Source organism: Streptomyces sp. NPDC056222 (genome assembly GCF_042264065.1).
Taxonomy (GTDB): Bacteria; Actinomycetota; Actinomycetes; order Streptomycetales; family Streptomycetaceae; genus Streptomyces.
On sequence record NZ_JBHJTL010000014.1, the window covers coordinates 75,753 to 118,870 of the forward strand.

Consider the following 43,118-nt stretch of genomic DNA (forward strand, 5'->3'; position numbering starts at 1 on the left):
TCACGGATGTACGCCCCGCACGCCGAGGTCGAGCGGATCGGACGCCGGGAGGACCCGGGACCGGAAGCGCGGCGCGAACTCCCCTTCATTCTCTGCGAGTACGGGCACTCCATGGGCAACGGACCCGGCGGACTCGCGGACTACCAGCGGCTGTTCGAGAGGTACGAGCGCTGCCAGGGTGGCTTCGTCTGGGAGTGGATCGACCACGGGCTCGTCCACCCGGAGCACGGCTACGGATACGGCGGCGACTTCGGCGAGGAGCTGCACGACGGGAACTTCGTCTGCGACGGGCTCCTCTTCCCCGACCGGACACCGTCGCCGGGCCTGGTCGAGTACAAGAAGGTGATCGAGCCGGTCCGCATCGAGGCGGGCACCGCCGAGAACACGGTCCGGATCACCAACGGGCACGACTTCGCCGACCTCGCAGGCCTCGCCTTCACATGGGCCTTCGCGGTCGACGGAGAGACGGCCGGGACCGGCCCGCTGACGGTGCCCGGCCTCGCACCCGGCGAGAGCGCGGAGCTCGCGCTGCCGGCACCTCCCGTCGACCGGACGGACCGCGAGGCCCACTGGACGGTCCGGGCGCTGCTCGCGCACGACACGCCGTGGGCGGCGTCGGGCCACGAGATCGCCTGGGGACAGCTCGCCGTCTCCGGGCCGGTGCCGCCCACCGCGGCGGCCGGTGCGCCGCCGGTTCGGCACGCCGGGCGGATCACCCTCGGTCCGGGCGTCTTCGACGCCCGCACGGGCAAGCCGCTGGCCATCGGCGGGATCCCGCTCGCGGGCCTGCGCCTGGACGTCTGGCGAGCGCCGACCGACAACGACAACGGCGCGGCCTGGCAGCCGGACGAGCGCTACGGACTGCTCTGGCGCGAGCTCGGTCTGCACCGGATGCGCCATCGGATCGACGCCGTGGAGACGGACGCCGAGGCGCTGACGGTACGGACCCGGGTGGCCCCGGCAGCCCAGGATCTCGGCCTCGTGACCACGTACCGGTGGACGTCGGACGGGACGCGGCTCCGGCTCACGGTGAGCGTCACGCCCGAGGGCGAGTGGCGGCTGCCCCTGCCCCGGCTCGGCGTCCGCCTCGGCCTCCCGGCTGCCCTGGACCGGGCGGCATGGTTCGGCGGCGGACCGGGCGAGGCATACCCCGACACACGTGCGGCGGCGCGGACCGGCCGCTGGGAGGCCACGGTGGACGAGCTGCAGACACCCTATGTACGCCCGCAGGAGAACGGCGCCCGGATCGACACCCGATGGGTCGAACTCGGCGACGGATCAATCGGGTTGAGGGTCGAGGGCGACTCGCTGTTCTGGTACACCGCCCGCCGTTGGACCAGCGAGCAGCTCGACGCCGCCGAGCACCACGGCGACCTCACGCCCGGCGACACGGTCTGGCTCACCCTCGACCACGCCCAGCAGGGCATCGGCTCGCAGTCCTGCGGCCCTGGTGTCCTGCCGGAGTACCGGCTGGTCGCCGCCCCCGCGACGTTCGCCTTCACGTTCACGTCCCTCGACGCGCAAGGCTCCGGCGGCCCCGCGTGAACCGTCACGTTCCCGTACTCCGCGGCCGGCCGGCGGTTCAGCCGGTCGGCCGCGGAGCGCCTCTCAGCGGATCAGCCGCTCGGGGACGATCCTCTGGGCCCTCAGTTCACCGACGACGAGGGCGGCGTACTGGGTGGCCCCGTGCACCGAGGTGTGGGTGTTGTCCTTCTTCTCGGTCGTCAGGTACAGCGCCTTGGACGCCTCCGGGCCGAGCTCCTCGACCATCGCCTTGGTGAGCGCCGTGAGGTCGATCAGCGGGGTGGCGAGGTCGGCCGCCAGACGGCGGACCTCGGCGGGGTGGTCCACGCCGAGGCCGTTGACGAGCAGGGCGGTCCCGTTGTTCAGGGTGCCGTCGGTGTTGAACCAGCGGCGGACGATCGGGGTCACGAGGACGGGCCGACCGCCCCGTTCCCGTACGCCCTCGACAAGGGTGGTGAGGTTGGCGCGGTAGGTCGCCGCGTCCGTCTGCTTGTCGTTGTGGGCGAGCTGGATCAGGACCGGGTCACCGCGGCGGACGAGCGGCTGGACGGCCGGAAAGAGGGCCGGGTTGGCGAGATAACTCACCGTACTCTCACCGGAGTCGGCGTGGTTCGCGACCGCGACTCCGCGTTTGAGGTACTGCGGGAGCCGCTGGCCCCAGCCCGCGTACGGGTCACCCGGCTGGTCGCAGACCGTCGAGTCCCCGATGAGGAAGATCCGTGGGGCGGCGGGTGCCGGGGTGACGACCACCCCGGCGGGGAGCGGTGCCGTACCGCCGAAGGTCAGGTCGAGGCCGGGGCTGCCCGCGGGTCCCGTCGGCTCGCCCTCGGAGGCGCGAACGTCGACGGTGAACGAGCGGTGGACCCTCTCCCCGGTGTCCGTGGCCGTCTCGGCGAGCATGGCCCGCCGGGTCTCGGCGGTGACGGACGTGGAGCCCGCGGTGTCCCCGCCGAGGGTGACCTGGACGTGGTACGTGCCGGGCGGGATGTCGAAGTGGCAGACGATCGGTGCCGTGGTGGTGCAGTGGTCGAGGCCCTTGCCGTCGGGGCTGTCGGCGTGGGCGGGGGCGGCGCCGAGGGTGGCGGCGGTGAGCGCGGCGACGACGGTCGCGGCGGCGGTGAGCCGGGGGGTGCGTGTCATGGCCTCTCCTTACTACGCCGGAAGGCTGTCGCCGATGAGGGCGAGGTTCTGGATGGCCGCGAGTCCGAACAGCGCGGTGGTGTTGGTGCTGATCCACAGGTGCTCGTAGCCGGGTTCCATCGCGGCCGGGCCCCGGACCGGGGTCTTGTCCCACACCATGGCCTTCGTGTACCCGTCGCTGCTGTGGAACTTCTGCCACGCCCTGGCCGCCAGCTGGGGGTCGTTCAACTGGGCGGCGGCGTACGCGTCCTGGCGTGAGTGGCCCTGGAACAGGAGCAGGGTGCCGAAGTTCTTGCCGTACCGGGCGGCCTGCTCGGCCTTGGTGGCGTTGAAGTAGCGGCAGTAGTCGAGCCAGGCCGTCCTGAACGCGGGCATGTCGATGAGGTCGATGAGCTCGGCGCACATCTCGACGAGGCCGAACATGGCGGAGAGGTGGGACACGCCGACGACGGGCTCGGTCGCGACGGCGAACCTGCCGGTGTCGAGGTCGTACAGTCCCGTGCCCTGCACGAAACCGTTGGGCTGGGCGGCGATGGTCTCCATGGTGGAGCGCAGCCGGGCCTCGGCCTTGGCGGCCTTGGGTCCGCCGCGTTCCCACTCGGTGAGCCAGGCGGCGGCGAGTCCGCTCCAGTCGGTCCCGAAGCCGATGGAAAGGGCGTGCCGGTCGGGGGTGTACGGCTCGGTGCGGATCTTGCGGATGGGGTCGAGGACAAGGAAGGTCTCGTCGGAGTCGACCAGGGCGTGCATGAGGTCACCGACGCGTTCGTCCGCGGTGAGGAAGTAGTACGGGCGGCGGTAGACGGCCGTCGAGATGCGCTGCTGCTTGGCGCTGTCGGCGAAGTGCTGGACCCCGTGGCGGGTGCCGAGGCCGGCCCAGGTGCCCAGGTGGTAGACGTCGACCTCGCCGGTGTGGCGGGTCATCGCCTCGGCGAAACGGAAGACGTCCGCGCGGCCGGAACGCAGATAGGCGTACCAGAGCCAGAGGTCGGGCGAGAGTTCGGAGTTGTCCCAGGCGTAGCCTCCGACGTCGTACCGCCACTGGTGCCGGTCCTCGTCGTAGGTGTGCATGATGTCGCCGTAGTCCCAGAAGCCGTACCAGCGGCGCTGTTCGGTCTGGTCCTTGTAGTACGTGAAGAGGTAGTCGAGGTGGTCCTCGATGGTCGCCTTGGCGGGGGTGGAGCGGTCGACGGGCGCGAAGAATCCGCCGAAGACCCCGGCGCGGGTCAGGTCCTCGGGGCTCGCGGCGAGCTGGGGCGGGGTGCGGACGGCGGCGGACTGGGCGACGAGGGTGTCGGCGGTGGGGGTGGCGGCGTTGGCCCAGAACATCAGCTCGCTGGTGCGGGCGATGCCGTACGGGGTGCCGAAGCCGGGCTCGTAGTCCTCGTAGGTGATGTTCAGGCCCTCGAGCTGCTCGGGGAAGGTGTCCTGGCCCATGCCGTCGTGGTAGAAACGCAGGTCCATGGGCTGGGCCTCGGGCGACCAGAGCCAGAGGGTGACCTCGGCGGCGTCACCGGCGGCGCCCCGGATGTCGAGCTGGGCCGGGTGCTTCTGCCAGAAGTCGCGGAGCCCGAAGGAGAGTCCGCCGCTGACCCCGCCGACGTAGCCGAAGCCGTTCGCCCTTCCGCCGCCGCCTGCCGGGATCCACCCGTGGCCGGACTTGGTGCGCTTGCGCAGGGCGAAGCCGTCGGAGGAGAGCTGGGCGAGGGTGTAGTCGCCCCAGGCGGGGATGTACTGCAGCCGGGTGGTGACCCGCTGGTCCCAGGTGGCCGGGTCGGGCAGCTTCTCGCCCTTGACCTGGGCCGTACGGACGGCGGCGCCGGGGTCGCGGCGCAGACCGGTGATGCCTTGGACGGCCTCGGTGAGGAAGCCCTCGCCCTCGCCGGCGATGCGGATGTGGCGGTCGTAGGCGGCATCGCGCAGTGGGACGGTGAAGCGGACGCCGAGGCCGCGGATGAAATCCTTGCTCTGGTCCCCGTCGTAAGTGATGGTGTGCACCATCCGGAAGGACTCGCTGCCGGCGTAGAAGTAGAGGCGTACGGAGAACGGCAGCCAGCTGCGCCTGGCCTTGCGGTGCTTGCCGTCGATCCGGACGACGGCGCGGACGGGGCCGGACTGCTCGACGGTCGCTCCCGCGATCTCGCCGTCGAACCGCTCCCACGTGGCGTCGCCGTGGTCCCCGTCGTCGATGTCGCTCTGGCGGAGCAGGACGAGCCGGCCGTCGGTGGCGATCTTGACGGTGCCGCGCGTCACGGACTCGACGAGCTTCCCGCCGTCCTTGGAGACGACGGCCTTGATGGTGCCGGTGTCGACGGTGATCCGGCGGCCGGTCTCGGTGACGGTGACCTTCGGTCCTGCGGCGGGTGTTCCGGGCGCGAGGGTGAACTCGTCCGCCCCTGCGGCCTCGGGGCCGACCGCGTGCGCGGTCCACTTGAGAGAGCCGTCGGGCCAGCGGGCGGTGGTCCAGGTCTGTACGGGGACGTTCCTGCCGTCGGCGGTGGTGAGCGCGAAGTCCTGCCCCTCGGGGTGGGCGCCCTTGGGCCACGGCACCCCGAACGTGGACCCGGGCGCGGCCCCGAGGCCACCGGCCTCGAGCCAGGTGACGGTCGCGGGCCGGTCTGCGGCGGGGGCGGCGGGTGTGGCGGCCCGGGCGTCGCCGCGGCCGAGGGCCCAACTGAACTGCGCGGCGGCACCGGCGAGGGTGGCGGCTTTGAGGAGGGAGCGGCGGGGGATGGGGGGCATAGGGGGTTCCTTTCATGGCCATGACATGGAGGTGCGGGATGGGGGCGGCCTTCGTTCCGGTGGAGGGGGGCGCGGAGGGGGCGGCGCCGCACGTGGGGGGGGCACCCCCGGAGCGACCCACCTGTCTCGTTCCGCCGGGCAACGCCCACCCTGACGGCTGGCGCCACCCACCCCCGTTGTGGGCAACTGTTCCGCCGGGGCGGGCCCACCCGCGGCTCTCGCTCGCTCCCCCCGTTGTGGGCATTCGTTCCGCTGGGACGACGCCCACCCTGACCGCTGCCCCACCACGCCCGTTGTGGGCATTCGTTCCGCTGGGGCTGGGGGTCCCCCCGGACGGAGTCTGGGGGAGGGTGGGCACAACGGAACGGTGCCCTTGCCGGGCCCAGGCTCCCGGTCCGTACGGTGCGCAAAGGTGCGGCGCCGTCGTGGGTTGTGCCCACCCGTTCCGCCCCGCGGAACGCCTGCCCACAACCAGGCGGGGCGGGGGTTGAGGGTGGGCACCGCCCTGTTCAGGAAAGCCGCGCGCGGTGTTCCGCCGCGAGCGTCGCCGCCACCACCACCCCCAGCGCAGGCGCCGCGAGTGGCGCCGCGAACCAGGCGGACGCGGCGATCACGCCGAGACCGCAGACGACGAGCAGCGAGCCCGCGGGGTCGCCGAGCGTGCGGCGGGCGGCGGCGCCCAGCAGGGCACGCCACGAGGCGTTCGGGCGCCAGGCCGTGCACGCCCGCAGCACGGTCACGATCAGCGCGAGCATCGCCAGGACCCCGACCGCGCCCACGAACCGACCACCCGGCAGCCCCGCCCGTACGATCGCGAGGTCGGCTCCCAGCAGGGCGAGGGCCGCCCAGACCGCGAGCCCCACGAGCCAGCCCCGGCGCACCGCGGAGCGGAGATCCGCGACGAACTCCCGCCACCCGCCCTCGACTTCGCCGGTCCAGCGACGCAGATGCGCCGCCCCGGCCGCCAGCGCCGCGGGCAGGGTGACCAGTGGCAGGGAGGCGAGGGCGATCCACACCCCGACGAGCAGGCATTCGGCGAAGACCCCGAACCGCGCGAGGACACGCGCTCTCATCCCGCCTCCTCAGCCCTTGAGCCCGGACGTGGCCATACCGTCGATCAGATACCGCTGGAAGGCGAGGAAGAAGAGCAGCACCGGCAGCAGCGCCACCAGCGACATCGCTATCATGCCTCCGTAGTCGGCCACTCCCTCCTGGTCGACGAACATCTTCAACCCCAGGGCCACGGTGTACTTCTCAGGCGTGTTGACGTAGATCAGTGGGCCCATGAAGTCGTTCCAGGTGTTGATGAACGTGAAGATCGCGCTGGTGATCAGCGCAGGCCGGCACAGCGGCAGCACGATCGACCAGTAGATCCGCAGGTGGCCGCAGCCGTCCAACCGGGCCGCCTCGTCCAGCTCCTTGGGCAGGTTGCGCATGAACTGGACCATCAGGAAGACGAAGAAGGCGTCGACGGCCAGGTACTTGCCCAGGAGCAGCGGCGTATAGGTGTCGATGACGTTCATCTTCTGGAACAGCACGTACTGCGGGATCAGAAGCACGTGGTACGGCAGCAGCAGGGTGCCGATCATCAGCGCGAACATCAGATTGCGTCCCGCGAACCTGATGCGCGCGAAGGCGTACGCCGTCAGTGACGAGGACAGCAGCACCCCGACCACTGATCCGACCGCGAGGACAGTGGAGTTGAGGAAGAAGGTGGAGATCGGGATGTCGGCGATGCCCTCGGTCAGGCGGGTGTAGTTCCTCACCACGGGATCGGTGGGAAACAGCTCCAGGCTGCCGACGATCTCGTCGCCCTCCTTGAACGAGGCGCCGAGCACCCACACCACGGGATAGAGCACCACCGCGAGGACCGCGAGCGAACCCACGTGCCAGGCGAGCGAGCCCGCGCCCCGGCGCCGGAAACCGGTCGAGGCCGACGGCGTGCGTGCGGGTCGGACCGTACGGGACATGCTCATCGAGCCGCCTCCTCGTAGTGCACCCAGCGCTTCTGGGACCAGAACAGCACCGCCGTGACGGCCGCGACGGCGAGGAGCAGCATCCACGCCATGGCCGAGGCGAGGCCCATCCGGCTGTTCTCGAAGCCCTGGACGTAGAGGTAACAGGTGTAGACGAGCGAGCCGTCCGCCGGACCGCAGGCGTTGCCGCCCGCTCCTCCGCCGACGATGTAGGCCGAGGCGAAGATCTGGAACGAGTGGACGGTCTCCAACAGGACGTTGAAGAACAGCACCGGCGAAATCATCGGCAGCGTGATGTTCCAGAACCGGCGCCAGGGTCCGGCGCCGTCCACCTCCGCCGCCTCGTACAGCTCGCGCGGAACCTGCTTGAGGCCGGCCAGGAAGATCACCATGGGTGCGCCGAACTGCCAGACGGTCAGCGCCACCAGGGCGTACAGAATCCATGCGGGGTCGCCGATCCAGCCTCCGACGTCCACGCCGAACAGTGTGCTCTGTGCCCGGTCCACGACCGCTCCGTCGGAGAAGATCGCCTTCCAGACGATGGCCACGGACACACTCGCTCCGATCAGCGAGGGAGCGTAGAACGCGGCGCGATAGAAACCCTGTCCGCGTCGGCTCTGGGCGAGCAGCAGCGCCACCCCGAGAGCGAGCAGCAGCTTGAGCGGCGTCCCGATGGCGACGTACCACAGGGTCACGGAGACGGAGTGGCGCCAGCGCGGGTCGCCGAACATCTCCGTGAAGTTCGCGAAGCCGATCCACCTCGGGGAGTCGAAGAGGTTGTAGTCGGTGAAAGCGAAGTACAGCGAGGCGACCATGGGGCCCGCCGTCAGCAGCAGGAACCCTGCTATCCACGGGGACATGAAGAGATAGCCGGCCAGGTTCTCCCTGCGGTCCCTCCGCTTTCGGGCGGCGGCGAGGTGCGGAGCGGGGTCCGGTGCGGGGTCCGGTGCGTGGAGCGGACCGGAGCCCTGGGTGGCGGGGTCACCGACTCCCTCGGCGGGGGCGTGGGTCACGGTCGATCCCATCAGCTGCCGAGAGCCGTCTTCGACTCGGTGAAGAACTGCGTGACCGCCTCGTCCACCGACCGCGTGCCAAGGCCCAGTTCCTCCGCGAGGCGGAGGAAGGCCGACTCGCAGACATCGGCGCCGGCCGGGTGCGGGGTGATCGGCTCGAGGACGCCGGCGTCGACCAGGGACTGCTCGTATGCGGCGATCTCCTTGGCGACCGGGTCGGTGGGCCGGAACGCCTCGTACTGCGCGACGGTCGCGGGGACCCCACGGTCGTAACCCATGATCCTGGCGACCTCGGGGTCGTGGACCATGAAGTCGATGAACTGGGCGACTTCCTTGGGGTGCTTGGTGCGCTTGGAGCCGCTGAGCATCAGGGAGCCGAGGTACTGACCGGTCTTCCTGCCGTCGGTGGTGGGAATCGGCGCGAGGCCGTACTCGCTCTTGCCCTCGGCGGTGTAGCGGTTGGTGAAGTTGTCCCAGGTGAACTCGCCGGCGGCGAGGTCGGCGGTGACCGCGGACTTGGGTTTGGCCTGGACGACCTTCTTGGTGTTCGCGACGACGCCGGACTTGCTGTCCCGCTCCGCCTTGGTCCACCAGTCGGTCAGGTCGGCCTCGGTGAAGCCCAGGCCCTTCTCGGTGAAGAAGGCCTTGCCCTGCTGGCGCAGGTACACGTCGTAGAGGTACATCACGCCGTACATGCCGCTGTCGCCCGCCCGGCCGCCGCTGTCGCGGATCCTCTTCATCGCCGCGTCGAAGTCGGCCCAGGTCCAGCCCTGTCGGGGTGTGACGCCCGCCCGGGTGTAGACGTGCTTGTCGATGACGAGGGCCATCGAGTTGCTGCCCACGGGGACGCCGAGCAGCTTGCCGTCGACCTCGCCGAACTTCTCCAGACCGGCCCGGAAGCCCTCGGTGCGGAGGTTGCCGGCCTTGACCTGCTGGTTGAGGTCGAGCAGGACGTTCTTGGCGTCGTACTTGCGCAGGAAGGCGATCGCGTTCTGGAAGACGTCCGGCGGGTTGCCGCCCGAGGCCTGGGTGTTGAACTTCTTCCAGAAGTCGGTGTACGGCTGGAAGTCCGTCTTGACCTTGATCTTCGGGTACTTCTTCTCGAAGAGCGCGATCGTCTGGTTGATCCGCTTGGCGCGGTCGTCGGACCCCCACCAGGCGTACCGGATGGTGACGGTCCCGTCGCCCGAGCCAGTGCCGTTGCCACACCCCGCCGCGGTCAGGCCGAGAGCGGCCAGGGAGCCGCCCGCCACCTTGAGCAGTCCGCGTCGGTCGACCGTCCCTTGAGTACGCACTTTTCGTCCTCCACGCACGATTGAAACGTTTTAGGAAAGCGCTTGCCGGGACAACGTAAGGACGGCCGCAGCGCTCGTCAATGTTTTGAACAGGATCGCTTGAAGTAGTCAGTTGCACCTGGGTTCAGCGGGACGCTGCAACCTGGAAAGACGCACTCGGTACGGCAGGTTCCACTGAACTGAAAGGATTCATTTAGCATCTTCTCCGGTGAGTCAGGCCAGCCGGATCACGTTCCAGGACATCGGCTCCAGGACGGCGTGCAGCCTCCCGTCCGTGAGCGCGGAGCCGTCCACGCGATGCGGACGGACCCGCTCGGGCTCGTCGACGGTGTTGCGCGCCTCGGGGTCGGCGTCGGCGAGCGCCGAGTGCTCCACGACACGGTTCAGCTCCAGGCCGTGCAGGGTCACGTCGAGCGGGAGGGGCTGGTTCCGGTCGCGGTTGACCGCGAAGAGGGTCACTCCCCCGGCGTCGTTCCGTACGGCGGTGGCGTGCAGCAGAGGTACGGCGCCGAAGCGCGCGGTCCCGTACGTCGGCGAGTCCACCCGGACGTCGAGAACCGTGCCGCGGCCGTACCGGGACGCCTGGGCGAAGGGGTGGAAGGTGGTCTGTCGCCAGGCCGCCCCGCCGGGCTCGGTCATGATCGGCGCGATCACGTTGACGAGTTGGGCGAGACAGGCCACGGACACCCGGTCGGCGTGGCGCAGCAGAGCGATGAGGAGCGAGCCGAGGACGACGGCGTCGGTGACCGTGTAGACGTCTTCCAGGATGCGCGGCGCCTCCTGCCACTCCTCCACGGGGTGCGAATCGGGTCGGCGTTGATACCAGACGTTCCACTCGTCGAAGGAGAGGTTGATCTTCTTGGTCGACTTGAGCCGGGCGCCGACGTGGTCGCAGGTGGCGACGACGGCTTCGATGAAGGCCTCCATGTCGACGGCAGAGGCGAGGAAGGAGTCGCGGTCGCCGTCGACCTCCTCGTAGTAGGCGTGCAGGGAGATGTGGTCGACCGCGTCGTAGGTCTCCGCGAGGACGGTGGCCTCCCAGGCGGCGAACGTCTCCATGCCGCGATGCGAGCTGCCGCACGCGACCAGTTCGAGTCCGGGGTCGATCCGGCGGAGGGCGCGGGCGGTCTCCGCGGCAAGGCGGCCGTACTCCTCGGCGGTCTTGTGGCCGGTCTGCCACGTCCCGTCCATCTCGTTGCCCAGGCACCACAGCCGGATGCCGAAGGGGTCCTTGTCGCCGTGGGCGATGCGCCGCTCGGAGAGCTCGGTGCCGGACGGGTGGTTGGCGTACTCGACGAGGTCCAGGGCCTCGGCGACACCGCGTGTGCCGAGGTTGACGGCCATCATGGGCTCGACCCGCGGGCCCGCCTTCCGCACGAAGGCGATGAACTCGCCGAGACCGAAGCGGTTGCTCTCGGTGGAGCGCCAGGCGAGGTCGAGGCGGCGGGGCCGCTCGTCGAGGGGGCCGACGCCGTCCTCCCACCGGTAGCCGGAGACGAAGTTGCCGCCGGGGTAGCGGATGACGGTGACACCCAGTTCGCGGACGAGGTCGAGGACGTCGGTGCGTATTCCGTCGGCGTCGGCGGCAGGGTGACCGGGCTCGTGGATGCCGGTGTGGACGCAGCGACCGAGGTGCTCGACGAACGAGCCGAAGAGCCGGGGATCGACGGGGCCCACGGTGAAGGCCGGATCGAGGGTGAGTCGGGCGGCGGTACGGGACATGCGGTTCCCTTCGAGCGGGGCGGACGTCCACATCCCGCTGTTCGAAACTTCGACCAACAGTCGCGACTTCGAACGGGACGGTAGGTCGGGCGACTTGGCACGTCAAGAGAACACCCTTCGCAGAAGGCGGTGGTCCACCACTCGCCCCTGCCGGCCGCCGCGGGATCAGCGAGGAGGGCGGCAACCTCCGTGGCTGTCGTGGCGACTACGGGTCGGAGCGCCGACAGCCGGCGCTCGACGACGCAGGGAGACCAGGATGAGACGAACAGTCGCGCGGCGACTGTCCGCGGCGATGGCCACGATGGCCGTCGCGGCCGGGACCGGGGCGGTTCTGTTGATGCCCGAGGCCTCGGCGGCCACCGGTGGCGCCACCGGGTACGCGACACAGAACGGCGGGACCACGGGTGGCGCCGGCGGGCAGACGGTGCGGGCCACCACGGGGACCGCGATCCACGCCGCCCTGTGCGGCCGGGCCAGCAGCAGTACCCCGATCACCATCGAGGTCGAGGGGACCATCAACCACGGCAACACCAGCAAGGTCTCGGGCGGCAGTTGCAACACCGCCGACGGCGTGATCGAGCTCAAGCAGATCAGCAACGTCACCGTCGTCGGGGTCGGAGCTGGCGCTCTCTTCGACCAACTGGGCATCCACATACGCGAGTCCAGCAACATCGTCATCCAGAACGTGACCGTCAGGAACGTCAAGAAGTCCGGCTCTCCGACGTCCAACGGTGGTGACGCCATCGGCATGGAGAGCGGCGTCCGCAACGTCTGGGTCGATCACGTCACCCTGGAGGCCTCGGGCGGGGAGTCGGAGGGTTTCGACGGACTCTTCGACATGAAGGACAACACCCAGTATGTGACCCTGTCCTACAGCACCCTGCGCAACTCCGGTCGCGGCGGCCTCGTCGGGTCCAGTGAGAGCGACCTCTCGAACAGCTTCATCACGTACCACCACAACCTGTACGAGAACATCGACTCCCGCGCGCCTCTGCTGCGGGGCGGCACGGCCCACATGTACAACAACCACTACGTGAGCCTCAACGAGTCCGGCATCAACTCCCGCGCCGGCGCCCGCGCCAAGGTCGACAACAACTACTTCGAGGACTCCAAGGACGTCCTGGGCACCTTCTACACCGACGCGGCAGGGTTCTGGCAGGTCAGCGGAAACGTCTTCGACAACGTGACCTGGTCCAGCCCCGGCAGCGAGAACAACCCGGCCGGGCCGAACCCGCAGTCCAACACCACTGTCTCCATCCCGTACGCGTACCCCCTCGACGCAGCCTCCTGCGTGCCGGCCGTCGTGAGTCAGACCGCCGGCGCCGGCAAGGGTCTGCGGGTGTCGGACGGCTCCTGCACACCGCAGACGCCGACACCGACCGGCACCACGACGACCAGCCCGACAGCAACCCCGACCGCCCCCACCCCGACGACGACGCCCACTCAGCCCTCCGGCACCAATCTCAGCATCGGCGCCGGCTCCGACGGTTCCAGCAAGGCGAGCGGGACGAGTTACGGAAACGTCCGCGACGGTGACATGAGCACGTACTGGTCGCCGGCCGGCTCGACCGGCGCGATCTCGATCAAGTGGGGATCCGCCGTCTCCGTATCGGCGATCACCGTCCGGGAGGCGTCGGGCTCCGTGGGCGCCATCGGCTCCTGGCGGGTCGTCAACGCCGACACCGGCACCGTCCTCGCCTCCGGCAGCGGGGCGGGCGCCAGCACCTTCCCGCGGACCTCACTGAGCAAGGTCACCTTCGAGATCACCGGCTCGACCGGCACACCGAAGATCGCCGAGTTCGAGACCTACGCCGGGTAGCGGGCGCGATCCGCGACCCCGGCATCGATGGTCGGCCGCTCCGCCGGGCGGCCGACCGCCGCCGCCCCCGTCAACGACTCCCTTTCGCCGGTCCGCATCAGCGAAGCCGTCCCGGCGAAGTCGCCCCCTGCGTCCACAAAGCAAGAGTCGAAGCGCTTCGATGCACCGCCTCCCGCTCTGGACACCCTCTGGCTGCCGGAGATACCGTCGACGCTGATCACATCGACGAATGTCGGCGGAGAGATTCTCGAAGCGCTTCACCATGGACGGGAGAACGGATGGTCACCCTCGCCCAGGTCGCCCGGCACGCCGGGGTGTCGGCCAGCACGGTGAGCTACGTCCTCTCAGGTAAGCGCTCGATCTCGGCGGGCACCCGGCGCCGCGTCCTCGACAGCATCGAGCGTCTCGGCTACCACCCGCACGCCGGCGCCCGCGCCCTCGCCAGCAGTCGGTCGCGCATCATCGCCCTGATGGTGCCGTTGCGGACCGACATGTACGTCCCCGTGATGATGGAGATCGCCATCTCCGTCGCCACGACCGCCCGCGCCCATGGATACGACGTGCTGCTCCTGACCGGCGAGGAAGGGGTCGCGGCCGTACGGCGCGTCACGGGCAGCGGTCTCGCCGAGGCGCTGATCCTGATGGACGTAGAGCTCGAGGACGAGCGCCTCCCCCTGCTCCGTGTCTGCGGGCAGCCCTCCGTGCTGGTCGGCCTCCCGGCCGATCCCACCGGACTCACCTGCGTCGACCTGGACTTCGCCGCGGGCGGTGCCCTGTGCGCCGAGCACCTCGCAGGCCTCGGCCACCGCGAGATCGCCGTCATCGGCGAGGCTCCCGGCGTCTACGAACGGCACACCGGCTTCGCGGAGCGGACCCTCAGCGGTCTGCGGGGCCGCGCGGACCAGCTCGGTCTGCGCGTTCTCCACCGCCCCTGCGAGGGCAGTTACGAGGCGGTCCTCGCCACCCTCGGCCGCGTCTTCGACGAACGGCCGGACACCACGGCGCTCGTCGTGCAGAACGAGGCCGCGGTGGAACCCCTCCTCGCTCTGCTGCGCCGCGACGGACGGGCCGTGCCGGAGGACGTCTCCGTCGTCGCGGTCTGCCCCGAGCAGGTGGCGGCGCAGGCCTCCGTACGTCTCACCTCGGTCGCCATCCCCGCGCAGGAACTGGGGCGGCAGGCGGTGGAGCGGCTCGTGGCCAAGCTGGGTGGTGGTACCGAGGGCGGCGAGGACGATGTGGCGCTCCTCGCGCCCGAGCTGACCGTGCGGGACAGCTCGGGCCCAGCGCCGGCGAACCAGCGGACGAAGGAGTCGGCGTCGGCGCGGCGGCTCAGCCGGCGCTGACGGTCAGGTTGTTCGCCCGGAAGTCGAGGCCGCCGGAGGACGAGGTGATCTCGAAGCCGAACTGCACGTCGCCGATCGTCTCGTCCCCCATCCACTTCTTGGTGTCCTTGATCCACTTGAGGATCGGCAGGATGTTCACCGTCCCCGCCGTGGAGTCCGACGTCCGCAGGAACGAGAACACGTCGTGGGACGTGCCGTCGGCGTGGGGCACCTTCCCCTTGTACACGCCCCAGCTGTGGCCGCCCAGAGTGACGTCGCCCTGGTGGTCGCCGAGCGCGCCGACGGCGCCGTTGGCGTTGACCCAGAGCATGATCTCGTAGTCGTAGTCGGTGTCCCAGATGTCGTACGAGCTGTTGTACGCGCCCACGGCGGGCACCGTCACGTCGTAGTTGCTGGTCAGCGTGGTGAAGGCGCTGATGCGACGGTTCACCACCTTCTTGGCGTTGGGATACGACTTGATGCCGCCGGTGTTCGGGTGGTTCGCCCAGACGCCCCAGTTCGTACCGGAGTTGGCCCATGTGCACTGGGCGCCGGCGCCCGAGCCCCAGATGTTGTTGTAGAGCGTGTAGCCACCCAGCGTGGTGTTGCCCCACTGGTCACAGGTGTTCCAGACGGCGGCCTCGGCGGGTGCGGCCGCCAGGCCGAGCGTCGCGCCGAAGGCGAGGACAGGGGCGAGCAGAGCGGTCCGCAGGCTGCCGAGGGTCGTACGTCGTGCCATGGTCGGTCCTTCCAGGGTGGGGGTCGGCCGCGCCTCACGGCGTGAGGACGCGGCTCTCGCCGGCGCGCAGGTCGAGTGGGCGCGCCCCGGCGGGAGTCCTGAGGTCGATCCGTCCGGTACGGGTGGGGCGGACGACGGCGGAGTACGTGTCCGGGCTCCAGGTGAGGTCGACGGTGGCGCCGAACCTGGTGCGGATGCCGAGCAGCCGGCCCGAGGGGTACGCGGCGGGTGGCGCCGGCAACAGCACGAGGCGGCCGGGAGTCGACTGCACGAGCATCTCGATCAGCAGCGCGGGCAGCGTGTGGGCGGCGTCGGCGTTGTAGACGTCGCGGTCCGGATAGTGCGCGCTCATGAGGGAGTCGTGGAAGTAGTCGCCCGTCAGGACCCGTCGGAGCGCCTCTGCCGCGCGGTCGGCGTCCCGCAGCCGGGCGGCGATCAGACCCTGGTGCAGGTGTCCGTGAGCGGATTCGTTCTCGCTGCCCCGCAGTTCGAGCGCCCGAAGGGCGGCCCGCGCCAGGTCGGGGGTGTCGTACGGATTGATCTCCTCGTGCGGCCACACGGCGTACAGATGGCTGAGGTGGCGGTGGTCGTAGCGGTCGTCGAGACCGGGCCAGGCCCATTCGGCGAGCGCCCCGTCGGCGTTGATCCGGTACGGGGGCAGCCGGTCGGCGAGGGCGCGCCACCGGTCGGCGTCGGCATCGGTACCGTGGTCGGCCGCAGTCAGCAGGGCGTGGCGCGCCGCGGTGAGGTCCATGGTCGCGTTGATCGCGCCCCAGCCCCCGCCGACGGGCCGGTTCTCCGGTGAGTAGGAGGGGACGACGACGAGCCGACCGTCGGGTCCCGTACGGGTGAGGAAGTCCTCGTAGAACGCGGCCAGTTCGGCGAGAGCGGCGGCGGTCTCGGGATCACGTGATCCGTGCGTCTGGTCGTGGTCGACGAGTGGCTTCAGGAGCCAGTCGGCGCCCGCGGTCCACAGGTGGAGGGGGTACTCGCGGCTGAAGTGGTACGAGTGCCCCGAGACGCCGTCGGTATGGGCGGGCGCCACGATGCCCCGGGCGCCGAATACGGCCCTGGCGTTGTCCCGCCAGTCGGCCAACTGACCCTGGATCAGACGCGCATGGGCCGCCGTCACCTCAGGAAGGTCGGCCGCGGCGGCAGAGGCCGTCTGCAGATTGAGGTTGGCGTCGTGGGTGAAGGCGCCGGACCAGGCGGTGTCCCAGTCGCCGGTCCACAGACCGGTGAGGCGGGGCGGCAGCATGCCGGAGGAGGACAGGAGGTGGTAGCGGCCGGCGGCGAAGAGCCGCTCCAGGAGGGCGGGGCTGCCCATCAGGCGCAGCAGAGCGGAGCCGGACAGGGCGCGCTCGGCCGGGTCCGCGTCGAGGTCGAGCGTCACGCGCTCGTAAGCTGCGCGGTGTTGTTCGGTGTGGCGGGCGAGCAGACGCGTGTGGACCGCGTCGAGGTAGTGCGGCGAGGTCGGCTCCTCGGGGCCCCCGACCAGCAGTGCGCGCAGCGCTTCCGCCTCGGGTGCCGTGTCCGGTTCGCCTTCGTGGCGGCGTACCCGGGTCAGGATCAGGAGCCGCCGCGCGTCGTCGAAGTGGGCGCCCGACGGGGAGAGGGAGGCCCGGCCGCCGGTGGCGACGGCGAGGGTGACGCCGGTGTACCCGAGGGTGCTGCCCGGGTAGCGGGCGCGCAGGGTGAGGAGGACGCCGCCCGGGGTGAGGACCGCGCTCCGGCCCACGGCGAGATCGTGGGGTGCGCCGGGGAGCCTGTGGTCCAGGAAGAGTTCGGTCCGCCGTCCGGGCTCGGTGACGTACTGGACGACGACATCGTCGGCGCGGGAGACGAAGACCTCGCTGCGGGCCTTGCCCCGGGTCGCCGTCGCGACCCCGGTGGCGAAGTCGACGGATCGCCGGTAGCGCCCGTGCGTCTCGGAGGTCGCGCGGGCGAGGCGGGTCTGGAAAGCCGGATGGAACGGGCGTACCCGGCGCAGCGGGCGTCCGTCGGTGAACCGTTCGGCAGCGGTGGTGTCACCGGCGAGCAACCGGGCCTGGAGAACGGTGAGTTCGGTGGCAAGGAGCGGCGGGCGGATGTCCTCGTCCGGGTGGAGTGGGCGTACGAGCGTGTGATGGGTGACGATCACGCGGTCGTCGTCGGGATCGCCGAGGACCATGGCCCCGTGCCTGCCGTTGCCGGCCAGGAAGGCGTCCTCCCAGCGAGCGGCCGGGTGCCCCTCCCATGTCCCGTGGATCACGTCGCCTCCTGGAGCACGGCCGCTCCGTACCGGCCGAGCCGCAGCGAGCCCTCGACGGTCGCGCCGGTGAGCAGGTCGTGGTGGCGGCCGGGGACGGTGACGACGGTGTGGTCCCGACCGTGGTTGAGGACGAAGAGGAACGGTCCTCTGCGTACCGCTTCGACGCCGGCCGGGAGGTCGTCGAGGACGGGGCGGACGCCCGCGTCGCGGGCGGCCTCGCCGATCAGGTCCCGCAGCGCCGCGGGCTCGGGAAGCGTCGAGACGTACCAGGCGCGGCCGTTACGGAGCACGGCGGGCAGTCCGTCGAGCTCGCCGCCGCGGTAGCCGGCGACGGTGTGCGCGCCGGGGGCGGCCTGGATCTCCTCGGACCAAAGGGTTCCGTGGAACTCCCCGCAGTCGGTGCGCTCGCCCGCGTCCAGCGGCCACCATTCGTGGACGAGGTCGATGCCGAAGAGCTCGCGGAGCCGGGCGTCCATGCCGCCGGGGCGTACCCGGTCGTCCTCGTCGGCGACGCCGGTGAGGAAGCCGCAGACCAGAGTGCCGCCCTCGCGCACGTAGGCCAGGAGGTTGTCGATCGACTCGTCGTCGAGGAGGTAGAGGTGGGGGACGACGACGAGCGGGTACGGGGTGAGGTCGGCGGCCGGGTGGGCGAAGGCGGCCGTGAGGTGGCTCTCCCACAAGGCGCGGTGCCAGGCACGGACGATCTCGGGGTACTGGAGCAGGGAGGAGGGCCTGCCCTCCTGCTCTCCGGCCCACCAGGAGTGCCAGTCGTGCAGGATCGCCACGTCGGCGTGGGCGCGGGTTCCGGTCATCCGCGGTCCCAGGAGGGCGAGTTCGGCGCCGATCTCCTTGATCTCGCGGAAGGTGCGGCCCCGCTCCCCCGCGTGGCCGACCATGCCGGAGTGGAACTTCTCCGCTCCCTGGCGGGACTGGCGCCACTGGAAGTAGCAGACGGCATCGGCGCCGTGGGCGACGGCCTGGAGGGACCAGAGCCGGTTGAGCCGGTACGGCTTGGGATGGTTGACGCCTCTCCAGTTGACCGGCCCGGCCGCCTGTTCCATGAGCATCCATGGTCCGCCGCCGGCCTGGGAGCGGGTCATGTCGCCGATCATCGCGTTGTACTGGCCGCCGAGCGGGTCCTTCGGATCGGGGTAGATGTCGATCGAGACCAGGTCCTCCTCCGCGGCCCACCGCCAGGCGTCCTGACCGGACCAGAAGGACATGAAGTTGGTGGTGACCGGGATGTGCGGGGTGTGGCGGCGCACGATGTCCCGCTCGGCGCGGTAGCACTCCAGGAGCATGTCGGAGGTGAAGCGCTTGAAGTCGAGGACGTGGGTGGGGTTCTTCATGTAGTGCGCGCGGCGCGGCGGGAGGATCTCGTCCCAGGAGTCGTAGCCCTGGCTCCAGAAGGCAGTGCCCCAGGCGGTGTTGAGCGCGTCGAGGGTTCCGTATCGGTCCTGGAGCCAGCGGCGGAAGGTGGTGGCGGCCTCGTCGCCCCAGTCGTAGGTGCAGTACTCGTTGTTGATGTGCCACATGGTGAGTGCGGGGTGCATGGCGTAGCGGACGGCGAGGTCCTCGGTGAGAGCGGCGGCGTAGCGGCGATAGACGGCGCTGGAGTGGGAGAAGTGCTGGCGCGAGCCCCACCACTCCGTCCGCCCGTTCTCGTCGCGCGGCAGCGTCTCCGGGTGGAGGCGTCCCATCCAGGGTGGCGGCGAGGAGGTGGGGGTGGCGAGGACGACTCCGATGCCGTGGTCGTGCATGAGGTCCATGAGCCGGTCGAGCCAGCCGAACTCACGGGCACCCGGCCGGGGTTCGATCTTGGACCAGGAGAAGACGCCGAGGGTGACGCAGGTGACTCCGGCCTCCTTCATGAGGCGGACGTCGTCCTTCCAGGTCTCCTCGGGCCACTGTTCGGGGTTGTAGTCGCCGCCGAAGAGGATCCGGCCGCGGGTGGCGTCGTCGAGCGTCGGCATCAGACGGGCTCCCCGTACTGGATGCCGCGTCCGTTGGTTCCCAGGTAGACCCGGCCGTGGATGCGGGGGTCACCGGTGATGACCTCGCCGGTCCACCCCCATTGGTGCGCGTCGTCGTTGATCCGTGTCCACGTCCGCGCCAGGTCGTCGGAGCGGAGGACCGCGGTGGTCGGTCCCGTGGCGCCGACCTGGTAGATCGCCGGGTAGTCGGCGCCGGCGGCCGCCTTGCCGAAGCCGAGCGTGTACGAGGCCCAGCAGCTGGTCACCTTGGTGAAGCTCGCGCCGCCGTCGGTGGACCTGTACAGCCCGTTCCATTTCACGCTCAGCCACAGGTCGCCGCTCCGTCCGGGGGCCGCGACCAGCTGGAACTGGGTGTCACCCGAAGGCAGCCCACTCGCGCGGGCCGTGAAGGAGCGGCCGCTGTCCGTGCTGGCGTACAGAGCGCCCCTCTCGGTGTCGTACGCGTAGAACAGTGCTGGGTCGGCCGGGTCGGCGACCGGCGTGGCGCCCTTCGGGAAGGACGGGATCTCCGTCCAGGTCGTGCCGTTGTCGTCGGATCGGTGTCCGGGGTGCCGGGTGCCGTCCCAGTGCACGAAGGACCAGATGAGGGTGGTCGCATCGGCGCTCAGGGCGATCGGTCCGGGCGCGTCCTCGGCGATGGCGGGCTGGGCGGCGAAGGGCGCCCAGGTCCGGCCCCCGTCGGTGGAGTACGCGCCGTTGCCGTGGTCGCCCCAGCCCGTGCGGACGACCCGCGAGGGCACGAGGGCGGCCTGCGCGAGTCCGGTCGCCGACCCGAACACCGGGCGGGTGGCCATACCGCCGGAGGGGGACGCCGTCAGGGTGTCGTGGTAGAGGACGCCGATGTCGCCGAGTCCGCTGATCAGATGCGCCTTGCCTGTCGGTGGCGAGATCAGCCGGCGTACGGCGGACTCCTCCAGGCCTCGGACGCGCGGGCTGAAGTGAACGAGGTCGCGGGTTCCGTAGATCGTGGCGCCCGTGCCGTAGAGAAGGTTCCGTGAGTCGTACGGGTCGAGTGCGAGCGCCTGGATCCACCAGCCGAACTTGGGCTCGTCCCCGCCCCACTTCAGGAAGGGCGTCTCGGAGACGTCGAGGACGGCGGAGTCCTTGAGAGACTTCCAGGTGCGCCCGCCGTCGGTCGTGCGGTAGAGGGTGTCGACGGCCGCCCAGCGATTGTTGGTGGCGACGACGGCGGTGCCGGGGCGGCGGGCGTCCACGGCGAGTCCGCCGTAGCCGAACGTGTCGGCGGAGCCGTCGGATGTGGTGCCGCCGGGACGGACGGGGGTGACATCGGTCCAGCGGCCCGTGAGGGTGTTCAGTTTGTGGACGGAGCCGTCGCTCTGGCCGTTCGGGCCGGGTGCGTCGGCGTAGCTGATGTACAGCTCGTGGGCGCAGACGTCGAAGGCGGCACGGACCGGGACCTTGGCGGAGGGTCCGGTCGGGAGGCCGGGCACGGCTTCCCAGCCGTCGGCGGTGGTGCGGTGGAGGGTGGTGCCGCCGTCGCCCCAGCCGGCGTAGACGGTACGGCCGGCGGCGACGAGGACGGTCACGCCCTGGCCGCTCTCCGAGGGCGGGGCGGGGAAGCCGGGTGCGGGGGCCCAGGTGGCGCCCCGGTCGGTGGACTTCAGCAGGCCGTCGTGGCGGGTGCCGAGCCAGAGGGTGTCGCTGTCGCGGGGGTCGACGAGGAGCCGCTCGCCCGTGCCTCGGCCGTCCTCGTTGGCACCCAGCTTCACCGTCAGATCGGTACGGGTCCAGGTGACGCCGCGGTCCTCGGAGCGCAGGATGGCGCCGTTCCCGGCCCAAGGCCGGCTGTACGTGCCGACGGCGAGGTAGAGGCGGTCGGGGTGGGCGGCGTCGAGGGCGAGCGCCTCCACTCCCAGGAGGTTCCAGTCGTCCCAGCCGAGATGGTCGGTGAGGGGGACCCAGCGGTTCGCGCCGGAGTCCCGGCGATAGGCGCCGCCGATGTCGGTGCGGGCGTACGCGAGCCCGCGTACGGAAGGGTGGAAGAGGATGCCCGTGACGAAGCCGGTGCCGCCGATGACGGCGGTGCGCCAGCGGTAGGGCCTGGTGTTCGCCGGGGTGTCGGCGCCTGCCGTCCCCTGCGCGAGCGGGAGGGCGGTGACGGCCGCGACGGCCGCGGCTCCGGCGAGGACGGCGCGTCGCCCGACAGCGGGAGTGCCGGAGACGGAGGGGCCGCCGGGGGAAGCGCCGACGGGGACGGACACAGGCATGGCGAACCTCACGCTGGACGGGGAACGGTGGGAGGAAGGCGGCGTGGCGAGGACGCGGGGCTCACCCCTTGACGGCGCCGGTGAGCATCCCCTTCTTGAAGTGTTTCTGCACGAAGGGGGAGAACGCGGCGACGGGGAGCAGCGCGAGCACCATGACCGCCATCTGCACGGCGAGCCCGGAGAGCGGGCCGGCCTTCACCGCCTGCCCGAGACCGACGGGGATCTCCTGCTTCTGGACCAGCTGGATGAGCACGTTCTGGAGCGGCATCATGTTCTGGTCGCTGAGGTAGATCGACGCGTTGAACCAGGCGCTCCAGTAGCCGACGGCGTAGAAGAGTGTGATGACGGCGATGACCGCGCGGGAGAGCGGCATCACGATCTGCCACAGGATGCGCAGATCGCCGGCGCCGTCGATCCGGGCGCTGTCGATGAGTTCGGGCGAGATCCCCATGAAGAAGCCGCGCAGGACGAGGATGTTGAAGACGCTGACCGCGCTCGGCAGGATCAGCGCAAGATAGGTGTCGGTCAGACCGAGCGTCTGCACCAGCAGATAGGTGGGGATGAGCCCGGCGCCGAAGAACATGGTGGCCATGAGCGTGAGCAGGATCGCCCGGTGGCCGACCGATCCCGGCCGGGACAGCCCGTACGCGCAGAGGACGGAGACGGCCATCGAGAAGACGGTGCCGGTGACCGTCACCCCGACGCTGACGAGGGCGGCGCGGGTGACCTGGCCTCCGCTGAGCAGCTCCTGGTAGGCGATGAAGGTGATGTCCCGGGGCACGATCACCAGCCCGCCCGCCTCGGTGATCGTCTTCTTCGAGGAGAGGCTGGTGACGATCACGATCCAGAGCGGGACCAGCACGGCCAGGCAGGCGAGGCCGAGGACGCCTCCTTTGGCGCTGAGCCCGGCCCGGGTGGGTGGCTCCTCCCAGACGGGGCGGTCCGGCGGGGCCCAGCGCGAGCGCCCGGGCTCCGCCGCCGTACTCAGGACCGTCCGCCCCGGGCCCGGTGTCGTGGTGGTCATTTCCGGTACACCCCCTGCTCGCCCATGAGATGGGCGGCCTTGTTCGCCGAGAGGACCAGCACGAGGCCGACCACGCCCTTGATCAGACCGGCGGCCGCCGCGTAGCTGAAGTCCTGGCTGCGCAGTCCGGTCCACCAGACGAAGGTGTCCAGGACCTCCGCTGCTCCGGGCCCGACCGCGTCGCGTTGGAGCAGCAGCTGTTCGAAGCCGACGGTGAGCGCGTCGCCCACCCGCAGCACGAGCAGGAGCGCGATGATCGGGCGCAGGGCGGGCAGGGTGACGTGCCACATGCGGCGCCATCGGCCGGCGCCGTCCATGGCGGCGGCCTCGTACAGGTCCTGGTTGACGGCGGCGAGGGCCGCCAGGAAGACGATGACGCCCCAGCCGGCGTCCTTCCAGATTCCCTCGGCGGTGACGAGGAACTTGAAGATCTCCGGGTCGGTCATGAGGTCGAAGCCCTCGTGGCCGTGTTGGCGCAGGGTCTGCGCGATGATGCCCGCCCCGCCGAGGATCTGCTGGAAGACGGTGACGACGAGCACCCAGGAGAAGAAGTGCGGCAGGTAGAGCACGGCCTGGATCAGCGCGCGGAGCCGTGGCCGCAGCACGCTGTTGATGAGCAGCGCGAGCGCGATCGGTACGGGGAAGTACAGGACGAGCTGGAGTAGGAAGAGGACGAACGTGTTCTCCACCGCGTCCCAGAACGCCGGGTCGGCGAAGACCCTTTCGAACTGGGCGAGACCGACCCAGGGCGATTCCAGCATGGCGGTGACGCCGTTGGTCGAGATGTACGGGTCGTAGTCCTGGAAGGCGACCACATTGCCGAGGATCGGTATGTAGTTGAAGACCAGGACCAGGAGGAGCGCGGGGACCGTCATCAGCAGCAGGGCACGGTCCCGCTTCAGCCGGCGACCGAGCGGGATCCGTCCGGACGACCGGGTTCGGTCCGGTGACGTGGGCCCGGGCCGCGACCCGGACGGGGATCCGGGCTGGGATCCGGACCGCTGCCGGGACGCCGGCCCGGTCCTGGACCGGGATCGGGGCCTCGTCGGGGTGGGGTTGTGCGTCACGGTCAGCTCGCCGCGGATCCGTTGGCGTCGAGCAGCTTCTTGTACCAGTCGCGCAGCTGGTCGCCGCCCTTGCTCTTCCACTCCGACACCGCCTGCTGCATGTCGGAGACCTTCTTGCGGCCGCGGACGACGTCCTTCTCCAGCTGCTCGAAGTCGTTCATGAGGCCGGTCCACCGGGAGGGTTCGACGACGGTCATCCCGTAGAAGGAGGACTTGCTGGTGAACGCGCCCATGCGCTGCTGCCACTCGACCGTCGCCCGGGTGGCCTCGGGGAAGTCGGGATGGGCGACGTAGGGGGCTGGGCTGGCGACGAACAGCCACGAGCTGGAGACCTCGATGTTGCCCTGATCGGTCTTGACCGGCATCCCGTTCTTCACGGTGTGGTCGACGCCCTCGACTCCGTAGTCGGTGAGCATCCGTTCCTTGGTGCCGTACGGGGCTGCGGTGAAGTCGGCCATGGCGAGGACGTCCTCGACGACGGTCCTGGAGCTGCCCTTCTTGACGAAGGCCCAGATGTTCGCGGGGTTGGTCGCCCAGAGCTTGGGGCTGCCGCCCGCGTGCCCCGGGATGTCCATCGCCGAGATCGCGAACTTCGGGTTCTGGGCCGCCTGTTCGGCGGTCTTGGCGTACCAGTGAGAGAGGTCGTTGTTGTAGATGAGGACCTGGCCGGCGGTGAACCGGTTGCCGGCGTCGCCCTGGTTCTGCGCCTTCTCGTCGGGGTGGACCACGCCCGCGTCGAACAGCTTGCGGGTCCACTCCAGCGCTTCGAGGTACTCCGGGGTCTCGATGCGGTTGACCAGCTTGCCGTCGACGAGGTTCCAGCCGAGCGACTTCTCGCTGCCGGAGAGGACACCGAACATGTTGTAGGCGGTCCAGGTCATGTCGCCGCAGGCCCACACCTTCGCCTTGGCGCTGGTGATCTCCTTTGCCAGGGCGAGGAATTCGTCGGCACTCCTGGGCAGTTGCCAGCCCTTCGCGTCGAAGACGTCCTTGCGGTAGAAGGGCGCGATGTTGGTGACGTACGAGGCGGGCATCGGCAGCCCGCGAAGGCTCCCGCCGAAGATGGAGCGCTGCCAGGCGTCGGTGGGGATCGCCGCGAGGTTCGGGTACGCCTTCACCTTGTCGCCGGAGAGGTACGGGCCGAGGTCCTCGAACTTGGCGTTGATGGCGCTCGGGATCTTGCCGCCGAGGTTCCAGCCGGGAACGACGACGACATCGGGAATGTCGCTGGAGGCGAGGATGGCTCCGAGCTTCTGGTCGTAGACGGCGCCGTCCTGGTTCAGCCAGGTGGCCTTGACTCCGATGGCCTCGTTCATGGCCGTGTAATACGCGTTGTCGGCGGCCGGCGGGGTCCCCCAGAACGGGGCCATGACCCGGATGGCGCTGCCCTTGCCCCGCTTGGTGGCGACGGAGGTGGCCAGCTCGTCCTTGGGGATGGCCCGGAAGAAGCCGTCCGAGGAGCCGTTCTTCGAGGGGATGTCGGGGGCGACGACCGTGCGGGCGACGAAGGCGGGGAGGATCTTCTGCGCGTCCTTGCCAGTGGTGGTGCCGTCCTTCTTCGCCGTCTCCCCTCCGCCGCAGGCGGCGAGCAGCGGCATCCCTCCGGCTATCGCTGCCGCGGCCACGGCGGTGGAGGCGAGGAAGCTTCTCCGGCTGGAGACGGCGTCGTTCGGCGTCATTGCGTCAACCCTTCGTGGCGCGCCGGGACACTCGGCGGCTGTGGCCGCCGGTCGGCTGCGAAGTCCGAGGTGGGGCATGGAGCGTGGAAGCGGGCGGGCCGTCCGGCCCGCGGCGCGCTCGACAAGCGGTGACGATGCGCGTCGAAGCCTGCCGAAGCCCGTCGAATACCTGTCGAAGCGCTTCGATGTTGCTGCGAGGCTAAGCGAAGGTCTCAGACCCGGCAAGAGTCGGGCGCAAGATTCGCCTGCGACGGAGAGGGAGGTCATGGGAGACACAACTCCCCCTGATTCAGGGGCAGGAAGGTCATCGAGCACCCTGGCATCTTGACTTGACGAAGGATCGGACCGAGCATTCGAAGCGCTTCGAATGAAGGGATTCGTACGTGACCGTACAACGGCAGATCGACGACCTCCTCGCGCGGCTGACGCCCGACGAGCGGATCGCGATGCTGCACCAGTTCGCGCCCGCCGTGGACCGCCTGGGCCTCGCCGCCTTCCGCACCGGGCAGGAGGCGCTGCACGGCGTCGCGTGGATGGGACCCGCCACCGTTTTCCCTCAGGCCGTCGGCCTGGGCGCGACCTGGAACCCGGAACTCGTCCGCCGGATCGGTGAGGCCGTCTCCCGGGAGGTGCGCGCGATGCGCGCCAAGGACGAACGCGTCGGGCTCAACGTCTGGGCGCCGACCGTCAATCTGCTGCGCAACCCCCTGTGGGGCAGGGGCGAGGAGGGCTACTCCGAGGACCCGGGCCTCACGTCCGCGATCGCCGTCGCGTACACCCGTGGTCTGCGCGGCGACCATGCCACGTACTGGCGCACCGCCCCCGTGCTCAAGCACTGGCTCGCGCACAACAACGAGACCGACAGGGCCACTTCGTCCGCGTCGGTCCGACCGCGGGTACTGCACGAATACGATCTGCGGGCCTTCCGCGGCGCCGTCGAGGCGGGCGCGGTGGCCGGCGTGATGCCCGCCTACAACCTGGTCAACGGCCGGCCGAACCATCTCTCCCCCTATCTGCGTGAGCACCTGCGCACCTGGACCGACCAGGAGCTCCTCGTCTGTTCCGACGCGGGCGCACCGACCAACCTGGTCGAGCACGAGCACTACTTCGCCACCCACGAGGAGGCCACGGCGGCCGCGCTGCGCGCCGGTGTCGACTCCTTCACCGATCACGGGACGGACGCCGGGCCGATCGTCGCCCGCCTCCGCGGGGCGCTGGAGCGGGGACTCCTCGACCAGGCCGACATCCACACGGCGGTGCGCAGGCAACTCGCCGTGCGCGCCGCACTCGGCGAGTTCGACCCGGACCTCGCCCCCGACGTCGCGCAGGGCGCGTTCGACACGCCCGAGCACCGGGCCCTGGCACTCGAAGCGGCCGAACAGGCCGTCGTGCTCCTGAAGAACGAGCCGCAGAACGGCGGCGGCCCGCTGCTTCCGCTCCCCGCCGACGCGCGGATCGCCGTCGTCGGTCCGCTCGCCGACGCGTGCAAGCTCGACTGGTACAGCGGCACGCTGCTGCACCGCTCCACCCCGCTGGACGGTGTGCGCGAGCGCTACGGCTCCGACCGGGTGCGCCACGCCGACGGCTCCGACCGGGTCACGCTGCGGACCACCACGGGCGCGTGGCTGCGGGTGCCCGAGAGCGGCGCGCCCGACGAGGCCCGGGGCGCCGAGGGCGCCCTGGACCCGGCGCTGCTCACCGGTCGCACCGACCTCCCGCCGCTGACCGCGGACGCGGAGGGTTCGGTGTTCGCGCTGACCGACTGGGGCGGCGGGGTGCTCACGCTGCGGGCGCCCGACGGGCGGTATCTGTCCGTAGCGGAGGACGGCTTCGTCCGGGCCTCGGCCGATCAGCCGGGGGGCTGGGTCGTCCAGGAGACGTTCCGCTGGATGGAACACGGCGAAGGACACCTCCTGGTGCACATCGGGACGGGCGGCTATGTGTCTGTCGCCGCCGACGGCGTGAAAGTTGCCGCCGACCGCGCATCCGCCGAGATCCTCACCGTCGAGGTCGTCGAGCACGGCGAGCGCGCGGTCGCCCGGGCCGCGGCGGACGCGGACGTCGTCCTCGTCGTGGCGGGCAACGACCCCCACATCAACGGACGCGAGACCGAGGACCGTACGACGCTGGCGCTGCCCGGGCAGCAGGACCGGCTGTGGCGCGCGGCCGTGGCGGCGAACCCCCGCACCGCGCTCGTGCTCGTCTCCTCGTACCCGTTCGCCGTTGCCGAGGCCGCCGAGGCGCTGCCCGCGCTGCTGTGGACGGCGCACGGCGGCCAGGCCGCCGGCACCGCGCTGACCCGGGTGCTGGCCGGCGACGTCTCTCCCGCGGGCCGCCTCCCCCAGACGTGGTACGCCTCCGACACGGACCTGTCCGACCTGCTGGACTACGACGTCATCGGCGGCCGCCAGACGTATCTGTACTTCGACGGCGTCCCGCTGTTCCCCTTCGGACACGGTCTGTCGTACACGACGTTCGGATACGCGGATGCGGTCGCGCGCATCGATTGGGAACTCGTACGCGTCTCCTGCACGGTCACGAACACCGGCACCGTCGCGTCCGACGAGGTGGCCCAGGTGTACGTACGGGCCGTGGCTCCGTCGGTGCCGCGCCCGCACCGGGAGCTGGTCGCGCACCGCCGCCTCCACCTCAGCCCCGGCGCGTGCGAGGCTCTGTCGTTCGACGTCCCGCTCTCGGCGCTGGGTTTCTGGGACGTGGCGCACGGGCGATGGTCGGTCGAGCCGGGGATGTACGAGATCCTCGTCGGCGGGTCCTCGGCGGAGCTTCTGGCCTCCGCGCCTCTGGAGGTCCTGGGGGTACGGTCCGGCCCACGACCGGTCATGGAGCTGGGCCTCGACGCGGTCGCGTACGACGAGCAGAGCGGCACGCAGATCGTCGACCGAACCAAGGTGTCCGGGGACTGCGTGACCCCGGCCGACCCCGGCAAGGAGGGCGAACTCGTCTTCCGGCGCTGCGACTTCGGGGAGGGGGCGACCGAGGTGGCGATCGAGGCGGCAGGCGAGGGCATGGTGGAGCTGGCCCTGGGGGCAGGCGGGGATCGCGTTCCGCTTGCCGTGATCGAGGTGGCGGCGACGGGCGGACCGTACGCGTACGTCACCGTGGGCGCGGAGATCCTGGCGCGCGGGGTCGCCGATCTCCGCATCGAGCTGCGCGGGACGGTTCGTCTCGCGCACGTCGCCTTCTCCGGCTGAGGGTCCGGACGAAGCGCGACCGACAGGGCCCGGGACCGAATCTCTTCGGTGCCGGGCCCTTGTCGTGCCGCCGGCCTGCCGGCGGTCTTCGTCGTGCCGGCGGTCTTCGTCGTGCCGGCGGTCTTCGTCGTGCCGCCGGCCTTCGTGCGCCTGCGGTCCTCGTCGTGCCCGGAGCCGTCTCGGCGCAGGACGTCAGTGCGGCGCGGGAACGGCGACCTCCGTACGCCCCTCGGCCGAGCCGCCTCCGACCGGCCGCAGCCGGAAGGGGCGGTCGGTGTCGTGGGTGGTCGCCCGGAACTCTCCGCCCGTGCGGACCACGCGATAGACGGCGCCCGTCTCCCCGTGCGTGTCGGGCACGGTGACGGTCCGGTCGACCGTCCCCGGGGTCACGAGGAGCGTGAGGTCCTGGAGCCAGTCGCCGTCCGGGCGCTGCTCGTCGGCGCCCATCGGGAGCACCGTGCCGGGGCGCACGTACAGGGGCAGGTTGTCGAAGCCGTGGACCTCTCTGCGCCAGCCCGGTCCCGAGACCGTCTCATCGGTGAGCAGATGGGTCCACTCCCCCGCGGGCAGATAGACCTCGACCTCGCCGTCGGCCGAGAAGACGGGCGCGACGAGCAGATCGGGTCCGAGCATGTACTGCCGGTCGAGGGTCCGGCACGCCGGGTCCTCGGGGAATTCGAGCAGCATGGGCCGCATGACGGGCACGCCCGTGGCGCGTGCCTCGACCGCGGCGCCGTAGAGGTAGGGCATCAACCGGTGCTTCAGTTCGGTGAACCGCCGGGCCACGTGGACGGCTTCCTCTCCGAACTCCCACGGCACCCGGTAGGACTCGTTGCCGTGCAGCCGGCTGTGCGAGGAGAGCAGGCCGAAGGCGAGCCAGCGCTTGAAGACGGCGGGGTCGGGCGTCCCCTCGAATCCGCCGATGTCATGGCTCCAGAAGCCGAAGCCGCTCAGGGAGAGCGAAAGACCACCGCGCAGCGACTCGGCCATGGCCTCGAAGGAGGCCCAGCAGTCGCCGCCCCAGTGGACCGGGAACTGCTGGCCGCCGGCGGTGGCGGAGCGGGCGAAGAGGACCGCCTCGCCCATGCCCCGCTCCTTCAGCAGGAGTTCGAAGACCGTCTGGTTGTAGAGGTGGGTGTAGTAGTTGTGCATCCGCTCCGGGTCGGAGCCGTCGTGCCAGACGACGTCGGTGGGGACGCGCTCACCGAAGTCCGTCTTGAAGCAGTCGACCCCATAGGCGAGGAGCGGCCGCAGCCGGTTCTGGAACCAGGAACGGGCCTCCGGGTTGGTGAAGTCGACCAGGGCCATGCCGGGCTGCCACAGGTCCCACTGCCAGACGTCCCCGTTCGGCCGCTTGACCAGGTAGCCGCCGGCCAGTCCCTCGGCGAACAGCGTCGACTTCTGCGCGATGTACGGGTTGATCCACATGCTGATCCTCAGTCCCCGCTCCTTGAGCCGGGCCAGCATTCCGGCCGGATCGGGGAAGGTCTCGGAGTCCCACTGGAAGTCCGACCACTGGTACTCCCGCATCCAGAAGCAGTCGAAGTGGAAGACGGAGAGCGGGATGCCGCGCTCGGCCATGCCGTCGACGAATTCGGTGACGGTCGCCTCGTCGTAGGGGGTGGTGAAGGACGTGGTGAGCCAGAGGCCGAACGACCAGGCGGGCGGGAGCGCGGGGCGACCGGTGAGGGCGGTGTAGCGGGTGAGGACGTCCTTGGGCGTGGGTCCCGCGACGACGTAGTACTCGAGCGTCTGATCCTCGACGCTGAATTGCACCTGGCCGACGGACTCCGAGCCGAGTTCGAAGGAGACCTTGCCTGGGTGGTTGACGAAGACGCCGTAGCCACGTGACGAGAGGTAGAACGGGATGTTCTTGTAGGCCTGTTCGCTGCTGGTGCCACCGTCGGCCTGCCAGATGTCCACGGTCTGGCCGTTCTTGACGAACGGGGTGAAGCGCTCGCCGAGTCCGTAGACGTTCTCGCCGACTCCCAGGGCGAGTTGGGCCGCCATGTGGTGGGCGCCGTCGGCCGTGGTGACGAAGGCGGTTCCCTTGGGGCCCGCCGTGGTCAGGGGTCGGCCGTGCGCGTCCAGGAACTCCAGGGCCCAGGGGGCCGCGCGGTCCAGGCGCAGGGTGAGGGGTCCGGTGGCCAGTTCGGTGACGCTTCCCTCGCGGTGCACGGTGGCGGCGGAGGGCGTGTCGCCCGGCAGGACGAAGTCAGGTCCGTGGTGCGCCTTTCCGGCGTGGTGGGTCAGCCTCACCCCGATCACGCCCTCGGCGGGCGAGAAGCATTCCACGGTGATCAGGGCCGAGTTGAGTGTGTCGCCGCGCGACTCGACGCGCTTCACGGAGGCGTATGCGGTGAAGTGGTCGGCGCTCACGTGCAGATCGCGTACTTCGGTGGCGTAGGAGGCGTGGACGCCTTCTCGCATGAGCCAGAAGCCGTTGGTGAACTTCATCGTGGTCCTCGTCGCTCTGGTGCGGGGCGGTGAGTGGGACGCCGGCGGGTCGGTCTCAGGTCGCGTCAGGACAGCAGGGCGGGGGTGGCGCGTTCGAGCGTCCCGGCGATGCGGTCCCAGGTCTCGTGGTCCTTGGCCGACGCCGGCAGCAGCTCGCCGTGGCCGGTGCCCCAGGCGGTCGCCACGGCGACCGGGTCCTCGCCGGAGGCAGCCGCCGCGGCGAGGGCGGCGGCGCCGAGGGCGACGAGTTCGGTCGCGTACGGGACGATCAGGGGCCGTCCGGAGAGCCGGCGGACGGTCTCCGTCCAGGCCCTGCCCCGGGCGCCGCCGCCGATCAGGCGCAGCGGACGGTCCCGGACCGAGGTGTCGGCGGGGTCGAGCCCGCAGGCGGCGAGGAGTTCGTCGAGGGCACGCAGGACGGTGAAGGCGGCGCCCTCGTAGGCCGCGCCGAGGATCGCTCGCGGGGTGGTGGTGTGGCGCAGCCCGGTGAGGAGTCCGGCGGCGTGCGGCAGGTCGGGGGTGCGTTCGCCGTCGAGGTACGGCAGGACGACGAGTCCGTCGCCGGGGACGGCGTCCTCGCGGTCGAGGCCGAGGAGGTCGGCGAACCTGTCGACGGCGAGAGTGCAGTTGAGGGTGCATCCGAGCGGGAGGAAGGTGCCGTCGGCGGCGGCGAAGCCGGCGACTCCGGGGGCGGCGGGACGGGTGCGGGTGGTGGCGAAGACGGTGCCGGAGGTACCGAGGCTGACGACGGGGTGGTCGAGGTGTCCGGCGCCGCCGAGGCCGAGTCCGACGGCGGCGGCCATGTTGTCGCCGGTTCCGGCGGCGACGGCGACGCCGTCCGGGAGGCCGAGCGTCGCCGCGGCGGACGCGGTGAGGGTGCCGACACGGGTGGCGCCGCTCGGGGCGACGACGGGGAGCGACTCCGGTGCGAGGCCGAGGAGTTGGAGGAGCGCGGGGTCGTAGGCGCCGTCGGCGGTGGAGTACCAGCAGGTGCCTGAGGCGTCCCCGGGATCGGTGGCGGCGACGCCGCTGAGCCGCTCGGTGAGGAAGTCGTGCGGCAGGCGGACCGCTGCCGTCGCCGCGGCGGTGGCGGGCTCGTGCTCGCACAGCCACTGCCACTTGGCTGCCGTCATGGAGGCGACGGGCACCGAGCCGGCCCGCGCCAGCCAGGCGTCGGGGCCGCCGAGCGCGTCGGTGAGGTCGGTGGCCTGCGGCGCCGAGCGGGTGTCGTTCCAGAGCAGTGCGGGGCGCAGCGGGCGGCCGGCGGGGTCGAGGACGACCAGGCCGTGCTGCTGCCCCGCGACCGCGATCCCGGTGACGGCGGAGGCGGCCACCCCGGCTTCCTTCAGTCCCCGGGCGACGGCTTCTCCGAGGGCGGACCACCACTGCTCGGGGTCGCTCTCGCGCGCGCCGCCGGTTCCGGTGACGGTGTGCCGGGCGCGGCCGACCGCGAGCAGGGCGCCGGTGGCGGCATCGACCACGGCTGCCTTGGTGGACTGCGTGGAGCTGTCCACACCGATCACCACGGGGTGTGTCGCCGGCATGGCGTTCACCTTTCCTCGACTCGGCCTCTGGCGCGCTCTCGCGCGTTGCCGTATTAGTTATCTCAGAAAACAAATACCCGGGCCAGACCTGGCCGCGTATCAGTTCGCGGTGTTCGCCGCGGCCGAGCTACTAAAGAGGGACAGAGCATGGCGGAACGCTTCACCCCCACCCCCGGAGGCCGGTTCACCCCCACCCCCGAGGACCGGTTCACCTTCGGTCTGTGGACCGTCGGCTGGCAGGGCCGCGACCCCTTCGGCGACGCCACCCGCCCCGCGCTCGACCCGGTCGAGTCGGTCGAGCGGCTCGCCGCGCTCGGTGCGTACGGCGTCACGTTCCACGACGACGACCTGATCCCCTTCGGCGCCTCGGAGACCGAGCGCGACGGTGTGGTCAAGCGCTTCCGGGCCGCGCTGGAGAGCACGGGCCTCAAGGTGCCGATGGCCACCACGAATCTCTTCACGCACCCGGTGTTCAAGGACGGCGGCTTCACCGCCAACGACCGCGACGTACGCCGATTCGCGCTCCGCAAGACGATCCGGAACATCGACCTGGCCGTCGAGCTCGGCGCCACGACCTACGTCGCCTGGGGCGGCCGGGAGGGCGCCGAGTCAGGCGCGGCGAAGGACGTGCGCGTGGCGCTGGACCGCATGAAGGAGGCCTTCGACCTGCTCGGCCAGTACGTCACCGAGCAAGGCTACGACCTGCGGTTCGCGATCGAGCCCAAGCCGAACGAGCCGCGCGGTGACATCCTGCTGCCGACGATCGGGCACGCGCTCGCGTTCATCGAGCGCCTGGAGCGGCCGGAGCTTGTCGGCGTCAATCCGGAGACGGGCCACGAGCAGATGGCTGGGCTGAACTTCCCGCACGGCATCGCCCAGGCCCTGTGGGCCGGCAAGCTCTTCCACATCGACCTCAACGGCCAGTCCGGCATCAAGTACGACCAGGACTTCCGCTTCGGGGCCGGCGACCTGCGCCAGGCGTTCTGGCTGGTGGACCTCCTGGAGAGCGCCGGGTACGAGGGGCCGCGGCACTTCGACTTCAAGCCCGTGCGCACCGACGGCTTCGACGGAGTGTGGGAGTCCGCGAAGAACTGCATGCGCAACTACCTGATCCTGAAGGAGCGTGCGGCCGCCTTCCGCGCCGACCCGGAGGTCCAGGAAGCACTGGTGGCCTCCCGGCTACCGGAGCTGGCGACCCCCACGGCCGCCGACGGTCTCGCGGCGCTGCTCGCCGACCCCACCGCGTACGAGTCCTTCGACCCGGCCGCGGCGGCCGGTCGTTCGATGGCCTTCGAGCGTCTGGACCAGCTGGCTCTGGAGCACCTTCTCGCGGTCCGCTGACCCGGCTGCCGGCAAGCCCTACGGAGCGGTGGGCGCGAAGCCGCCGTGTGCGGAGGCCCGGTGGCCGGAGGTGTCCGTCCCCGTGACCGTGTACGTGTCGGATCCGGCGTCGCGCCCGCCCTCGGCGTGGTTGTACTGGCCGGCGAAGACATGGCGTCCGGCCGGAACGGTGCGGCCCGAGGTAAGGGTCCAGCGGTAGACGAGGGCGCCGCCGTCCTCCCGTACCGAGACGGTGAAGTCCTCGGCCGGCAGGGTGCGCCAGTTGCCGGTGGAGGCGACACCACCGGTCTGCGCGACCCGTAGCTCGACAACGAGCCCGGAGAGCGGGGTCGAGGTGGTGACGGTGAGGTCGCTCTGCGCCCAATAGCGGTTGCTGCCCGGGTCGACCACGCCTTCGGCCCGCAGCCGCGGTTCCGCGCTCGGCTCGCTGCCGGCCGCGGTGACCGAGCGGGACGGGCCGGACAGCGCTGTCACGGCGTAGCCGCCTGCGGCGAAGATCCCGGCGACGGCCACCGCCGCTCCGGCCACCTTCAGCCAGGGCACGGGGCGCAGGGGCCGGACGGGCCGCCCGGGGACGGCTCGCGCGTCCGCGGCCATGCCGCGCTCGACCCGGGCCAGCATCCGGGCCCGGTCCGGACGGTGGGCTTCGGCCGCCTCCCGCAGCCGTGCGCGCAGCTCGTCCTCGTTCGTCACGCGCTCCGTCCCCACTCCCTCACCCCTCACGCCTTCCTCCCGGCCAGTTCCGACGCCGCTCCGGGCCCGAGCACGCGCTGCAGCTCGGCCATGCCCTTGGAGGTCTGGCTCTTCACCGTACCGACCGAGACGCCGAGGACCTGTGCCGTGTCCCGTTCCGACAGGTCGAAGGCGTGGCGCAGGACGACACAGGCACGCTTGCGGAACGGCAGGGCGCGCAGCGCGCTCCGGACGTCGACGACCGCCGGTACGTCGGGGTCGTCGACGCGTTCGGAGCGCCGGTCCCAGAACAGCGCGACGCGGCGTCGTTCGCGGACGGCGCTGCGGATGCGGCTGCGGACGAGGTGGGCGACGACTCCGCGGGCGTACGCGACGGGGTGGTCGGCGCAACGCACCCGGTCCCAGCGGTGCCAGAGGGCGACCATCGCATCCGCCGCGAGATCGTCGGCCGCGTCGGCCTCACCGGTCAACAGGTGGGCGAGGCGGGCGAGTTCGGCGTAGTGGCGCTCGAAGAACTCGTGGAACTCCGTCGCGTCCTCATCGACGGCTGTGGCCACGCCGGCCTCTCTCCCCGGCGCCGGTGCGCTCCGGTCCGCCCGCGGGGGCGGGTCCCGTGCTTCCGCGCGCTTCGAGTTCGGGTGCGATCAGGACGGTGCCGGAGGGCTCCTGCCCTTCGAGATGGGCGAAGACCCTCTCGACGGCGAGCCGCCCCATCTCCTGGGCAGGGACGCCGATGGAGGTGAGTGGCACGGACGCCTCGGCCGCGACCTGGCCGGCACAGACCGCGATCACCGAGACGTCCTCGGGCACCGCGCGCCCCTGCTGGCGCAGCAGCGCGAGCAGCGGTTCGACGGCGGCCTCGTTCTGGACGACCAGTGCGGTGGTGGCGGGGCGTTCCTCGAAGATCCGGACGACGGTCGCGGCCACCGCGGCGTAGGTGCCGTCGCAGGGCCGGTGGAGCAGGCCGACCGACTTCTCGGCCGCCGTGCCGCGCAGTCCCACCAGGGTGCGTTCGGCGAAGCCGGTGCCACGGGCGTAGACGGCCGGCGGCTCGCCGAGGACGGCGATCTGCCGGTGGCCGAGCTCGGCGAGGTGGTTCACGCACTGGGCGCCGGCGGCCTCGAAGTCCAGGTCGACGCAGCTGAGTCCGCCGGGGTCGGCGGGCAGGCCGATGAGGACCGCGGGGCGCTCGGCCGCCTTCAGAGGGGGCAGGCGCGGGTCCTCGAGTTCGACGTCCATCACGATCATCGCGTCGGCCAGGGCGCTGCCTTCCACGCGGTGGACCGCCTCCGGGCCCTCCTCGCCGGTGAGGAGCAGCACGTCGTAGCCATGGGCGCGGGCGGTCGTGGTGACGGCCATCGCGATCTCCATGAGAACGGGCACGTACATGTCGGTGCGGATGGGCATCATCAGCGCGAGGATGTTCGTGCGGCTGCTGGCGAGCGCGCGGGCGCCCGCGTGCGGGCGGTAGCCGAGCTCCTCGATGCTGCGTCGGATGCGATCGCGGGTCGCGGCGGAGATCGACCGCTTGCCGCTCAGTACGTAGCTGACCGTGCTGGCCGAGACTCCGGCGTGGCGCGCGACATCGGCGAGGGTCACCATGCTGATCTCCGCCCCGTTCTCCACGACCCTGTTCGGACAAGCGCTTCGACGCGCTACGGAAGCGACCTTATCGCTTGCCGTGCTCACGGCGAAGAGCGGTGCCGGGCAGACCCTGAACACAGGGGCCTGCCCGGCCGTTTCGTACGCGCGACCGCTCTTCCGCGGGGCGCTGCTATTCGAGCAGTTCCGCGTACGAGCCCATGGCCAGGGCGATGTCCGCCTGGGCCCAGAACCGGTGGTACGTGAAGACGGGCGCGGCGCCGCCCGCGAGGTAGGCCTCGATCTTCGGCCAGGCGGGGTCGTCCTGGTAGAAGGTGCGGAGCGAGGCGAAGGTGGACGAGGAGTTCACGGTGTCGCCGTTCGGCATGGCGCCGGTCCAGCCGCTCGGTACGTACACCGGGTCGTCGAACCGGTTGTAGTCGGCGCGGGTCTCCGGGACGGCGATGCCGAGCGGGTCCTGGTGGTGGGTCCACATGCCGTCGAGGAGTGCCTTGGCGACCCGCTTGGCCTCGGCGTGCCCGGACTTGGCCGCGTAGTAGGTGAGCGTCTTGGCGTAGGCGGCGGCCACGCCGACGTCGTCGGTGTAGTCGGTGACGGTGACGTGGAGTCCGGCGTTGGCGCCGGGGTTCGTGGCGTTCCAGGTGTCGGGGGCTCCGGACCACTGGAGGGTGGAGGGGATGCGGTAGGTGCCGTCGGGGTTGATGGTGGTCTTCGACAGCGCCCAGCCGACCCATTTGTCGAGCACGGTCCCGGCGGCCGCGTCACCGGTCTGCCGGTAGTACTCGGCGACCCGCTCCATGGACCATGCCTGGAAGCCGAACCACTGGTTGGACGCCGGGTCGTGGTAGACGGGCTTCTCGTCGTAGAAGAGGCCGTGGAAGCTCGGGGTCCCGGCCGGGGGCTGGGCGTAGCGGCCCTGCCAGCTGTTGGTGGCGCCGCCGGCGATGGCGCCCTCGTCGGACTGGAGCCAGCGGTAGAACTCCAGCTGCCGGTCGAGGCTGGTCGCCCAGTCCGCCGCGCCGGTCGCCGACTTGGGCTTCAGTGGGGCGTACTCGCTGAGCGCGTAGGCGGCGAGCGGGTTCTGGTAGCCGCCGTGGGCATGGCTGGATCCGATGCGCCAGGACCAGCCGGCGCTGGTGTCGGTGGCGCCGCCCCAGGCGTAGTACCAGGACATCAGGTAGTGGGCGCTGTCCTTGCCGGTGCCGGCGGGGCAGACGGTCGGTCCGACGCAGTTCCCGGACTTCTTGAAGTACTTGTCGAACATGGCGTAGCGCAGGTAGTCGCCCATCTTGGCGGCCTTGGAAACGGTCGTGGTCACCTGGGCGCCCTTGCCCTGCTCCTTGGCCCAGATGTCGGCCCAGTAGGCGGCCTGGACGGCGCGGGCGTCGGCGTCGGGGGCGTTGGTGAACTTCCACTGCTTGGCGTAGGAGGCGTCCCCGGTGAAGAGGTCGAGGTAGCCGTTCCTGCCGCCGTAGGAGAAGTTGTCGCAGGTGGGGTGCGGGACGGTCTCCCAGACGGACTCCTGGGGGCCGCGCTGGAAGGTGTTGATGTACGAGGGCCCGGTCGCCGTCGGTCCGGCGGAGCACTTCCCGGGCTCGTTGCCGTAGCCGTAGACGTTGTCGACGTCCTGGAGCCAGTGCATCCCGTAGATGTCGTCGGTGCCGTACGCCGTCCTCAGCTCGGCGGCGATCGGGTCGGAGCCGGCGGTGACCCCGGAGTCGAGCCGGGCCGGGTACTGGGACGGCAGGTCGTGCTCGGGTGCGTAGGTGGCGGGCTTGGAGGCGTTGTAGGTGCCGGTCGTGGGCTGGTCGGCATGGGTGGGGATCATGAACTTCTCCATGGTGTCCCACGCGCCGTTGAACCTGGTCCAGTCTCCGGTGATCTTCCCGTACATCGCCTGGAGCCAGATCAGATAGCTGTACGCCTCCGAGGTCGTCTCGTGCCCGTGGTCGGGAGCCTCGACGATCAGCGTCTCGACGGAGTGGTACGGAACGCCCTCGGGCGAGAAGTAGCCGTTGGCCGGGTTGGTGATCTTCCCGTGGAGGTCGAGGAAGCGGGCGTCGTAGGTGGAGTCGGCTGCCAGCTGGGCGACGGTGACCTCGGCCTTGGTGTGGCCGGGAGCGGTCGCGGTGAAGACGGCCGAGCCGGTGCCTGTGGCCGCGGCGGCGACGGTCACCTTCTGGGCGGTGTTCCAGTTCGCCGGGGTGAACGTGAGGCCGACGGGGGTGGCGGTGAGGTTGGTGTTGCCCGAGGTGCGGGCGACGGTCACCGTGACGTCGGCGGCGGGCTGGGTGGAGAGCTTCAGTTCGTACGTGCCGGTGGCGCCCTGGCGTACCCCGAACTGGGCTGGGGTGGCGACGAGTGCGGGTCCGGCGGCGACGGTGATCCCGACCGGGGCGGACTCCGCTGAGGCGCCGAGGCTGTCGTAGGCCTTGGCGTAGAGCGAGTGGGAGCCGACGGCGAGGCCCGTGGCGCCGAGGGTGAAGGGGGCTGTGGTGTCCGTGCCGAGCAGGGTGGTGTCGCTGTAGAACTCCACCTTGTCCACGGTCGCGCCGTCCGCGGCTGCCGCGGTGGCGGCCAGCGGCACGGGGTCGCCCGCGGTGAAGACCGCTCCGGGGGCGGGGCTGGTGAGCACGGCGACCGGCGGCTGGTGGGCGCCGGTGCAGGAGGTGCCGTTGACGGCGAAGGCGGTCGGGGCGGTGTTGGTGCCGCTGTACGTGAACTGGGCGCCGGTCGTGACGGCCGCTCCGGCCGCGATCGTCCTGTTCCAGTCGGCGTGGGCGACCGTGACGGTCTTCCCGGACTGGGACCAGGTGCCGCTCCAGCCGTTGGAGAGCTTCTGGTCGCCGCTGTAGGCGTAGGTCAGGGTCCAGCCGTCGAGCGGGGTGGTCGCGCGGTTGGTGAGGGTGACTTCGGCGGTGAAGCCCGAACCCCAGTCGTTGGTCCGGTAGTCGACGCTGCACTGCACCGCCGCCGCGTGGGCGGTGGTGGTGCCGACGGCCGTCAGGCCCAGGGGCAGAGACAACGCCGCGGCCAGCGCGGTCAGCAGCCGACGCGTTCTCGGTGGTCGTCGTCGTGGTGGCATGGGGCGGTTCTCCTCGCGGCTCGGGAGGTGGGGCTTGCGGGAGTGGGGGAACAAGCTCTGAACCAGTGGGAGCGCTCCCACTGTGCAGTTGGGACACAAGGGCGTCAAGGCACGTGAAGAGTCGAAGACATTCGACCGAGAAGTTCGTCAACTCCTCTTTTCGTTGGGGCCAGTTGACGCTACGGTCTGGCCCCACCAGTGGGAGCGATTCCGTCAGTCGGCGCGTCGTCAGCGACGCGTCCTCGCTGCAAGGAGTCGCTCATGCGACATCCCCCACGCTTGTCCGCGCTGCTCGCCGGAGCGGCGCTGACCATGGCGAGCACCGCTCTCGCCGTGGTAGGTACGGCCTCCGGAGCAGCGGCCGCACCTCCCTGCACGGTGGACTACCGGGTCGTCGGCGAGTGGGCCGGCGGCTTCCAGGGATCCGTCACCGTCACCAACAACAGTGCGGCGCTCAGCAGCTGGAGTCTCGGTTTCGACTTCCCGGCCGGCCAGAAGATCAGTCAGGGCTGGGGCGGCAAGTGGTCCCAGTCCGGCACGACGGCCACGGCCGTCAACGAGAGCTGGAACGGTTCCCTCGGCACGGGCGCGAGCGCCACGGCCGGGTTCATCGCCTCCTGGGCGGGCGCCAACACCGCGCCCACCTCCTTCACGCTCAACGGGACCGCCTGCAACGTCGATCCGGGACCGGACCCGACGCCCACACCCACGCCGACGAGCCCCACACCCACTCCTACGCCCACCGATCCCACCGACCCGCCCGACCCCGTCTCCGGCGCGCCCGAACTGAGCGTCGCCGGCACCCGGCTCACCGACCAGAACGGCGCGACCCGTCGTCTGCTCGGCGTCAACCGCTCCGGCGGCGAGTTCATGTGCGTCCAGGGTCACGGCATCTTCGACGGCCCGGTCGACGACGCGTCCGTCCGCGCCATCGCGGACTGGAAGGCCAACACCGTTCGCATCCCGCTCAACGAGGAGTGCTGGCTGGGCCTCGACAACATCAAGCCCGAGTACCGGGGCACGAACTACATCAACGCCGTGAAGGGGCTCGTCGATCGCGTCCTCGCCCATGGCATGACCCCGATCGTCGAACTGCACTGGACCTACGGGCAGTACACCGGCAACTCGGCAGGCTGCTCCGACATCCATGCCTCCTGCCAGAAGCCGATGCCGAACGCCCAGTACACGCCGGCCTTCTGGACCTCGGTCGCCGACACCTTCAAGAACGACCGCCGGGTCGTGCTCGACCTGTTCAACGAGCCGTATCCGGACCGGGCGACCTCCACCACCGCGCAGGCATGGAGCTGCTGGCGCGACGGCGGCACCTGCCCGGGCATCGGCTACGAGGTCGCCGGAATGCAGGACCTGCTGGACGCGGTACGGGCCACGGGCGCCCGGAACCTCGTGCTCGTCCCCGGCATCGCGTACTCCAACGATCTCAGCCAATGGCTCTCGCACCGTCCCACCGACCCGGCGGGCAATCTGGCCGCCGCCTGGCACGTCTACAACTTCAACACCTGCTCCAACGAGACGTGCTGGGACAGCACGCTCGCTCCGGTCGCCGCGCAGGTACCCCTCGTCGCGGGCGAGATCGGCGAGAACACCTGTGGTCACGGCTTCATCGACCGCGTCATGAAGTGGTTCGACGACCGCGGCCTCTCGTATCTCGGCTGGACCTGGAACACCTGGAACTGCTCCTCGGGACCGGCCCTCATCACCTCGTACGACGGCACACCCACCGCATTCGGCATCGGGCTGCGCGACCATCTGCGCGCCCTGAACTGAAAGGACCGCGCAATGAGCCGCACAACGAGCCGCACCGCCCTCCTGGCGGCCATCGGCCTGATCACGGCGAGCGGCGCCACCGCCACCGTCATGACCAGCACGGCCGGAGCAGCAGCGGCCGGCTGCAAGGTCGACTACCAGGTCACCAACCAGTGGAACACCGGCTTCGGGGCCAACGTCACCGTCACCAACACCGGTGACCCGCTGAGCTCCTGGACCCTGGGATGGTCCTACGCGAACGGTCAGCAGGTCACGCAGGGCTGGAACGCCACGCTCACCCAGTCCGGCGCCGCCGTGACGGCCAAGAACGTCTCGTACAACGGCAGCCTGGCGACGGGTGGTTCGACGTCCTTCGGCTTCAACGGCTCCCACACGGGCACCAACGCCGTCCCCGCGACGTTCACGCTCAACGGAGTCGTCTGCAACGACACCACCCAGCCGCCGACGACCCCGCCCACCACTCCCCCGACGACCCCACCGACCACTCCACCGCCTGCGGGCACCAAGGCCGACAACCCTTACGCCGGCGCCCGGGTGTATGTGAACCCCGAGTGGTCGGCGAAGGCGGCGGCCGAGCCCGGTGGCACCAAGATCTCGAACCAGCCCACCGGCGTCTGGCTGGACCGTACGGCCGCCATCGCCGGCGTGAACGGTGGCATGGGTCTGCGCGACCACCTCGACGAGGCCCTGGTCCAGAAGGGCAGCGGCGAGCTCGTCGTGCAGCTGGTCATCTACAACCTGCCGGGCCGGGACTGTGCCGCGCTCGCCTCCAACGGCGAGCTCGGCCCGACGGAGATCGACCGGTACAAGACCGAGTACATCGACCCGATCTCCGCGATCCTCGCCGACCCGAAGTACGCGGGCCTGCGGATCGTCACCACCGTCGAGATCGACTCGTTGCCCAACCTCGTCACCAATGTGTCCGGGCGCCCGACGGCGACTGCGAACTGCGATGTGATGAAGACCAACGGCAACTACGTCAAAGGCGTCGGCTACGCCCTGAACAAGCTGGGCACGATCGGCAACGTCTACAACTACGTGGACGCGGGCCACCACGGCTGGCTCGGCTGGGACGACAACTTCGGCGCGTCCGCCGAACTCTTCAGGACGGCCGCCCAGGCCGAGGGCTCGACCCTCGCCAACGTCCACGGCTTCATCGTCAACACGGCCAACTACAGCGCGCTGAAGGAGAACCACTTCACCATCAACGACAGCGTGAACGGCGTCTCCGTACGCCAGTCGAAGTGGGTGGACTGGAACCGGTACGTCGACGAGCTGTCGTACGCCCAGGCGATGCGCGACAAGCTGGTCTCGCTCGGCTTCGACTCCAAGCTCGGCATGCTGATCGACACCTCCCGCAACGGCTGGGGCGGAACCGCCCGGCCCACCGCCCCGGGCGCGACGACCAGCGTCGACACCTACGTCAACGGCGGCCGCTACGACCGGCGCATCCACCTCGGCAACTGGTGCAACCAGTCGGGCGCGGGGCTTGGCGAACGGCCGCAGGCCGCTCCGGCCGCGGGCATCGACGCGTACGTGTGGATGAAGCCGCCGGGCGAGTCCGACGGCGCCAGCAAGGAGATCCCGAACAACGAGGGCAAGGGCTTCGACCGGATGTGCGACCCGACGTACACGGGCAACGCCCGTAACGGCAACAGCATGTCGGGGGCGCTGGGGGACGCGCCGCTCTCCGGGCAGTGGTTCTCGGCCCAGTTCCAGGAACTGATGAAGAACGCCTACCCGGCGCTGTGACGGGGCGGGCGGGGGGGCCCCCGGGGCGCGCCGCGCCCCCCCCCCCCCCGCCGGGCCCCCCCCGGCCCCCCCGAGAGATACCCCCCCCCCGCCCCCCCCCCCCCCCACAGGCCCC

The 43,118-nt window shown here is 70.8% G+C and carries 28 protein-coding genes (1 of these 28 only partly in view); 7 read left to right on the forward strand and 21 right to left on the reverse strand.

Annotated elements, in window-relative coordinates:
- Nucleotides 1-1,545: the 3' portion of a glycoside hydrolase family 2 TIM barrel-domain containing protein gene (locus tag ACFC0D_RS09945; protein WP_376433057.1), read on the forward strand. It extends 1,347 nt beyond the left edge of the window; only the last 1,545 of its 2,892 coding nucleotides appear in the window; its start codon lies off the left edge, out of view; its stop codon occupies nucleotides 1,543-1,545.
- A 63-nt stretch (nucleotides 1,546-1,608) separates the two neighbouring features.
- On the opposite strand, the gene ACFC0D_RS09950 is transcribed toward ACFC0D_RS09945, so the two are convergent.
- From ACFC0D_RS09950 to ACFC0D_RS09980, 7 genes are all read right to left on the reverse strand, one after another.
- Entirely contained in the window at nucleotides 1,609-2,664 is a 1,056-nt protein-coding gene (locus ACFC0D_RS09950) for a rhamnogalacturonan acetylesterase (protein ID WP_376433059.1), read from the reverse strand.
- 12 nt (nucleotides 2,665-2,676) lie between these two features.
- Nucleotides 2,677-5,403 carry a Tat pathway signal sequence domain protein gene (locus tag ACFC0D_RS09955; RefSeq protein WP_376433061.1) on the reverse strand — a complete coding sequence of 909 codons (2,727 nt, stop codon included), beginning with the start codon at nucleotides 5,401-5,403 and terminating at the stop codon, nucleotides 2,677-2,679.
- Between the two features lie 509 nt (nucleotides 5,404-5,912).
- Entirely contained in the window at nucleotides 5,913-6,476 is a 564-nt protein-coding gene (locus ACFC0D_RS09960) for a hypothetical protein (protein WP_376433063.1), read from the reverse strand.
- Between the two features lie 9 nt (nucleotides 6,477-6,485).
- Complete coding sequence (locus ACFC0D_RS09965; protein ID WP_376433065.1) at nucleotides 6,486-7,379, reverse strand: carbohydrate ABC transporter permease; 894 nt, start codon at nucleotides 7,377-7,379, stop codon at nucleotides 6,486-6,488.
- Nucleotides 7,376-8,404 carry a carbohydrate ABC transporter permease gene (locus tag ACFC0D_RS09970; RefSeq protein WP_376433067.1) on the reverse strand — a complete coding sequence of 343 codons (1,029 nt, stop codon included), beginning with the start codon at nucleotides 8,402-8,404 and terminating at the stop codon, nucleotides 7,376-7,378. Before ACFC0D_RS09970 ends, ACFC0D_RS09965 begins: the two co-directional genes overlap by 4 nt.
- On the reverse strand, nucleotides 8,404-9,687 hold the full coding sequence (locus ACFC0D_RS09975; protein ID WP_376433069.1) for an ABC transporter substrate-binding protein: 1,284 nt from the start codon (nucleotides 9,685-9,687) through the stop codon (nucleotides 8,404-8,406). The genes ACFC0D_RS09970 and ACFC0D_RS09975 overlap by 1 nt, the downstream gene beginning before the upstream one ends.
- A gap of 213 nt (nucleotides 9,688-9,900) precedes the next feature.
- Nucleotides 9,901-11,409, reverse strand: coding sequence for an alpha-N-arabinofuranosidase (locus ACFC0D_RS09980; RefSeq protein ID WP_376433071.1), 1,509 nt, complete (start codon nucleotides 11,407-11,409; stop codon nucleotides 9,901-9,903).
- 256 nt (nucleotides 11,410-11,665) lie between these two features.
- Between ACFC0D_RS09980 and ACFC0D_RS09985 the strand changes: the two genes are divergently transcribed.
- The gene (locus ACFC0D_RS09985) at nucleotides 11,666-13,228 is read left to right on the forward strand and encodes a polysaccharide lyase family 1 protein (protein WP_376433073.1); all 1,563 of its coding nucleotides are present in this window, start codon (nucleotides 11,666-11,668) and stop codon (nucleotides 13,226-13,228) included.
- On the opposite strand, the gene ACFC0D_RS09990 is transcribed toward ACFC0D_RS09985, so the two are convergent.
- On the reverse strand, nucleotides 13,216-13,365 hold the full coding sequence (locus ACFC0D_RS09990; RefSeq protein WP_376433075.1) for a hypothetical protein: 150 nt from the start codon (nucleotides 13,363-13,365) through the stop codon (nucleotides 13,216-13,218). The two genes, ACFC0D_RS09985 and ACFC0D_RS09990, sit on opposite strands and share 13 nt — an antisense overlap.
- A gap of 141 nt (nucleotides 13,366-13,506) precedes the next feature.
- Between ACFC0D_RS09990 and ACFC0D_RS09995 the strand changes: the two genes are divergently transcribed.
- A complete protein-coding gene (locus tag ACFC0D_RS09995; protein ID WP_376433077.1) occupies nucleotides 13,507-14,571 on the forward strand; it encodes a LacI family DNA-binding transcriptional regulator in 1,065 nt (354 codons plus the stop codon).
- Here ACFC0D_RS09995 and ACFC0D_RS10000 read toward each other — a convergent pair.
- From ACFC0D_RS10000 to ACFC0D_RS10030, 7 genes are all read right to left on the reverse strand, one after another.
- Nucleotides 14,558-15,289, reverse strand: coding sequence for a hypothetical protein (locus ACFC0D_RS10000; protein ID WP_376433079.1), 732 nt, complete (start codon nucleotides 15,287-15,289; stop codon nucleotides 14,558-14,560). The two genes, ACFC0D_RS09995 and ACFC0D_RS10000, sit on opposite strands and share 14 nt — an antisense overlap.
- 34 nt (nucleotides 15,290-15,323) lie before the next feature.
- The gene (locus ACFC0D_RS10005; protein WP_376433081.1) at nucleotides 15,324-17,540 is read right to left on the reverse strand and encodes a glycoside hydrolase N-terminal domain-containing protein; all 2,217 of its coding nucleotides are present in this window, start codon (nucleotides 17,538-17,540) and stop codon (nucleotides 15,324-15,326) included.
- Nucleotides 17,537-19,513, reverse strand: coding sequence for a beta-galactosidase (locus tag ACFC0D_RS10010; RefSeq protein WP_376433083.1), 1,977 nt, complete (start codon nucleotides 19,511-19,513; stop codon nucleotides 17,537-17,539). The genes ACFC0D_RS10005 and ACFC0D_RS10010 overlap by 4 nt, the downstream gene beginning before the upstream one ends.
- Nucleotides 19,513-21,762, reverse strand: coding sequence for a 1,4-beta-glucanase (locus tag ACFC0D_RS10015; protein ID WP_376433085.1), 2,250 nt, complete (start codon nucleotides 21,760-21,762; stop codon nucleotides 19,513-19,515). Before ACFC0D_RS10015 ends, ACFC0D_RS10010 begins: the two co-directional genes overlap by 1 nt.
- A 61-nt stretch (nucleotides 21,763-21,823) precedes the next feature.
- A complete protein-coding gene (locus ACFC0D_RS10020; protein WP_376433087.1) occupies nucleotides 21,824-22,786 on the reverse strand; it encodes a carbohydrate ABC transporter permease in 963 nt (320 codons plus the stop codon).
- Nucleotides 22,783-23,853 carry an ABC transporter permease subunit gene (locus tag ACFC0D_RS10025; RefSeq protein WP_376433089.1) on the reverse strand — a complete coding sequence of 357 codons (1,071 nt, stop codon included), beginning with the start codon at nucleotides 23,851-23,853 and terminating at the stop codon, nucleotides 22,783-22,785. Before ACFC0D_RS10025 ends, ACFC0D_RS10020 begins: the two co-directional genes overlap by 4 nt.
- Nucleotides 23,854-23,855: 2 nt before the next feature.
- Entirely contained in the window at nucleotides 23,856-25,532 is a 1,677-nt protein-coding gene (locus ACFC0D_RS10030) for a Tat pathway signal sequence domain protein (RefSeq protein WP_376433091.1), read from the reverse strand.
- 383 nt (nucleotides 25,533-25,915) lie between these two features.
- On the opposite strand from ACFC0D_RS10030, the gene ACFC0D_RS10035 reads away from it, so the two are divergent.
- Nucleotides 25,916-28,744: a glycoside hydrolase family 3 C-terminal domain-containing protein gene (locus tag ACFC0D_RS10035; protein ID WP_376433093.1), complete on the forward strand. Its 2,829-nt coding sequence runs from the start codon at nucleotides 25,916-25,918 to the stop codon at nucleotides 28,742-28,744.
- A gap of 192 nt (nucleotides 28,745-28,936) precedes the next feature.
- Here ACFC0D_RS10035 and yicI read toward each other — a convergent pair whose 3' ends face one another.
- Entirely contained in the window at nucleotides 28,937-31,201 is a 2,265-nt protein-coding gene (gene yicI / locus ACFC0D_RS10040; protein WP_376433095.1) for an alpha-xylosidase, read from the reverse strand.
- 65 nt (nucleotides 31,202-31,266) lie between these two features.
- Nucleotides 31,267-32,745: a xylulokinase gene (gene xylB, locus ACFC0D_RS10045; RefSeq protein WP_376433097.1), complete on the reverse strand. Its 1,479-nt coding sequence runs from the start codon at nucleotides 32,743-32,745 to the stop codon at nucleotides 31,267-31,269.
- 147 nt (nucleotides 32,746-32,892) lie between these two features.
- Here xylB and xylA point away from each other — a divergent pair, with 147 nt between their 5' ends.
- Nucleotides 32,893-34,086, forward strand: a complete 1,194-nt coding sequence (xylA, locus tag ACFC0D_RS10050) for a xylose isomerase (protein WP_376433099.1) — start codon at nucleotides 32,893-32,895, stop codon at nucleotides 34,084-34,086.
- An 18-nt stretch (nucleotides 34,087-34,104) separates the two neighbouring features.
- Here xylA and ACFC0D_RS10055 read toward each other — a convergent pair whose 3' ends face one another.
- The 4 genes from ACFC0D_RS10055 to ACFC0D_RS10070 all read right to left on the reverse strand — a co-directional run bounded on the left by ACFC0D_RS10055 (nucleotide 34,105) and on the right by ACFC0D_RS10070 (nucleotide 39,466).
- Entirely contained in the window at nucleotides 34,105-34,779 is a 675-nt protein-coding gene (locus ACFC0D_RS10055; protein WP_376433101.1) for a hypothetical protein, read from the reverse strand.
- 26 nt (nucleotides 34,780-34,805) lie between these two features.
- Nucleotides 34,806-35,336, reverse strand: coding sequence for a SigE family RNA polymerase sigma factor (locus ACFC0D_RS10060; protein WP_376433103.1), 531 nt, complete (start codon nucleotides 35,334-35,336; stop codon nucleotides 34,806-34,808).
- Entirely contained in the window at nucleotides 35,317-36,381 is a 1,065-nt protein-coding gene (locus ACFC0D_RS10065) for a LacI family DNA-binding transcriptional regulator (protein WP_376433117.1), read from the reverse strand. The genes ACFC0D_RS10060 and ACFC0D_RS10065 overlap by 20 nt, the downstream gene beginning before the upstream one ends.
- Before the next feature lie 172 nt (nucleotides 36,382-36,553).
- Nucleotides 36,554-39,466: a glycoside hydrolase family 48 protein gene (locus ACFC0D_RS10070; protein WP_376433105.1), complete on the reverse strand. Its 2,913-nt coding sequence runs from the start codon at nucleotides 39,464-39,466 to the stop codon at nucleotides 36,554-36,556.
- A gap of 261 nt (nucleotides 39,467-39,727) precedes the next feature.
- Here ACFC0D_RS10070 and ACFC0D_RS10075 point away from each other — a divergent pair, with 261 nt between their 5' ends.
- Together ACFC0D_RS10075 and ACFC0D_RS10080 are read left to right on the forward strand one after the other, a co-directional pair.
- The gene (locus tag ACFC0D_RS10075) at nucleotides 39,728-41,251 is read left to right on the forward strand and encodes a cellulase family glycosylhydrolase (RefSeq protein ID WP_376433107.1); all 1,524 of its coding nucleotides are present in this window, start codon (nucleotides 39,728-39,730) and stop codon (nucleotides 41,249-41,251) included.
- A gap of 12 nt (nucleotides 41,252-41,263) precedes the next feature.
- A complete protein-coding gene (locus ACFC0D_RS10080; RefSeq protein ID WP_376433109.1) occupies nucleotides 41,264-43,003 on the forward strand; it encodes a glycoside hydrolase family 6 protein in 1,740 nt (579 codons plus the stop codon).
- The last annotated feature ends 115 nt before the right edge of the window (nucleotides 43,004-43,118 follow it).

Bases quoted from the DNA above. Each gene is read 5' to 3' on its own strand.
- ACFC0D_RS10080 (WP_376433109.1), top strand. From the start codon at position 41,264: ATGAGCCGCACAACGAGCCGCACCGCCCTCCTGGCGGCCATCGGCCTG.
- ACFC0D_RS09965 (WP_376433065.1), bottom strand. From the start codon at position 7,379: ATGAGCATGTCCCGTACGGTCCGACCCGCACGCACGCCGTCGGCCTCG.
- ACFC0D_RS09960 (WP_376433063.1), bottom strand. From the start codon at position 6,476: ATGAGAGCGCGTGTCCTCGCGCGGTTCGGGGTCTTCGCCGAATGCCTG.
- ACFC0D_RS09950 (WP_376433059.1), bottom strand. From the start codon at position 2,664: ATGACACGCACCCCCCGGCTCACCGCCGCCGCGACCGTCGTCGCCGCG.
- ACFC0D_RS09980 (WP_376433071.1), bottom strand. From the start codon at position 11,409: ATGTCCCGTACCGCCGCCCGACTCACCCTCGATCCGGCCTTCACCGTG.
- ACFC0D_RS10020 (WP_376433087.1), bottom strand. From the start codon at position 22,786: ATGACCACCACGACACCGGGCCCGGGGCGGACGGTCCTGAGTACGGCG.
- ACFC0D_RS09985 (WP_376433073.1), top strand. From the start codon at position 11,666: ATGAGACGAACAGTCGCGCGGCGACTGTCCGCGGCGATGGCCACGATG.
- xylB (WP_376433097.1), bottom strand. From the start codon at position 32,745: ATGCCGGCGACACACCCCGTGGTGATCGGTGTGGACAGCTCCACGCAG.
- ACFC0D_RS10065 (WP_376433117.1), bottom strand. From the start codon at position 36,381: ATGGTGACCCTCGCCGATGTCGCGCGCCACGCCGGAGTCTCGGCCAGC.
- ACFC0D_RS10030 (WP_376433091.1), bottom strand. From the start codon at position 25,532: ATGACGCCGAACGACGCCGTCTCCAGCCGGAGAAGCTTCCTCGCCTCC.
- ACFC0D_RS09955 (WP_376433061.1), bottom strand. From the start codon at position 5,403: ATGCCCCCCATCCCCCGCCGCTCCCTCCTCAAAGCCGCCACCCTCGCC.
- ACFC0D_RS09970 (WP_376433067.1), bottom strand. From the start codon at position 8,404: ATGGGATCGACCGTGACCCACGCCCCCGCCGAGGGAGTCGGTGACCCC.
- ACFC0D_RS10015 (WP_376433085.1), bottom strand. From the start codon at position 21,762: ATGCCTGTGTCCGTCCCCGTCGGCGCTTCCCCCGGCGGCCCCTCCGTC.
- yicI (WP_376433095.1), bottom strand. From the start codon at position 31,201: ATGAAGTTCACCAACGGCTTCTGGCTCATGCGAGAAGGCGTCCACGCC.
- ACFC0D_RS09995 (WP_376433077.1), top strand. From the start codon at position 13,507: ATGGTCACCCTCGCCCAGGTCGCCCGGCACGCCGGGGTGTCGGCCAGC.
- ACFC0D_RS10010 (WP_376433083.1), bottom strand. From the start codon at position 19,513: ATGCCGACGCTCGACGACGCCACCCGCGGCCGGATCCTCTTCGGCGGC.
- xylA (WP_376433099.1), top strand. From the start codon at position 32,893: ATGGCGGAACGCTTCACCCCCACCCCCGGAGGCCGGTTCACCCCCACC.
- ACFC0D_RS10000 (WP_376433079.1), bottom strand. From the start codon at position 15,289: ATGGCACGACGTACGACCCTCGGCAGCCTGCGGACCGCTCTGCTCGCC.
- ACFC0D_RS10075 (WP_376433107.1), top strand. From the start codon at position 39,728: ATGCGACATCCCCCACGCTTGTCCGCGCTGCTCGCCGGAGCGGCGCTG.
- ACFC0D_RS10070 (WP_376433105.1), bottom strand. From the start codon at position 39,466: ATGCCACCACGACGACGACCACCGAGAACGCGTCGGCTGCTGACCGCG.